At 41.3% G+C, this 57,671-nt stretch carries 50 protein-coding genes, 3 pseudogenes and 1 riboswitch (1 of these 54 cut by a window edge); of the genes and pseudogenes, 42 read left to right on the top strand and 11 right to left on the bottom strand.

The window, feature by feature from the left end:
- The 3 genes in view from CJ483_RS02510 to CJ483_RS02500 are tightly spaced (each overlapping or abutting the next) and all read right to left on the bottom strand, a layout consistent with a single transcriptional unit that may run on beyond the window.
- Positions 1-2,567: the 5' portion of a YfhO family protein gene (locus tag CJ483_RS02510; protein WP_120031616.1), read on the bottom strand. Its footprint begins 43 nt before the window's first position; 2,567 of the gene's 2,610 nt are visible here — the first part of the coding sequence; its start codon is at positions 2,565-2,567; its stop codon lies beyond the left edge, outside the window.
- Entirely contained in the window at positions 2,564-2,953 is a 390-nt protein-coding gene (locus CJ483_RS02505) for a GtrA family protein (RefSeq protein WP_120031614.1), read from the bottom strand. The genes CJ483_RS02510 and CJ483_RS02505 overlap by 4 nt, the downstream gene beginning before the upstream one ends.
- Positions 2,892-3,887: a glycosyltransferase family 2 protein gene (locus CJ483_RS02500; RefSeq protein WP_120031612.1), complete on the bottom strand. Its 996-nt coding sequence runs from the start codon at positions 3,885-3,887 to the stop codon at positions 2,892-2,894. Before CJ483_RS02500 ends, CJ483_RS02505 begins: the two co-directional genes overlap by 62 nt.
- 283 nt (positions 3,888-4,170) lie before the next feature.
- On the opposite strand from CJ483_RS02500, the gene CJ483_RS02495 reads away from it, so the two are divergent.
- The 15 genes from CJ483_RS02495 to CJ483_RS02425 all read left to right on the top strand — a co-directional run bounded on the left by CJ483_RS02495 (position 4,171) and on the right by CJ483_RS02425 (position 24,848).
- Positions 4,171-5,658 carry a glycoside hydrolase family 55 protein gene (locus tag CJ483_RS02495; RefSeq protein ID WP_259455542.1) on the top strand — a complete coding sequence of 496 codons (1,488 nt, stop codon included), beginning with the start codon at positions 4,171-4,173 and terminating at the stop codon, positions 5,656-5,658.
- A gap of 253 nt (positions 5,659-5,911) precedes the next feature.
- On the top strand, positions 5,912-6,349 hold the full coding sequence (locus CJ483_RS02490) for a YusW family protein (protein WP_120031610.1): 438 nt from the start codon (positions 5,912-5,914) through the stop codon (positions 6,347-6,349).
- A gap of 310 nt (positions 6,350-6,659) precedes the next feature.
- A complete protein-coding gene (locus tag CJ483_RS02485) occupies positions 6,660-7,820 on the top strand; it encodes a CapA family protein (RefSeq protein ID WP_120031608.1) in 1,161 nt (386 codons plus the stop codon).
- Between the two features lie 251 nt (positions 7,821-8,071).
- Positions 8,072-9,082 carry an NAD(P)H-dependent flavin oxidoreductase gene (locus CJ483_RS02480; protein WP_342753588.1) on the top strand — a complete coding sequence of 337 codons (1,011 nt, stop codon included), beginning with the start codon at positions 8,072-8,074 and terminating at the stop codon, positions 9,080-9,082.
- Positions 9,083-9,536: 454 nt separating this feature from the next.
- Positions 9,537-11,030, top strand: a complete 1,494-nt coding sequence (locus CJ483_RS02475; protein ID WP_120031606.1) for an MFS transporter — start codon at positions 9,537-9,539, stop codon at positions 11,028-11,030.
- 445 nt (positions 11,031-11,475) lie between these two features.
- A complete protein-coding gene (locus CJ483_RS02470; RefSeq protein WP_120031604.1) occupies positions 11,476-12,897 on the top strand; it encodes a polysaccharide deacetylase family protein in 1,422 nt (473 codons plus the stop codon).
- A gap of 273 nt (positions 12,898-13,170) precedes the next feature.
- The gene (gene eutB / locus CJ483_RS02465) at positions 13,171-14,175 is read left to right on the top strand and encodes a hydroxyectoine utilization dehydratase EutB (RefSeq protein ID WP_120031602.1); all 1,005 of its coding nucleotides are present in this window, start codon (positions 13,171-13,173) and stop codon (positions 14,173-14,175) included.
- 56 nt (positions 14,176-14,231) lie between these two features.
- A complete protein-coding gene (locus CJ483_RS02460) occupies positions 14,232-15,899 on the top strand; it encodes a PucR family transcriptional regulator (protein WP_120031600.1) in 1,668 nt (555 codons plus the stop codon).
- 167 nt (positions 15,900-16,066) lie between these two features.
- A complete protein-coding gene (locus tag CJ483_RS02455) occupies positions 16,067-17,266 on the top strand; it encodes a M24 family metallopeptidase (RefSeq protein ID WP_120031598.1) in 1,200 nt (399 codons plus the stop codon).
- 12 nt (positions 17,267-17,278) lie between these two features.
- The gene (locus CJ483_RS02450) at positions 17,279-18,286 is read left to right on the top strand and encodes a cyclodeaminase (RefSeq protein ID WP_120031596.1); all 1,008 of its coding nucleotides are present in this window, start codon (positions 17,279-17,281) and stop codon (positions 18,284-18,286) included.
- Positions 18,287-18,310: 24 nt separating this feature from the next.
- Positions 18,311-19,516: a M20 metallopeptidase family protein gene (locus CJ483_RS02445; protein WP_120031594.1), complete on the top strand. Its 1,206-nt coding sequence runs from the start codon at positions 18,311-18,313 to the stop codon at positions 19,514-19,516.
- A 66-nt stretch (positions 19,517-19,582) separates the two neighbouring features.
- Entirely contained in the window at positions 19,583-21,007 is a 1,425-nt protein-coding gene (locus CJ483_RS02440) for an aldehyde dehydrogenase family protein (RefSeq protein WP_120037759.1), read from the top strand.
- Positions 21,008-21,147: 140 nt separating this feature from the next.
- Positions 21,148-22,488 (top strand): aminotransferase family protein, encoded by a 1,341-nt coding sequence (locus CJ483_RS02435; protein WP_120031592.1) that lies wholly within the window; start codon positions 21,148-21,150, stop codon positions 22,486-22,488.
- Positions 22,489-22,770: 282 nt separating this feature from the next.
- Positions 22,771-24,366 carry an ATP-binding protein gene (locus tag CJ483_RS02430; protein ID WP_120031590.1) on the top strand — a complete coding sequence of 532 codons (1,596 nt, stop codon included), beginning with the start codon at positions 22,771-22,773 and terminating at the stop codon, positions 24,364-24,366.
- Positions 24,367-24,398: 32 nt separating this feature from the next.
- Entirely contained in the window at positions 24,399-24,848 is a 450-nt protein-coding gene (locus CJ483_RS02425) for a YaiI/YqxD family protein (protein WP_120031588.1), read from the top strand.
- A 424-nt stretch (positions 24,849-25,272) separates the two neighbouring features.
- On the opposite strand, the gene CJ483_RS02420 is transcribed toward CJ483_RS02425, so the two are convergent.
- The 3 genes and pseudogenes from CJ483_RS02420 to CJ483_RS02410 form a co-directional block, all read right to left on the bottom strand.
- Positions 25,273-25,656 carry a VOC family protein gene (locus tag CJ483_RS02420; RefSeq protein WP_120037757.1) on the bottom strand — a complete coding sequence of 128 codons (384 nt, stop codon included), beginning with the start codon at positions 25,654-25,656 and terminating at the stop codon, positions 25,273-25,275.
- A 27-nt stretch (positions 25,657-25,683) separates the two neighbouring features.
- Positions 25,684-25,865, bottom strand: a pseudogene (locus tag CJ483_RS24855) (flavodoxin family protein); the annotation flags it as partial.
- A gap of 255 nt (positions 25,866-26,120) precedes the next feature.
- Entirely contained in the window at positions 26,121-26,567 is a 447-nt protein-coding gene (locus tag CJ483_RS02410; protein ID WP_120031586.1) for a GNAT family N-acetyltransferase, read from the bottom strand.
- Between the two features lie 642 nt (positions 26,568-27,209).
- Here CJ483_RS02410 and CJ483_RS02400 point away from each other — a divergent pair.
- The 8 genes and pseudogenes from CJ483_RS02400 to CJ483_RS02365 all read left to right on the top strand — a co-directional run bounded on the left by CJ483_RS02400 (position 27,210) and on the right by CJ483_RS02365 (position 34,261).
- Positions 27,210-28,025, top strand: a complete 816-nt coding sequence (locus CJ483_RS02400) for an ABC transporter permease (protein WP_120037755.1) — start codon at positions 27,210-27,212, stop codon at positions 28,023-28,025.
- A 4-nt stretch (positions 28,026-28,029) separates the two neighbouring features.
- Positions 28,030-28,809: an ABC transporter ATP-binding protein gene (locus CJ483_RS02395; RefSeq protein ID WP_120031582.1), complete on the top strand. Its 780-nt coding sequence runs from the start codon at positions 28,030-28,032 to the stop codon at positions 28,807-28,809.
- A gap of 70 nt (positions 28,810-28,879) precedes the next feature.
- Entirely contained in the window at positions 28,880-29,917 is a 1,038-nt protein-coding gene (locus CJ483_RS02390; RefSeq protein WP_259455770.1) for an ABC transporter substrate-binding protein, read from the top strand.
- 161 nt (positions 29,918-30,078) lie between these two features.
- On the top strand, positions 30,079-31,644 hold the full coding sequence (locus CJ483_RS02385; protein ID WP_259455541.1) for a spore germination protein: 1,566 nt from the start codon (positions 30,079-30,081) through the stop codon (positions 31,642-31,644).
- A gap of 25 nt (positions 31,645-31,669) precedes the next feature.
- Positions 31,670-31,921, top strand: a complete 252-nt coding sequence (locus CJ483_RS02380) for a Ger(x)C family spore germination protein (protein WP_120031578.1) — start codon at positions 31,670-31,672, stop codon at positions 31,919-31,921.
- A complete protein-coding gene (locus tag CJ483_RS02375) occupies positions 31,864-32,880 on the top strand; it encodes a Ger(x)C family spore germination protein (RefSeq protein WP_120031576.1) in 1,017 nt (338 codons plus the stop codon). The genes CJ483_RS02380 and CJ483_RS02375 overlap by 58 nt, the downstream gene beginning before the upstream one ends.
- A complete protein-coding gene (locus CJ483_RS02370; protein ID WP_120031575.1) occupies positions 32,877-33,098 on the top strand; it encodes a hypothetical protein in 222 nt (73 codons plus the stop codon). Before CJ483_RS02375 ends, CJ483_RS02370 begins: the two co-directional genes overlap by 4 nt.
- Positions 33,099-33,143: 45 nt before the next feature.
- A pseudogene (locus tag CJ483_RS02365) lies at positions 33,144-34,261 on the top strand (GerAB/ArcD/ProY family transporter).
- Here CJ483_RS02365 and CJ483_RS02360 read toward each other — a convergent pair.
- Positions 34,262-35,673, bottom strand: a pseudogene (locus CJ483_RS02360) (FMN-binding glutamate synthase family protein).
- Between the two features lie 139 nt (positions 35,674-35,812).
- Positions 35,813-36,610 (bottom strand): SDR family NAD(P)-dependent oxidoreductase, encoded by a 798-nt coding sequence (locus CJ483_RS02355; RefSeq protein WP_120031573.1) that lies wholly within the window; start codon positions 36,608-36,610, stop codon positions 35,813-35,815.
- 413 nt (positions 36,611-37,023) lie between these two features.
- On the opposite strand from CJ483_RS02355, the gene CJ483_RS24215 reads away from it, so the two are divergent.
- Together CJ483_RS24215 and CJ483_RS02350 are read left to right on the top strand one after the other, a co-directional pair.
- Complete coding sequence (locus tag CJ483_RS24215; RefSeq protein WP_142927204.1) at positions 37,024-37,287, top strand: hypothetical protein; 264 nt, start codon at positions 37,024-37,026, stop codon at positions 37,285-37,287.
- Positions 37,218-38,420: a M28 family peptidase gene (locus tag CJ483_RS02350; RefSeq protein WP_120031571.1), complete on the top strand. Its 1,203-nt coding sequence runs from the start codon at positions 37,218-37,220 to the stop codon at positions 38,418-38,420. Before CJ483_RS24215 ends, CJ483_RS02350 begins: the two co-directional genes overlap by 70 nt.
- Positions 38,421-38,536: 116 nt before the next feature.
- Here the strand turns inward: CJ483_RS02350 and CJ483_RS02345 are convergent, their stop codons facing one another.
- A complete protein-coding gene (locus CJ483_RS02345) occupies positions 38,537-38,836 on the bottom strand; it encodes a spore coat protein (protein ID WP_120031569.1) in 300 nt (99 codons plus the stop codon).
- Complete coding sequence (locus tag CJ483_RS02340; RefSeq protein ID WP_120031567.1) at positions 38,833-39,039, bottom strand: hypothetical protein; 207 nt, start codon at positions 39,037-39,039, stop codon at positions 38,833-38,835. The genes CJ483_RS02345 and CJ483_RS02340 overlap by 4 nt, the downstream gene beginning before the upstream one ends.
- A 191-nt stretch (positions 39,040-39,230) precedes the next feature.
- Between CJ483_RS02340 and CJ483_RS02335 the strand changes: the two genes are divergently transcribed.
- The 9 genes from CJ483_RS02335 to CJ483_RS02290 all read left to right on the top strand — a co-directional run bounded on the left by CJ483_RS02335 (position 39,231) and on the right by CJ483_RS02290 (position 47,475).
- Complete coding sequence (locus CJ483_RS02335; RefSeq protein ID WP_120031565.1) at positions 39,231-39,446, top strand: spore coat protein; 216 nt, start codon at positions 39,231-39,233, stop codon at positions 39,444-39,446.
- Between the two features lie 10 nt (positions 39,447-39,456).
- A complete protein-coding gene (locus tag CJ483_RS02330; protein ID WP_120031563.1) occupies positions 39,457-39,819 on the top strand; it encodes a spore coat protein in 363 nt (120 codons plus the stop codon).
- A gap of 17 nt (positions 39,820-39,836) precedes the next feature.
- The gene (locus CJ483_RS02325) at positions 39,837-40,973 is read left to right on the top strand and encodes a zinc-dependent alcohol dehydrogenase (protein ID WP_120031561.1); all 1,137 of its coding nucleotides are present in this window, start codon (positions 39,837-39,839) and stop codon (positions 40,971-40,973) included.
- A gap of 154 nt (positions 40,974-41,127) precedes the next feature.
- On the top strand, positions 41,128-41,448 hold the full coding sequence (locus CJ483_RS02320) for a 2Fe-2S iron-sulfur cluster-binding protein (RefSeq protein WP_120031559.1): 321 nt from the start codon (positions 41,128-41,130) through the stop codon (positions 41,446-41,448).
- A 259-nt stretch (positions 41,449-41,707) separates the two neighbouring features.
- Entirely contained in the window at positions 41,708-42,052 is a 345-nt protein-coding gene (locus CJ483_RS02315) for a hypothetical protein (protein ID WP_182916939.1), read from the top strand.
- Between the two features lie 882 nt (positions 42,053-42,934).
- On the top strand, positions 42,935-43,942 hold the full coding sequence (locus CJ483_RS02305; RefSeq protein WP_120037749.1) for a zinc-binding dehydrogenase: 1,008 nt from the start codon (positions 42,935-42,937) through the stop codon (positions 43,940-43,942).
- 303 nt (positions 43,943-44,245) lie between these two features.
- Positions 44,246-45,511 carry a molybdopterin molybdotransferase MoeA gene (locus CJ483_RS02300; RefSeq protein WP_120031555.1) on the top strand — a complete coding sequence of 422 codons (1,266 nt, stop codon included), beginning with the start codon at positions 44,246-44,248 and terminating at the stop codon, positions 45,509-45,511.
- A complete protein-coding gene (mobB, locus tag CJ483_RS02295) occupies positions 45,496-46,023 on the top strand; it encodes a molybdopterin-guanine dinucleotide biosynthesis protein B (RefSeq protein ID WP_120031553.1) in 528 nt (175 codons plus the stop codon). The genes CJ483_RS02300 and mobB overlap by 16 nt, the downstream gene beginning before the upstream one ends.
- Positions 46,024-46,452: 429 nt before the next feature.
- Complete coding sequence (locus CJ483_RS02290; RefSeq protein ID WP_120031551.1) at positions 46,453-47,475, top strand: ThiF family adenylyltransferase; 1,023 nt, start codon at positions 46,453-46,455, stop codon at positions 47,473-47,475.
- A gap of 14 nt (positions 47,476-47,489) precedes the next feature.
- Here the strand turns inward: CJ483_RS02290 and moaC are convergent, their stop codons facing one another.
- Positions 47,490-47,984, bottom strand: a complete 495-nt coding sequence (gene moaC / locus CJ483_RS02285; protein WP_120031548.1) for a cyclic pyranopterin monophosphate synthase MoaC — start codon at positions 47,982-47,984, stop codon at positions 47,490-47,492.
- Between the two features lie 120 nt (positions 47,985-48,104).
- Between moaC and CJ483_RS02280 the strand changes: the two genes are divergently transcribed.
- From CJ483_RS02280 to CJ483_RS02245, 8 genes are all read left to right on the top strand, one after another.
- Positions 48,105-48,575: a molybdenum cofactor biosynthesis protein MoaE gene (locus CJ483_RS02280; protein WP_120031546.1), complete on the top strand. Its 471-nt coding sequence runs from the start codon at positions 48,105-48,107 to the stop codon at positions 48,573-48,575.
- Positions 48,568-48,798: a molybdopterin converting factor subunit 1 gene (gene moaD / locus CJ483_RS02275; RefSeq protein WP_120031544.1), complete on the top strand. Its 231-nt coding sequence runs from the start codon at positions 48,568-48,570 to the stop codon at positions 48,796-48,798. The genes CJ483_RS02280 and moaD overlap by 8 nt, the downstream gene beginning before the upstream one ends.
- Positions 48,799-48,802: 4 nt before the next feature.
- On the top strand, positions 48,803-49,411 hold the full coding sequence (locus CJ483_RS02270; RefSeq protein ID WP_120031542.1) for a molybdenum cofactor guanylyltransferase: 609 nt from the start codon (positions 48,803-48,805) through the stop codon (positions 49,409-49,411).
- Positions 49,412-49,469: 58 nt separating this feature from the next.
- Positions 49,470-50,480, top strand: a complete 1,011-nt coding sequence (gene moaA, locus CJ483_RS02265; protein ID WP_120031540.1) for a GTP 3',8-cyclase MoaA — start codon at positions 49,470-49,472, stop codon at positions 50,478-50,480.
- Positions 50,481-50,504: 24 nt separating this feature from the next.
- Complete coding sequence (locus CJ483_RS02260) at positions 50,505-51,026, top strand: MogA/MoaB family molybdenum cofactor biosynthesis protein (RefSeq protein ID WP_120031538.1); 522 nt, start codon at positions 50,505-50,507, stop codon at positions 51,024-51,026.
- 251 nt (positions 51,027-51,277) lie between these two features.
- Positions 51,278-51,361: riboswitch (cyclic di-GMP riboswitch) on the top strand.
- An 87-nt stretch (positions 51,362-51,448) separates the two neighbouring features.
- A complete protein-coding gene (locus CJ483_RS02255; protein WP_120031536.1) occupies positions 51,449-53,572 on the top strand; it encodes a sensor domain-containing protein in 2,124 nt (707 codons plus the stop codon).
- Positions 53,573-53,865: 293 nt separating this feature from the next.
- Complete coding sequence (locus CJ483_RS02250) at positions 53,866-55,236, top strand: sigma-54 interaction domain-containing protein (RefSeq protein ID WP_120031534.1); 1,371 nt, start codon at positions 53,866-53,868, stop codon at positions 55,234-55,236.
- 405 nt (positions 55,237-55,641) lie between these two features.
- Entirely contained in the window at positions 55,642-57,258 is a 1,617-nt protein-coding gene (locus tag CJ483_RS02245; RefSeq protein ID WP_120031532.1) for an amidohydrolase, read from the top strand.
- Positions 57,259-57,671 lie beyond the last annotated feature (413 nt).

Below are 57,671 nucleotides of genomic sequence, written 5' to 3'. Positions count from 1 at the left end.
ACAGCTCCGGCCACTCCAAAAATGAGCAAAGCAACAGATAAGGAAAAGAAAGGCGGCCGATAGATAAGCTGGATATGATTGTTCCCTTTTTCTAAAGGGAACCCGGTAAAGGCAAAGTTGGCTTTTTCTATTTCCTTTGGTTCATTATTTATTTTTAGCTTCCAGCCTTTTTCGTACGGAATCGGCAATACCATATACCGTTCACCAGTTTCGTTTTGATAGTCAATAGAGACTTTGTTTTTATCCCAGTTTATTTCAGGCTGCTTTATTTTTTTAGCTGCAGCTTGATGGAGCTCTTTATAATCCTCTTCAAACAACTTCAAGCTTTTCAGTTCGTAGGTGCCTTTAGGAAGGCGAAGAGCAATTTGTTTCTCCTTTGGAATACGAATGACGACGGTTTGGATGCCTGTTTTATAAATAGAGGCAGCCGGCTTCCTCGTCGTTCGATAATTATTAACTTTTAAGGCAAAGCCTTTGCCATGAACATTTCTTATATAAAACTCGACATAATAATCCTTCGTTTCCTTAGAAGACTTGTGCGGGGTAATCACAATGCCGCCATCGTTTTTGGTAACTTTTAATTTGTCGTTTTTGTATGTGGCATTTACTGCCTGAATATCCGCTTCTCCGATTGTATTTTTTTCTGGGGCCAGAAAATGGCTAGTACCGTTCTTTTTCTCCAAAACAACACCAGAAAGCATGGCGTGCTCCTTCTCCATTGGAGAGCGTTTTTTCAAATCCTCCTCATAAAATACCTGGCGGGCAGTCCTCACGAAAGGAAGAGTCAGCGTGTTTTTAAATACGGTATAGTGGGCTGATTCCGCAAAGGGGACAAAACCATACGGAGCATTGGCCGCCTGCTCTTTTTTTCTCATCCAGTATTTTGTTTGCAGCCAACTGTAAAGATTCGCCCGGTTGCCTAAAGTAGCATAGCGGCTTACACTCTCGCGTCCCATATCAATCTGCAAATCATGCCAGTAGAAGAAGAGAAGCTCTTCATTAAAGATGCTTGAATATAAGCTTGTTCCGTTGAAATTTTGAACAATGGGAGTATTGTTTCTAAGATCATTCATCCAATCAATTCTTGTCAGTGGGTCTTGTTCGGAACGCTGAACTTTATCAATCAGGCGTTGCTGTTCAGCCCCATTGTATTTAGGGTCCTGCAAAAAATCACGGGAGACCCGGTCAACAGCGAATTCATCCGACATGATCAATTGCTGATACGTATTGACGACCAAAAGGCCTGAAGCGACAACAGCAAGCTGCAGGACAACGAGGAAAACCGTCTTCTTTGTCCATACATAAAGAAAGAGCAGAAAGGCCACCAGGAAAAACAATTGCATAACGATGTCCATCTGCTGTTCAAATAAAGCAGTAAGAACCGGTCCGATGATATAGGCCATGGCCTGTCCTGCAGACAAATAAATGCCAAAGGAAATCGTTATGGATAAAAGCAGTTGGTGGATACGAATCTTATATAAGGATTGCAAGCCGGCGGCTACACAGCCACCTGCAGTAAAGGAAAGTAAATATTCCCAGCGATATTGTGGAGCCGAAAAGCCATTAAATGCACTTGCTGCTAATGGGCTAAAGTGAAGCACGACTAGTAAAAAGGTCAGCAAGGCGAAAAATCGATATGTACGAACCTTGTATAAAGAAGGAACAAACAGAAACAATAACAGGATCGCTGGCAAGATAATATATTTACTGGCATATAAAATGTTGTCTGTGATAAGAAAAGAAGGAATGTCTGCTTCATAAGCAGGCCGATAATTATTAAGAAATCCATAAACAGCCGGGATAAAAGAGATCGCACTTATACAAAAACTGACAAGGCCGGCCGTGAAAAAGAGAACAAGCTGTTTTCGTTTCGAGTATTCTTCCTGTGATAAAGGAACTATCCAGCGAAACAATATATAAATAAACAAAAAGATTAGGTGGATATAGGCAAAATAAAAATTATTGAAAAACATCAGTGACCAGGAAGCAATAAACCATCCGGGTTTTCCTTCACGGATAATTTTTTCTGTGCCTAACACGAGAAGAGGCAGCCAGAGCATGGCATCAGTAAAAAATTCCCAGTAAACAACATGGCGAAAATACATGACAGTCAAACCGTACACTGCCGCTCCGGTGAAAGCAGCAGACAGGCGGATGCCCATGTATTTAAATGTGAAGGCAGCCGCTGAGATAACGAGGGCAAGTCTTATTATGCTTACAATCAATACGGTATTTGCCCAGAATAATAAATCGGGCGGAGAAATCAGCCCTATGGTTTCTAATAAATAAACAATTGCTGCGGTGAGCAGAAAAATGATAGAAGTGGAAAAATAATAGGCGAGCTGACTGTAAAATCCGCCACCTAACCCAAATGCCCAGGAGTAGAAAAAGTTCCCGTGACTGTACTGATCATAAATAAATTTTTTGAAGGGGATCATTTGTGATAAACCGTCGTTCGGCCCAATCATAAATCGTCCATCCAACCAATCCTGAATAAAAAAGAAATGAGCAGCCGCTGATAAAAGCAGACTGCTAATAATAACAACGATGACACTTTTTTTTCTCATGCACTAACACTCTCTTTTTTCAAAATTTTGCTCGTAACGATAAAAGTAGCGGGCAAGGCAACGAATACAGCCAAGATGGGAGTGATCATGCTGTTGATCTGGAAGTATTCAATAAATACATACATAAAAAGAGAAGACACTGTAAAGTTAACAGCTTGTGAGAGCGGAAACTTTAAAAATTTCGCTAATGTGGGCTTCACCTTAAATGTAAAATAAGAATTTAAAAAGAAAGAAAGGACGAAGCTGACTAAAAAAGCCAGTACGTGGGATGGCATATACATCCAGCCAACAAGTACGTGAAGCATTAAATAGACAGCATAGTAATTAAAGGTATTGATTCCCCCGATTATGACGAATCTGATAAATTCTTGGCTTGTTTTTCTCATATTGCGCTCCGTTCATAAAATTTGTTTCCTGAATTAAATAAGGCGGCCGTTTTTTTGTCTCATAATAGATACGGCCGATATATTCACCAATCACACCGAGACTCACGAGTTGAATCCCTCCTAAAATGAGGACCGCTGTGATGATTGTAAAATACCCGGGTACGTCAATGCCATTATTTAAAATTTGAACAAATGTAATGGCGCTATAAATAAGTGCGAGACATAAAACAACAGCTCCCGAGTAGAAACATAACCTGAGTGGCCGGTTGTTAAATGAGATAAACCCATCGAGTCCATAGTTCAACAATTTGGAAAAGGACCATTTTGTTTCACCATTTTTTCTTAACACATTGTTATAATCAATGACTTTTTGATTCATGCCAATCCATGAGAAGAGTCCTTTGGAAAAACGTTGCCCTTCATTTAATGACAGAACAGCTTGGACAGCTTTTTCGCTCAGTAGTCTGAAATCGCCGACCCCGTCTTCTAATTGGACATCTACAATATGGTTGATGAGCTTGTAGTACGTAGAAGAAAAAAACTTTTTTAGAGCAGGCTCCCCATTGCGGTTTCGCCGTGCAATTACTTGATCAAATCCTTCTTCGTAACCTTTCAGCAATTTAGGAATTAAAAAGGGAGGGTGCTGCAAATCTGCATCCATAATGATGACAGCACGGCCGTTAGCATGCTGTAAACCAGCGAGCAGAGCGGCCTCTTTTCCGAAATTGCGGGAGAAAGAAATAAATTTAACTTTAGGTGTTTTTGCTGCAAGCTGTTTAATTTCTTTTAACGTGTTATCAGTGCTTGCATCGTTAATAAAACAAATTTCAAAATCATACGCTAACTTTGTAAATTCCTTTTTGATGCTTTCGTAAACTAATGAAATGTTATCTTCCTCATTATAAGCTGGTATGATGATTGAAATGGTATTCACACTTCTCCGCCTCTTCTCTTCATAAAATTAATTCTGTTGTGCAAAGGGTAGATTCTTTTTATGTATGCCCTAAATTGACAGAAAAATGAAAAGAAAATAATGATAAATCTGACATAATATCAGTCGATTTGTATAAATTCTGTCAAACGGACATATACCCTGTTTTCGCTTTTTTAATCCTTTTAAAGTCGAAGAGAATTGTTTTCGGCTTGATTTTATTCGAAAAACAAGGGTAAATTTTATAGCAATGATAAAAGATCTTCAAAAGGACAGGTGAAAGCAAATGTTCAATTTAACTAAAAATCATGATCCTTCCAAAAACGATAAGCTGATCTCTCAGTTTTTCCATAATAGCCCATCTATAAAACAGATTGTTCAAGAAACAAATAATTTATTCGCCCAATATAAAAAACGCTATCCATTTCCTTCGAATAAAGAGGCACCACGATCTTTCTCTATTAGCGGCTTATTTCAAAAGGCAACAGCTTTTTTTATTAATCTTCTTTTGCCGGCGGAGCGCGTTAAGCCGGTTGTTTCTTCAGAAACGTTAGTAGACGAAAGGGGCAATGTCTTTCCGGCTTGGAAAGATTTATTGGATAAAGAGTATACGATTTTGTCGAAACAAATGAACCGGGAGGTAAATGTGATAGACTATGGAGCTGTCGGAGATGGAGTAACGGATTGTACCGAAGCCTTTCGAAAAGCAATTGGAAAAGGAAAGGTAAAAGTATATATCCCGAAAGGAACCTTTCTCGTAAAAGAAATCCGACTTCCCTCTTTCACCCACCTTGTCGGGGAAGGGGAAGAGCAAACGATTTTAAGACTTCATGATCAGGCGCCGAAAAGCAGTTGGCTCGTTACAAATGCAGACCATAAAAAGGGAAACCACCATCTATGTGTGGAGAATATGACCCTGGACTGGAATGTAGAGCGTCTTGGAGATATTCCACGTACAAGCACAGGTGGCAATCGATCCAGTTGTCTCACTTATGCCCATGTGTCCTATGGTTGGGTAAAGAAAGTGAAAGCAATCAACCCCGGGCTACATTGCTTTGATATTTCATCTACAAAATATAGTTACTCTGGCGATGGCACAAGAGCACGGGGAGGTAGTAAGTACGTTTGGCTGGATGGCCTTCAGGGATATGGTTTCGGAGATGATGGCATCACAACCCACCATAGTGATTTCATTTTTATTTCTAATTCCCACATGTGTGATCCAAGCGGAAAAGGACACAAAGAAGGATTTTCTAATTCAAACGGCATTGAAGTAGATGACGGTTCAAGAAATATTTGGCTGCTCAACAATTCAACAGCTAGATGTTTCGGGGGAGTAGAAATAAAAGCCCATCATAACTCGTCTGCTGCTAACAACGTTCATATTGTAGGGCATCTTTCAGTAAACGACAACCGCTCCTTTAACTTCAGGCATATTGGCCATCATAGCGCGGCAGATCCGGAATCCCTTACCGCTTATAATATTTCCGCTGCCCGGCTTGTTTCTATTGCTCCTATAAGGACGGCGCTCTACCGAAATTCTACACCAAGAGCGTTGGTTGTTTCGGCTTATAAGAATGTAATGATTAATCATTTCGCTGTGATCGGAGACCCGAATTATGATTATAAAAAGCAGCCGGTTATTGCTATCCAATACCGGTCTCGAAATGTCCACCTCCATCATCTGCATATCAAAGACTTTAAAAAAGCATCTGTTGATATTAAAGTATTCGGCGGGGGCAAAGAGCGGATGATGTTCATATTAAACATGTGACAATCGATCAGTCAGCGAAAACCGGGATCCTAATTGGGGCTGGTGTCAAAAAAGCAACCGTTCAAAATGTGCGGGCAAAAAAGCAAGGAGGGATATGCGGTTGTCAAGCGGATACCTCGACAGCCGTGCTCAAAAATATTGTGGCCGAGGGATATGAGATGGCTTTTTCAGGGGATGAGTCAAAACACTAATGAATAGAAACGGAAGAATAAGGAGATAAGAAAAAGAATCAGCCTTGAAAGGAGTGAACAGCATGAAAGGGGTCATTTCAATCTTCTTATTGATCATAGCTCTTCCACTTGCCGCTTGTGCCAACAAAGATGAGGCCCAAAATCAACCCGATAAAGCGCCAGTAAAAGGAGAAGGGGCTAACGCCACTTACCCGTTTACCAGCTTTGATCTTGATGTGGACATGGACGGAGCGGACGATGCGATTGATGTCAGCTACGAGCAGGATAAAGAGGGAACAGAAGCATCTTATGTGAATAAAACGAACAATCAAAATTTAACCGGCGATCAAGCGATGAACGCATTGGATGAAATATTTTCCTCCTTTACTTTTAACGATACCACCCCTGATGATGAAGTATTGCGAAGTGTAGAAGAAGCATTCGATATTCCTAAAGATGCCAAATCTGTAGAAGTGGATATTGATTTCACAGGCGGTACAGAGAAGAAATATAGCCGGTAATTGCCACCAATCTGCTCCTTAAAGGGCAGATTGGTTTTATTGTTTGGCCAGGCAAGGGAGATCGGGTGTTGTTGTCCAGCAGGGCAAGGCCATAGAGCTTTGTCCTGACATTTTTGCTATGGGATTTTCTGTGTTTGGAGTGGATGGTAGGAATGTATGAGTTTGTGCATAGAAGGCGAATGAAAAAATAACTACATATAAAGATGAATGCCTGAAAAACCACTAAAATAGTGATAGTTATTTAACAAAAATTATAGTATATTCATAGGAGGTGGAAAAATAATCACATAAAGGGGCTATTAGCAAGAAAATGAATAATGAACTAAATAACCGGAGCAGGAGAAGACAGCGCAGACGGTTAAAGAAATCAGTCAAGTTGACTCTTTTTGTCCTGTGCCTGCTGATTATCAGTCTCTCTGTATATAACTTTAGCTTAAAGCCAGCCGAGACAGCCAGCGATCAAGCCGATCGAGGAAAAGCAAAGGCAAAGCAGCTAGATGATCAAAAAGATCAGCCGGTGCCCGTGAAAGAAACAGCCATCACGATTAGCGCAGCCGGGGATTTCACGCTCGGTACAGATGAAACATTTCAGCGTGCAGGCTCTTTTCCGGATGAAGCAGAGAAGAATGGCCTTTCTTACTTTGTAGCTGAATTAGACGATATTTTTAAAAATGACGACTTATCAACAGTAAATTTAGAGACGACCTTAACAAATGCTACTGAAAAAGCGGTGAAAAAGTTCCGTTTTAAAGGAGATCCGTCCTACGCACAGATTCTAGAACTTGGCGGAATTGAAGCCGTGAATTTGGCCAATAACCATATTCATGACTATTTGCAAAAGGGCTACGATGATACGATCGAAACGCTCAAGAAACAGAAAATAGGCTACTTCGGTTATGACAACAAGTATTTGACAGAGGTTAAAGGAATAAAAGTAGGCGCCCTCGGTTATGAGGGATGGAATGATACGCCTGAGCTTCGTGAGACAGTGGCAAAAGATATTAAAGAGCTGAAGAAAAAAGGGGCCGAGATTGTTCTTGTTCATTATCACTGGGGAATTGAAAGAAGTTACGTACCAGAAGAATCACAAAAAACACTGGCACGCTATACAGTAGACAGTGGGGCAGATTTGATCCTTGGCCACCATCCTCATGTGGTACAAGGGATAGAAGAATATAACGGAAAGTTTATTGTCTACAGCCTAGGCAACTTTATGTTTGGCGGCAATAGAAATCCAAGCGATAAAGATACCTATGTATTTCAGCAGACATTCCATTTGAAAAATGGAAAGCTGACAGATAAAAAAGAAATCCATGTGGTTCCATTTTCTATTTCTTCTGTTTCCTACCGAAATAACTATCAGCCTAAAAAGCTAGATGGTGCGGAAGCGGACAGAGTCAAGAAGAAAATTATCGATGTATCCGACCAAATTAACGGTACTGATTGGCTGCAATATGAAAAAGGTAATTGAATAAAAAGCATCTGATCCATTCGCTAAAAAGCTGTGCAAACAGGCTGCAAACTGTTTGTGCAGCTTTTTTATTTGGCCTGTTAAAGCTGAATGTTCTTTTTTCCAATGATTGATTGTAACAGAAGGCGGCGATTCCCACAGAAAGCATCTGCCTGCAGTGAAAATCAATACTTAAGCATAACAGAGCCTTTCGTTTACTAACGTTATTTGAAGTAAGCAGCGTCAGTGATCTGAAAAAAGGATTTGCTAGTATGCGCGCCGAAGTATGGAAGTATGGTAGAGAGGAAAGGAGGAGCAAGCATGTCAAAGAAAATAGTAGAGAAGTTGAATCAAAATCTGTCCTTGCCTGTCATTGTAGCCCCTATGTTTCTAGTATCCAGCCCCAAATGGTCATTGAGGGATGTAAATCAGGAGTAATTGGCTCATTTCCGCTGTTAAATGCGCGGACGGTAGAGACATTAAGGGAGTGGATGGAGACCATTACCACGGAATTATCAACGGCAAAACAACAAAAGACAGATCAAGCTATCGCCCCTTGGGCAGTGAATTTCATCGCTCACCGTTCAAACAAGCGATATAATGAGGACCTGGCGTTGATTGGAGAATATCAGCCCCCCATTGTAATTACCTCATTGGGAGATCCAAGTCCAGTCGTAGAGGTTGTTCATCAATATGGAGGGTTAGTTTTTGCAGATGTGATTACCGTTTCCCATGCCCAAAAAGCTGCTGGTAAAGGGGTGGACGGTCTTATTTTAGTATGTACAGGAGCCGGTGGCCACGCAGGGACTATTCATCCTTTTGCATTTATGGGAGCGGTCAAAGAATTTTGGGAAGGCCTGACCATTTTATCAGGTGCTATTTCGAACGGCGGAGATATTCTTGCAGCGCAAGCATTAGGAGCTGATCTTGCCTATATGGGAACGCGGTTTATTACAGCAGAAGAAAGCTTTGCCCAAAAAGAATACCGGGATATGGTCATTGATTCTACACTTGATGATCTCATTTATACAAATGCTTTCAGTGGAGTAAATGCCAACTATTTAAAGCCGAGCATTAGACAGGCAGGTCTTGACCCCGATCAATTGGAAAGTAAGAATAAAGCTGATTTTTCAAAAATGAACGGTGAGGCTCCTAAAGCCTGGAAAAACATTTGGTCAGCCGGTCAAGGAGTTAGCACGATTAATAAAGTCCAGACAATGCAGCAGATTGTAGAAGAGTTAAAAGCTTCCTACAAGGCAGCTCGAAAAAACCTTATGGAATAAAGGCCTTCATTTGACGAAAAAAAGGAAATAAAAATGAATGACTAATCATTCATTTTATATGAGAAAACGGCAGAAGGGAGACGGTGGCATATCTTCGAAAGATTTATAGATAAATAGATCGTGTTAGCTGCGAGCATGTACCAGGACGCTCTTTAGCCAGCAGACAAAGTCTAATATTGGACTTTGTCTGCTGGCTTTTTATTGTTAAGAAATATTCCTGTCTCGTTGTAGTTAGTAAAAGCAATCAATAGGCTATAGAAAGGACTTTCCTTTCTATAGATTAAACAATCAATCCAACATATATAGCAAAGTGTATGGTTTATTTATCGGAAAATTCATACAAATTGGCGGATGTGTTTTTGGAAAGCTTTATTTAAACTGAGTAATATAAATAAGCTGGTTAACAACAATTGAAAGCGTTATCAATCTCAATGCTTAATAAAGGAGGAGAATTATGTATCGTGGACCAAAAGATCCTGCAGGTAGGCCAACTATTGATTTAAGGAAAGAGGACATCAATGTTGTAGATACAAAAATTGCTAAACAATCAGTTGTCGCCACTTCACTTGGCAATGCAATGGAATGGTTTGATTTTGGGCTTTATTCTTATTTAGCTGTAACAATTGGTCAAGTCTTTTTCCCACAAATTGATCCATCCTTTCAATTGATTTATGCTTTTGCCACATTTGCTATCGCCTTTATTGCCCGACCCATTGGGGGGATGATCTTTGGAATTATGGGGGATCGGGTTGGACGAAAGAAGGTTTTGTCTCTCACCTTAATCTTGATGGCCGCATCCACGCTAAGTATTGGTTTGATTCCGAGCTATGCAACGATTGGAATAGCTGCGCCTATTTTGTTGCTTATAGCTAGATTAATTCAGGGGTTTTCTACTGGGGGAGAGTATGCCGGGGCAATGACATTTATTGCTGAATCAACACCAGATAAAAAACGTGGTTTTCTTGCAAGTGGGCTAGAAGTAGGAACCCTTGTTGGTTTTTCTGCTGGGGCAGGCTTGGTTACCTTTTTAACTTTTCTACTTGGTCCGGATAAAATGATTGAATGGGGCTGGCGCTTGCCGTTTTTAATTGCTGGTCCACTAGGAATTATTGGATTCTATTTTCGTTCTCATCTAGAGGAAACGCCAGCTTTTAAGGCGATGGCTGAAGCGGAAGTAGAGGAAAAACAACGAGCTTCGCTTAAGGAAATACTCATTAACCATTGGAAACCCCTTTTGGTTTGTATGGGCATCGTGCTCTTTTATAATACGATGGATTACATGGTACTTACTTATATGCCATCTTATTTATCTAGTGAGCTCGGTTACGGTGAAACGAAGGGATTGCTTTTAGTTCTTCTTATTATGATTTGCATCATCCCAATCATTTTGACAATGGGTTATCTGAGCGATCGTATAGGTCGTAATCGCATAGTAAAAGGGGCTCTATTAGGTGTTATTTTATTAAGTATTCCTGCATTTAAAATGATAAGTTCAGATAACGATATAACTGCTTTTCTGGGACTGCTTATTTTAGGAGCTTTACTTGCATCTTTTCAAGGAACATTGCCTGCAACCTTACCTTCATTATTTTTTACAAAGGTGAGATACGGGTCGCTTGCCATCACCTACAACATTTCAACCTCTTTGTTCGGAGGAACAACCCCCCTTGTTATCGCTTGGTTAGTAGGGATCACGGGAAATATTATGATTCCAGCTTATTATTTAATGATTGCTTGTACGATCGGCCTTGTTATATTTGCATGTTTCGTTAAAGAAACCGCTGGTAAATCATTGAGAGGATCATTACCAGCTGTCGAAGATCCAAGTGAAATTGATGAAATTTTAAAGAAGCCGAAGGAGGCCTTGTGGTGGAAAGAAGAATTGGATGCAGATATAGAACATAAGACACAGGCAATTAAGAGCCAAAAAACAAAATATATCAATTAAATAAACATATAAAAGATCGTATTGTACCTTAAGACCGTCTGATAGAGTGAGACGATAAAAAACACCTTTAAGTTGAAACGCAGGTAGGGAATGCCTGAAACTAACTAGAAGGTGTTTTTTCTATGGGAACAAGAGTGAGCGAGACGTCAGAGATCATTAGAATTTATCCTATATGGTGATATGGAAACTTGGCACAGAACATAGCGGCTGCGAAGAGTGCGTTAAAATGCTCTCTTTTCACTTTTTGACAAAATCTTCTTAATTCATAAACTACGAACAAATTATTACATTTATTTCAATGTTTCATTGACCTTTAGCAAAAAATAGCATAAAATACGAGACATTGACATTGGTTATTTTGCTAAATAATAGAAAAGCCGAGTGAAATTAATACGGTGTAGATAGATTCATATTATCTAGCCATCATTAAGGGGATTTAGAAACAATGAAAAGATTACGCTGGCCTGCTTGGGTCGTTCTTGCCTTGCTCTTTCTTTTTGTCCTAGTAGGATTTAACCGCATATTGGAAACTGTTACATACGCACAAAATGAGAAAGTGGAAACAAAAAAACTAAGCAATTATCCGGGATTGCATTTGGAAACACGAACAAGTGAAACAAAGAATTATACATTGGCGATCAGCTTGCCTGTTTCTGATGATGAGCAGCTCAATCACGCTATTCAGCAGTGGATCGACGAGCAAAAAACTCAATTTCTTGATGGAGTAAAGGCTCATAAAAAACTATTCGGAAAGCAAAAGCGTGCTAATTTAACCATTAAAGTAGATACGACTAAAGTGAACGATCATATATATAGCCTCGTTTTTTCTTCTTACCAGTATATCGATGGGGCAAACAAAAAAGAGGCAATAAAAACATTCACAGTAGATATTACCCATAAAAAGATTTTAACCGTTACAGATGTTTTAAAGGATGGAAAAGAAAATTTAGATGAAATCCGTTCGTTAGTCACCAAACGGTTAAATAGTCAGGAAGACATTGCCTACTATGTGATGGATGATTTGCTGGCTGAGGCTTTGAAAAACCCTAATCAGTGGGAATGGTCAGTAAACAAAAAGGCGTTTACTTTGTACTTTGATAAATATGAAGTGGCAGCCGGTGCAGCTGGTTCCTTAAAAGCTGTCATTCCAATTGAAAAAGTTAAGCCGTTTTTAAAGGAAGGTATTACCAAAGAACTGAATATATCGGATCAGCTACAAGAAAAGCCTGCTGGGCATAATGTGAAAACAGTGAAATTGGACCCGAATGGGAAATATGTAGCCCTTACATTTGACGACGGGCCCAATTCAACCTCGACACCGCAAGTATTAAAGGCATTAAAAGCTCATCATGCGGTTGCCACTTTCTTTATGCTTGGCAGTCAGGCAGAGTATTACCCAGCCATAGCAAAGCAAGTGCTGGAGGCGGGGCATGAAATAGGAAGCCACACAGAGAATCACCGAGATCTCTCCACTTTAAAGGATGCACAAATCCAGCAGGAGTTAGGAGAGGCGAGCCACAAGATTGAAGCAGCAGTCGGCCAAAAACCGACACTGCTGCGTCCGCCATACGGAGCTTACAATGATAAAGTAATGTATGCAGCGAAAAAAAACCGTACACCCATTATCTTATGGTCTGTTGATTCACTCGACTGGAAAAGCCGTAATGCTAAGGCGGTAAACGACGTTGTCCTGCGGAACGTTAAACCGGGAGCCATCGTGTTAATGCATGATATTCATCTTTCGACAGCAGAAGCGCTCCCTTCATTATTAACTGCGCTTGAACAGCAAGGCTATCAATTTGTGACAGTCTCCCAATTACTGTCGTTGAATGATCATTCGGATATGGGACCTTATTTTAAAAAATAAATTGATTATTTACTAGCTAGAACCTTAAACAAACACCATCTGGGTATTCAGATGGTGTTTGTTTGTTAAACTTTGTCATTAATAACGAGCTTTTGATTCACTTTACTTTCACCATAGAATTTGAACTTATTGAGCTTATATGTTTCTATTAGTGTAAGAATTGATCGAAAATTGACTTTTTTTATTCGTTAAATTTTGGAGAAATCTAGTTTAAAATGAGAAAGGTGCAAGCTTGCCTGCTCGTAACACAAAATAAGTAAATGGGGTGGAATAATGGATCGTATTCAAGAAAAAATAGACCATTCTTACGTACAACACATTTGGAAGGCAAAGCAAAACATTAAGCAGCTTGTTTCTCCGACTCCCTTCCTTCCGTCCGCCGTTTTATCCGAGAGATTGCATTCAGATGTTTATTTGAAACTAGAAAATTATCAAGAAATCGGGGCATTCAAAGTGCGAGGGGCAGCAAATAAAATCATCGGCTTATCAACCGATGAAAAACAAAGAGGTGTAGCTGCATTCTCGACTGGCAACCATGGTCTTGCCGTTGCTTTCATCGCTAGGAAGCTTGGAATAAAGGCCGTTGTCTGTATTTCCCATCGTGTTCCAAAGGTCAAAGTCGAGGCCATTCGACGTGCCGGCGCTCAAATTGAACTTATCGGAGAAAGCCAGGATGAGGCAGAAAAATACTGTTACAGTTTGCAGGAGAAACATGGAATGACTGTTATTAAGCCATTTGATGACTTGGATGTGATCGCTGGACAGGGGACCATTGGCATTGAAATTATGGAAGCGCTTCCGGAATTAGACACCATTATTATTCCGCTTTCGGGAGGAGGCCTGCTTGCAGGTGTAGCCTTAGCGTTAAAGTCTATTAACCCTTCTGTTCAAGTGATTGGTGTTTCTATGGAAAGATCACCCGTTATGTACGAGAGCATTCAGGCTGGCAGGCCAGTGGTGCTCAAAGAACAGCCTACACTAGCCGACAGCTTGCTTGGAGGCATAGGAGTAAACAACGAATATACATTTGATATTGCAAGAAGGTATGCGGATGATCTTCTGCTCGTGTCGGAGGAAGAGATTGCTGATGCGATGGTTTTTATGATGGACCATCACAGAATGATTGTTGAAGGGGCAGCTGCTGTTGGTGTAGCCGCTCTATTGCAAGGCAAAGTAAAATGCAGCGGCAAAAAGGTGGGCACGATTATAACGGGAAACAATGTCGATTTGCCGGTTGTTCTAGAAGTCATTCAAAAACACCAGCAGCAAAGAAGATAATCTTTTCAACCAGTCTAATAAAACCTCCAAAACAACGAAGATGGGAGAGATAAGTAATGCTTTTGACCGTTAAAGAAATTACACAACTCCAATTATTAAAAACAGCAAGAGTAAAAACGGGAAAAGAAACATTGACTAATAAAACGGTTGAATGGGTATCTGTTATTGAAAGTCCAGTCGAAAACTTTGTAAGAAAAAATGAATTTGTCCTAAGCACCGGAATTGGATGTCATGAAAATGTGGATTTATTACTGGAATTTGTAAAAGACGTGTATGACTCGGGAGCCTCTGCATTAGCCATCGCAACGGGAAGGTATGTGTTTGATATCCCGGAGGAAGTGGTCCAGTTTGCTGAGCAGAGACAATTCATCCTGATCGATATCCCCTGGGAAATCCGCTTTGCTGATATTGTTCACGAAGTGATGAGCAAGTTGAATCAGTTAAAGCAGACTGAATTGAATCATTCAAAAGATATTCATCATCATCTCATTCAAATGATATTAGAAGAAAAACCATTGGATCATTTAGCGACTTACATTGAAGAACAATTGAATTACCCCATTTTAATTTGCAACCGTAAAGGCGAGGCGATTAGTGGCAGAGCTACTCCTGCCCGTGTATTTTCTTTGTGGAACCAATTAAACCGAACAGAAAGCCAGTATGACCTTCATCATCCGTTGCACGCAAAAATGAGAAAGCTGGTAAGTGGCAATGAACAACTGTTTCATTTAGTGATACAAACGAATGGGAACCATGAAGGGGATTTATTTGTTTTATCGACAGCTGACTCTTACTTCAGCCAAATGGCTATGCATATCATTGAACATGCTACTGTAGCACTGGCTCTGTGGTTTTCTCGTAATAGCGCTGTAATAGAATCAGAAACGGACGCTCAATATGAATTTATTCTCAGCTTGGCAAGAGGAGAGAAAATGACCGAAGAATATTTGCTGAGTCGAACAGAGCGGTTCTCTTTTAACCTCGATCTCCCATACGAGTGCATCGTTGGATTGCCAGAAAACCTAAACGAATTATTTACCCCAGATACAAACCGCAATTGGTTTGAGAAGATGAAAATCCATATTAAAGAAGAGATGATTTATGCGGCTGAAGCAGTCCAAAGAAACATTATGTTTGCAAGTGAAGGGCAAGAGTTTATTATTTTTCTTGAAACAGCTAATGGAACATCGTCTGATACGGTGAATCAATTTCTTGATTTAGTGGAAAGAAGATTGAGCCACATGTTGCCGGGAATTATTTTCTCTTGGGGAATGGGCAAGCAACGGGACGGCGTGAACTGCTTTCATAACAGCTTTCAAAAAGCGAAGGCCGCTCTAGATATGGGAAGAAGTCAAAGAGGCATTGGAAAACGGGTGCACTTTGAAGAAACGAGAATCAACCGTTTGCTGCTCAACTTAGCTTTAGACGAGGATGTGCAGGAGATTACGGTTTCCACTGTTTCCCCGCTCGTTGACTATGATGAAAAACGGGAAATGGATCTGATTAATACTTTTATCGCCTACAACAATAACAGTGGCAATGTTAGTCAGACGGCGAGAGATTTAAATCTTCATCGCCAGTCGCTATTGTATAGATTAAGGAAGATCGAATCGTTAACTGGTTTATCTCTAGTGAACCCTGATGATCTCTTTTTACTTGATTTTAGCGTGAAGGTATGGTCGACGGGAGTGATCGACCGACAAAATGTGAAAGCTGCCTTATAAGAGGGCAGCTTTTTTGTAAGGCAAATTGTCTGAATTAAAAAACTGAAAATTCATACATGTTGGCGGATGTTTTTCTACACCTTGATTTTTATAATTAACACTATCAAACGAATTTATTTTCAAGGATGAAAGCGTTGTTAATAAGGAGAAGTAAAAGGAGGATCAACATGCTGCCATTTAGTTTAAACGAATTTAAATCCCGATTGGAACAAACGAAGAAAAGCATGCTAGAAAAAGGCATCGAGGTATTGTTAATAACAAACCCGGCCAATATGAATTACTTATCAGGTTATAACGGGTGGTCCTTCTATGTTGATCAAATGCTGGTTGTTATCATTGACGAGGATCAGCCGATTTGGATCGGGAGAAAGCAGGATGCCAATGGAGCGAAAGCCACAACCTGGCTGTATGATGAAAACATTATTCCTTATCCAGAAGATCATATTCACTCAACCGTCAAACATCCAATGGACTTTGTTGCCCAGATTTTGACGCAAATCGGCCAGTCTAATCGCCGAATTGGATTAGAAATGGAGTCTTATTATTTCTCAGCTCTTTCCTACGAGCGATTGAAGAGAAACCTTCCTAATGCTCAATTTATCGATGCTAGCCTACTAGTTAACTATGTGCGCCTCGTTAAATCTGAAAGAGAAATAGAATACATGAAAAGAGCGGCTAAAATTGTTGAAATCGGCATGAGCACAGCCGTTTCCTCCATTCAAGAAGGGGTGAGGGAGTGCGATGTGGCTGCCAATATTTATAAAGACTTAATAAGCGGAACAGAAGAATACGGCGGTGATTATCCAGCTATCGTACCGCTATTGCCGGCTGGGGAGAACACTTCTACACCGCATATTACCTGGTCGGATAAGAAATATAAAAATAACGAAATGGTCATTATTGAACTGGCAGGCTGTCATCAGCGCTATCACTCACCGCTCGCTCGCACTGTTTCAATTGGCCAACCTACCAAGCGAGCACAAGATATATCAAAGATTGTGGTAGAAGGATTAAATGCTGCTTTGGATAAAGTGAAACCAGGAGCTACATGTGATGATTTAGAAAGAGCTTGGAATCAGGTCATTACAAAGCATGGCATCATTAAGGAATCAAGGCTCGGCTACTCCATGGGATTAAATTATCCTCCTGACTGGGGGGAGCATACAGCAAGCATTCGCAAAGGAGATATGACGGTATTAAAGCCGAATATGACTTTCCACTTGATTCCAGGTCTTTGGTTTGATGATTACGGCATTGAAATTAGTGAATCATTTAGAGTAACAGAAAATGGCTGTGAAGTATTAGCTAATTTTCCGCGTGAGTTAATTATAAAAGAAGAAACGAATATTTCCGTATCAAGCTCTTGAGGGGTGAAATCATTGATTATTTTTACAGAGAAAGAGATTCGGTCTCATGTGCAATTAAATAATGAAGCTATTCACGCAGTGGAAGAAGCGTTTACTGAGCTGGCGATGAACAAAGTGACAATGCCGCCTATCATGCGGGTGGACATTAAAGAGAACAACGGTGAAGTAGATGTGAAAACGGCTTATGTGGCACAAAAAGATTTATTTGCGTTAAAAGTGTCGTCAGGATTTTTCAATAATGATCAATTGGGCCTGCCCAGTGCCAATGGATTTATGGTGCTAATCAGTACAAAAACAGGCGAACCGAAAGCGCTACTGCTTGATAATGGCTACTTAACTGAGGTACGTACAGCAGCAGCAGGAGCAGTTGCCGCTAAGTATCTGGCGAAAAAAACAATCCATACAGCGGGGGTTATTGGAACAGGTGCTCAAGCAAAATACCAAATGAAAGCGCTTAAAATGGTGCGGGATTATAAAAAATTGCTTGTATATGGCCGTTCAGAACTAAATATGAAAAAGTTCAAAGAAGAAATGGAAGCCATATTGGATGTAAAAGTGATCGAATGTTCTTCACCTGAAGAAGTGGTAAAAGGCAGCGAAGCAGTCGTAACGACAACGCCCGCAAAAGAACCAATTGTACAAGCGGAATGGTTAAACAGAGGTTTGCATATTACAGCAATGGGTTCAGATGCAGAAGATAAACAAGAGCTGGAGGCAGACGTTTTACAACGGGCGGATCGAATAGTTTGTGATGCGAAATCGCAATGCCTCCGCTTAGGGGAGCTTCATCATGCTGTTAGCAGAGGAATGAGTGACGTGGAAAACTGTGTAATTGAACTAGGAACGATCACTTCAACACACACACATGGCAGACAAAATAATCGAGAAATTACCGTTTGTGATTTAACTGGCACGGGTGTTCAAGATACTGCGATTGCTCTGTATGCTTACGAACGATTAATGGCTTCAGGAAAGCTGGGATTAAAGATAGAAAATAAAAAAGAGATCAGCTTTATATAAAAAGAAGTGATTGGAAGGGATCCTATGAAGAGGCAAATGAAGAGTCTTGCCGAGGAAGCGGAAGAAATGGGTCAGCAGCTAGTTGAATGGCGCAGGCACATTCATCAATATCCAGAACTCAGCTTCAATGAATATAAAACAGCTCAGTTTGTCGCTGAAACGTTAAACAGCTTTAAGGGGATACAAGTTCAGACAAATGTGGCCAACACAGGGGTAGTAGCTACTCTTACAAAGGGCACTGGCAAAACAGTCGCCATTCGTGCGGACATGGATGCATTGCCCATTGAGGAAAAGACCGCACATGCTTTCCGGTCCCGCCACCAAGGGGTGATGCATGCTTGCGGACACGATGCTCACACGGCCATCCTGCTTGGTGCTGCCAGGCTTTTATCCCAAAAAGCAGAACAAGATTCTTTTCACGGAACGGTCAAATTTATTTTTCAGCCAGCAGAGGAAAAAACGGACGAAGAAGGCCTTTCTGGAGCTCCCCGAATGATGGAGGAGGGTGTGTTAGAAGGAGTGGACGCTGTTTTAGCCCTTCATATGTGTCCGTGGCACTCCGTAGGAACCATTCAAGTGAACGATGGATACAGCATGGCTAATGTGGATGTTTTTCACGGGACGATAAAAGGCACCGGCGGCCACGGAGGCTATCCACACCTGGGGACAGATCCTGTTTGGATGCTTGGCTCTGTTCTGCAAAACTTCTATAGTATCAGTGCGAGACGCATTTCTGCTTTGGATACCGCGGTGGCCAGCATTGGTGAAATCCATACGGGAGCAGCCAGCAATATTATCCCACAGGAAGTGGCTATTACCGGAACGCTGCGATCCTACTCTCCTGAAGTAAGAGATCAGCTTGCTGAAGAGATAGAAACAGCTTTTAAAGTCGTGGAGTCACTGGGAGGAAGTTATACATTTGCTGTTGAACGGGGAGAGCCGGCGTTGAATAACCATTCAAAAATTAACGAGGTCATTAAGGTAACAGCAAAGGAACTATACCCGTCTATAAGAATGGAACAAAAGCCGTTCGGTCTCGGAGGAGAAGACTTTGGCTATATGACGAGAGAAGTGCCGGGAGCCATGTTCTTTTTAGGGTGTGCACTGTCTGACGGAGTGAACAGGGATCTGCATACGAATATCTTTGATATTGATGAGCGCTGTCTGCCGGTGGGGGCAGCTATACTTTCTGAAGCAGCGCTGAAGTTATTAAAGCTGCCGCAGGAGTAAAGAGCGGTTCGTTATTTTATTAGGAAGGCGGGATAAAGGGTGAAGACACAAACGCTCAGTCAAAAAATGTTTATTGCCGGTAAATGGATTGGAAAAGAGAAGACCATTGACGTGTTAAATCCTCAAGATCATTCAGTAATCAGCAGTGTTCCGGCTGCCACAGCAGAAGATATGTTATTTGCGATAGAAGAGGCAAAAAACGGGGCGAAAGTGGCTGCTGCTATGCCTGTTCATGTAAGAATGGCTGTTTTGAATCGAGCGGCTCAGTATATTGAGGACCATAAAGAAAAATATGCAAGGACGATTGCCTCAGAAGGAAGCAAAACGATTAGAGAGGCGCGCTCTGAAGTAAAGCGATGCATTCAAACGTTGAAAATATGTGCAGAAGAAGCACGAAGAATTAACGGCGAGACCATTCCTTTTGACCAGTCGGAGGGAAGTGAAGATCGGGTCGGGTATTACTACCGGTTTCCAATTGGCATTGTAGCGGCCATCACTCCTTTTAATGATCCCTTAAACTTGGTCGCACATAAAGTCGGACCGGCGATTGCGTCTGGAAATGCCATCATCGTAAAACCAGCCACAGCTACACCTCTTAGTGCCCTGTTGCTCGCTGAAGCTTTTGAAGCAGCTGGCCTGCCTGGTGAAATTCTTTCTGTTGTTACTGGCAGCGGCCATGAGCTTGGCGATCCGTTAGTTACGCATCCAGCTGTCCGAATGGTTTCCTTTACTGGAGGATTGGAGACAGGAGAAGCGATTGCTCATAAAGCCGGATTAAAAAAGCTTAGTATGGAACTTGGCTCGAACTCACCTGTCATTGTTCTCAAAGATGCGGATATCAATCAGGCTGTAGAATCTACGGTTTCCGGTGCGTTCTGTGCAGCAGGACAAAACTGTATTGGCGTTCAGCGAATTTATATTGAAAAGGAGAAGTTTGAAGAATTTCAGTCATTGTTTGTTGAGCGTACAAAACGCTATCGAATAGGGGATAAACTGAAAGAATCAACAGATATGGGCCCCATGATTAATGAGAGAGAAGCTGTAAGAGTTGAAAGCTGGGTAGACGAGGCGCTTTCTAAAGGAGCAAGGCTATTGGTTGGCGGAGAGCGTAAAGGGGCTTTTTATTCGCCGACGGTTTTAACCGATGTGCCAGCCGGCTGTACTATTGCTCAGCAGGAAATTTTCGGTCCAGTTGTTTTGCTTTATCCAGTTGCAGATATTCATTCAGCAATTGAACAGTCCAATCATGTGAACTATGGACTTCAAGCAGGAATCTTTACGAAAAATATTGATAAAGCCTTTGAAGCAATTGAGAAGATGAACGTAGGCGGATTAATGATTAACGACAGCAGTGATTATCGTATTGATGGCATGCCGTTTGGAGGAGTCAAAGGATCGGGTCTCGGACGGGAAGGAGTAAAGTTTGCCATCCAGGAAATGACAGAACCAAAGGTTGTCAGTTTTAAACTCGCACATAAACGAACGATTTAATATTCTCTATAGAAAATGATCAATAAAGATCGGAGAGCGAACATAGGGTCACAGAACAACCAGAAACAATTACTTTCAACAAATAAGAAAGCATCTAACAAACGCAAGTATCAGAAAAGAATTTATGAGGAGGAACAATAATGACTGTTCAAACAACTGAAAATGTACAACAAAAATATGAGGAGCTAGCAGCAATTGATAAGAAACATTTTTTGCATCCGACATCTTCCCTTAAGCAGCATCAGGAGGAGGGACCGGGATTTATTTTTACCGAAGGGAAAGGCATTTATTTAAAAGATGTTAGAGGAAGAAAAGTCATTGATAGCTTGTCTTCCTTATGGAATGTCAACATTGGGCACGGAAGAGAAGAGCTTGGACAGGCGGCGATGGAGCAGATGAAGAAGCTGGCATTCAGTTCTACATTCGCTACTAACAGTCATGAGCCAGTCATTCAACTGTCTGAAAAAATAGCTGAAATGGCACCGGGGGATTTAACGATGACATTCTTTACTTCAGGCGGGTCAGAAGCAAATGATACGGCTTTCAAAACAGCACGCTACTATTGGCAGTTAAAAGGACAGTCGAAAAAGAAAAAGATCATCTCTCGAAAAAAATCGTATCATGGTGTATCGGTAGGAGCAACGAGTGCGACTGGATTGCCAGCATTTAGAGAGTTTCCATCTTTAGCTCCAGATTTTTATTACGTGGATTCCTCCATTGATGAATTAAAAGAACTTATTGAGCGTGAAGGCGCCGAAACGATCGCTGCGTTTATTTCTGAACCTGTTCAGGGATCAGGTGGGGTGAATTTGCCTCCTGAAGGCTATTTTCAAGAAGTACGAAAGCTTTGTGATCAAAATGATATTCTTTTTATCGCAGATGAAGTCATTACCGGGTTTGGCCGTACAGGCAAAAACTTTGGCATTGAAAATTTCGGTGTTACCCCGGATATGATGTGTATAGCGAAAGGAATAACGAGCGGCTATGCCCCACTTGGAGGAATGATTATTTCAGAGAAGCTCAAAAAGGAGTTGATTGAATTATCAGACGGCGTGTATATGCATGGATACACTTACAGCGGACATCCAATGTGCTGTGCTGTTGCTTTGAAAAACTTGGAAATCATTGAACAGGAAAATTTAATCGGCAATGTCCGGGAGATGGGAGAAGAGTTGCAAAAAGGGCTTAAGTGGCTGGAACAACGCCATGATGTTCTCGGAGAAGCAAGAGGCATCGGACTGCTAGGCGCTATTGGAATTGTGGAAGATAAAGAAACGAACAAACGATTTAAAGAACCGGTCTCTCCTAAGGTAGTGGCGGAAGCATTAAAACGCAATTTATTAGGAAGAAGTATTATTTATGAAGGGCAGGACACGCTAGCCTTTGCCCCGCCATTCTGTATTACAAAAGAAGAAATTGAAACGATTATCTCTATTATTGATGAGTCATTGATAACTGTTATGAAAGAGCTGAAAGCATAAATATAAAAATCCCCTCACTTTTCCCAATGCGGACATCCTAAAAAGTCTGTATTGGGACTTTTCCATTTCTAGCCTTCTTATGATGGTATCGACTCAGCTGTTCATGGTTCTGTAAAGAGGGAGAATTGCAATGGCTGTCTAACACATAGAAAAGCTCAACGCACGCCGAGTTTTAAGCACTTTAGAAAAATCCATTATTCGGTTTTGAGTCATCTTCTGTTAAACTCAATTTATACTTAAAAGCGTATGAGAAATTATTACTCATTTAGGGGATAGAGAATAATGGAAAAAATGAACATCTGTTTTGATGCCCTAAAAACCCAATGTCAAAAGAGAGGGCTTGATCCTCTTATTACACCTGAGTTTAAAGAGGTCTTAAATGAAAAGGAATTACAACAAAAGCGCTTGCAGCATACAAAGTTTTTACAAGTAGTCGATCACTTTTTTGAAAAGTTTATCTCCTCTATGCAAGGTGTACCTATCTTAACAGCCACCGCTGATAAAGAAGGGTATGTGATTCAAATGCTTGGAGATCAAACGATCAAGGATACAGTCAATCAACTTGGAATTAGGGAAGGCGTGCAATTTACAGAGGAAATTTGCGGGATGAATTCTGTTATTCTCGCGCTAAAATATGATCAGCCAATTGAAATGATTGGAACCGATCATTATCATCATTGTTTGCATTCATGTGCGTGTTATGGCGTGGCCATAAAAGATCCGATTGAGGGAGGTATCTTGGGGGCGATCACATTTATGACAACAATCGATCAGGCCAGTCCTCTCTTGTTGACGCTGTTATTAACGATGAAAGATTCTATTGAAAGAGAACTTCAATTGTTAAAGCAAAATGAAAAACTGTATATTCTTAATAAGCTGATGATGGACACAACGAGAAATGGCATGATGATCTCAAATAAAGAGGGTAAACTAATCGGGTTTAATCTTTCAGCCGAGCAGATAACCGGCTTGAAAAGGGAAGAAGTATTTTTTCAGCCAATTAATAAACTAGGTAGCTTTGGCGCCTACTTAAACAAAGTGCTGGGGGAAAACAAGCAGTATACTGACTTGGAGATTTCCTTTGTGCAGAAGAGCGGGCAAGAGACGACGGTTTTATTCGATGCGTTACCTATTCGTGATGAACAGCAGAAGTTAACAGGAGCATTTGCCCAAATAAAAGATATTACAGGACGTAAGAAGACAGAAGAATTATTATTAAATACTGAAAAGCTCGCAGCTATCGGTCAAATGGCGGCCGGTGTGGCCCATGAAATTCGTAATCCACTTACAACGATTCGTGGATTCATCCAGCTCGTTAAGGAAGACTTTAAAGAAGAGTCACACTTCCAGCTTATTTTAGAAGAAATTGACCGAATAAATTTTATCGTTAGTGAACTCTTAATTCTTTCTAAACCGAATGTAGTTCATTTTCACAATAAGAACCTGAACAAAATACTTAAGGAAACCATTTCTTTATTTCAAACACAAGCAAGCATGAGCAACATCCAAATGGCAACTGAATTTGCCAATAGCGAATTAATGATTCACTGTAATAAAAATCAATTAAAGCAGGTGTTTATCAACCTGTTTAAGAACAGTGTGGAAGCGATGCCGTTTGGCGGGCAATTGACGATCCGTGTTGGAGAAACAAAAGATAGAGAGGCAAGAATCCAGATCATAGATGAAGGAGAAGGGATGAAGCCGGAACAAATTCAAAAGTTGGGCACACCTTTTTATACGACAAAAGAAACTGGCACAGGGCTTGGCTATATGATTATTAAACGTATTATTGAGCAGCATAAAGGACGCTTGAACGTTAGCAGTAAAGTAAATAAAGGAACGGTCGTGGAAATTACGTTGCCGCTTATTGGTCCTTAACTAAAAGATGATAAGTAAAGGAGCACTTGGTTATGCCTACGATTCTGATTGATGCAGATGGCTGCCCGGTGGTTGACCGGGCGTTAAAAGTAGCAAAAAAGTTTGGATTAAGAGTGGTATTAATTTGTGATACGGCCCACGTTATGCAGCGGGATGGAGCAGAGACAGTCACAGTCTCGAAGGGAGCGGATGCGGTGGACTTTGTCTTGGTCAACCGCGTGAAAAAAGGGGATATTGTTATTACACAAGATTATGGATTAGCCGCCATGGTCCTAGCTAAAAATGGGTATGCCATTGACCAGAATGGCCGTTTGTATACACCTGATAATATCGATCAGCTTCTTGGCTTTCGTCATGTCGCTAAAAAGGCAAGACAGGCCGGTGAAAGAATGAAAGGCCCTAGAAAACGGCGGAAAGAAGATGATCAGCAGTTTGAAGAACGCTTCATCAGAGTAGTAGAACAGATTATAGCTGCTGAGTGATAAAGATTCTTTAAACCCCATAAAGTGGTGTGATTTATAGACAATCCTCTTCTCACAAATGGCTGTTAGAAGGGGACATAGCGTTATTTCATCTATCAAATTCCTCTTTATTTAGTTCTTCACTCATTTAAAATAATTAAGCATGTAACATGTTGATCTATAATAAAGATTGATTAAAAATCATTGTAAGCTTTTGATTTCAATGCATATAAAAAGCCAACGTTTTGAATAAGGATTATTCAAAACGTTGGCTTTTCTTTACTTTCAAGGACTGTTTTTTATAAAAGATTGATTACTTTGAGCCTTCTTGTTTCACTATGCGGAGCCCTCCGTTAGTTCCATAAAGGAAAAACCATTCTAATGGCAGCCTCATATTTTTCAACTAGTATACCTCTAGTTCGATAAGGATTCATTCAGCCCCGTTTTATTCTATAGAAGTGCAGATCTCAATATAATGTCCATCTGGGTCGGCTGCATAAGCAACTATTTGTCCCCACGGCTTCGTAATGGGTTCTTTTATGATTGGTACACCTTGTCTTCGAAGCTTGTCGATTGTAGCTGGGACATTTTCAACAGCAAATCCAATTTCAAAAGTTTGAGTTGAAACAGAGGCTTCAGGTACATTTAATCCGATTTCTTCTTTTACAGATTGGCGCGTATTAATCGAAAGCGTTGTTGCGCCGGTGTTAAATTCAACATATGCATCTTGTTGCATTTTGACAGGCAAGTCCAAAATGTCTTTGTAAAAATGCATGGTCTTTTCAAAATTGTTTACGTAAAGAATGATATATTTCATAGCCAATTTTATTTGCTTCACCCTTATCATTAAGGATTAGAAACCTTCAAAAGTTGTTCCTACAAAATCAAAGATATGTTGAAACTGCTGAATCATTGGTAAACCTTTAATGTATGGATTATCTCCACTCACTGCAATAACATAGGCTTTTTTTTGAGACATTTGTTTTTAAAATCGGGATATTGTGTGTCTCTCAAAGTCTGAGACCAACGATCAATAAAATATTCCTGTCACGAGAATAAAAACATATTTATTAACTAAACGGATGCTTTTGTCCAATAGACTGAAACAACTTTATTGTTTTTTGGCGTAAATGTGAAATTGTATAGTGCAATATGTTATAAAACGACTTTTAACAGCCTTCCTACATATGAAATGTAATAAGGCTGTTATTATAATTAAATAACTTTATTATCTCTGTGCAAATCAATAGTAGAAACATTTAATTTAGCTGTCCAATCCTCAAATTACTCCCTCTAGTGAACCATTACTTTCATTAAGGGTAACTTTCGATTTTGAAAGACTGTAGAAGAAATCTCTCCTATTCTTTTGGCTCCCATTTTCTTATAGAACCCTTCTGCATTCGGTTCGCTGTCCAGTGTAAATTCCTCTATGTTTAATTTTTTCGCTCGATCCATTACATCTCTCCACAATAACTTTCCTATGCCTTTTCCAATATAGTCTGGTTTTATAAAGAAAGCATCTAGCCTATTGGGATTCAATTCTAAACTATAAAAGGCCAGAAGTTTATCATTGTCCTCCAAAACATAGACGTGTTTTTCTTCAATATCACACGGAGTCACAGTCAAATCATCTTTACATTTTTCCATGAAGTCATCCGTATATCCCCAGTAAGCCTTTGATTGGAACGCTAATTCACTAAGCTGTAAAATTTCGTGAATTTTAGCCTTTCGTATAATCATCCGTCATCCTCCATAGGTATAAAATTTCTTGGCTTTGTGACGATGCCTCTGATTGTAATCTATCGGTTAAGCAAATAGCGCATAGTGACATGTCTATAATTGATTGTTTTATTCACACTAACAGCTCTCGTTGCAGCCATGCTAATGGCTAGTTTCATTTCTCCGATTCACGGTTGGAATTTAACTCCTTGCCTTTGAAACGATTTGCGATGGAGCAGCAGAGATTTCGGAACGAAGTCTGATTAAAATATGCTGTTTAATCCTTATGTACGGACAAAAGCACCCCCTTCATTTTGAAAAAATGATTGACTAAATCTCCTAATAGTAAAAGAGAAAGGTTAAAACAAGGTTTCCGATCCAACTTTATTCTAATTGATCAGCTTTTATTTTGAAAAGTGATAGAGAGGGAGAATGAATGGTCGCATATGTATATCAACATAGACAGATAAAGAGGAGCGGGTATCGGAGCCTGGAAGAAACCAATCCACAAAGAGTATTGTTTATTCCAGGCTCCTTTTTGGTTGGTCAAATGATAGAGTTTTTATTTAAAGAAAGAGTGCAGGTAAATTTGTTTCCTAAGGCCTTTCACACTTTTTGGGCTCTTTACATATTTTATACTTGTAGAGGTGGTGAGGTGTGAAAATGAAAAAAACAGCCATTCAGTTTGACCCATTCAAAGTGGAACAACAAGAATGGAAAAGACAGCAACGAAAGGAAAGGTACAAAAAAGCGCTGACGATCTGTTCTCCAATATTTGTTCTTTTATTATGGGAGTTTTTATCGCGAGCCGCTTGGATTGATCCCCGCTTTTTCCCGCCGCCAGTTGAGATTATTAAGACGTTGATTACTATGAGTGTGAGTGGAGAATTATTTCATCATATCTGGATTTCTCTCTATCGCATTTTTGCTGGATTTCTTTTAGGGGTTATTCCAGGTGTGGTTATTGGATTACTAATGGGGCTTTACTCGCCGATCCGTCATTTTGTTTCGCCGCTCGTAATGGCGTTAATGCCGATTCCCACACTTGCCTTGCTTCCGCTTATCATTATTTTGTTTGGCATTGGCGATCTTTCGAAAATTGTAACGATTGCGGGAAGCGTATTTTTCCCTGTTGTGATCAACACAGCCGCGGGTGTCATGAATATTGATGCGATTCATTTAGACGTAGCAAAAAATTACGGTGCCAGTTCAAAAGAGTATTTTTTCAAGATAGCCTTGCCGGGTGCTCTTCCTGTGATGCTTGAGGGTGTGCAAATGGGGCAGGCCATTGCCCTTCTAACGATTGTCGCGGCGGAAATGATGGGAGCTACTTCCGGGATTGGTTATTTAATTTGGACGTCTTATAAAGCATTTCTGTTAAAGGAAATGTTTGTAGGGTTGATACTTATCTCGTTTTTTGGTTATCTCTTTTCAGTAGCATTAAGGATATTGCAAAAAAAGCTCATTCCTTGGAGGTGACAAGATGAACGGGCAGCCTAAGATTGTGATCAAACATTTAACGAAAGTTTTTTTTAAGAAAGAGAGCCGTGTCAAGGCTTTGGATCGCATTTCTACTACTATTCAAGAAGGAGAGTTTGTTTGTCTCGTTGGACCAAGCGGCTGCGGCAAGACGACACTTCTTCGCATTTTGGCAGACTTAGAAACAGCGAGCACGGGTTCCTATGAAATTATACCGAGCCAGGAAAATCGTCCGCTTCAATCAATGGTCTTTCAAGAGCGGGGAGTGATCCCTTGGATGACAGTGGAGGAAAATGTGGCGTTCGGCTTGAAGATGAGGAAATTGCCAAAAAGTGTAGTAAAAGAAAGAACAGCTTACTACTTAAGGAAAACAGGGCTGAACATGTATGCCTCTTTGTACCCGAAAGAACTCTCAGGAGGAATGAAGCAACGCGTCAGCATTGCCCGTGCTTTTGCAAATGATCCTGAGATTTTACTGATGGATGAACCATTTGCTGCACTTGATGAGCAAAATAAATTTATTTTGCAAGAGGAGCTGCTGGCAATCTGGATGGAGACTAAGAAAACGGTGTTATTTATTACTCATAGCATTGATGAGGCGCTGTTGCTCGCAGATCGCATTTTACTGATGAGTGCACAGCCAGGAAAAATCGTTCGAGACATTCATATAGATCTGCCGCGGCCGCGTACGATGGAACAGGTACGGGCAGATCCGGGGGCCGCTGCATACTTCATGGACATTCGCAAGCATTTGCAAGATGAGGTGCAGGCGTCTAGAAATTAAGGGGGGGAAAACAATGGGAGAACGATGGTTTCGCATCTGTTTTATAATGTTGTTTGCTTTTCTACTTGTTATGAGCGGCTGTTCGCAATCAGGAACAGAAGGAAATTCAAATACAGAAACGAACAAAAAGAACCCTTCCGGTGATTTAGCGCCTCTTCAAAAGAAAACAACGGTCGTTATTGCAGAAGACGGGGCTGCTTCAGGAGCGGGGTTTTATATAGCTAAAGAGAAAGGATATTTCGCTGACTATAATATTGAAGTAAAGTTTGCTCAATTTGCTAATAGTGATGATATGTTGCCAGCTCTTGCTGCCGGTGAAGTAGATATTGCTGGTGGTGTATCGACTGCTTCTTTTTTCAATGCGATTGCTCAAGGGATTGATGTGAAAATTATTGCCGATAAAGGCCACAACGTAAAAGGAAAATCCTATTTTTCCTTTGTCATCGGCAAAGATAAACAAAAGGAAATAAAGGAATATGCTGATTTTAAAGGCAAACGCATTGCGGTTTCTACCAAAAATGGCGTAGATGATTATATATTCGAGCAAATGCTTGCACATGGAGGATTGACGAGGAAAGACGTCGAGTTTGTATTGATGCCAGATTTCGGAAGCATGCTAGCCGCTATTGACAACGGGTCCATTGATGCTGCTCTTCAAATAGAACCGTTCATCACACAGGGAGAGGAAAAAGGGATGCACGTGCGCTTTGGCGATGCAACAGATTATGCGCCAGAAGCCCAAATTGCCATGGTTCTCGCTTCTCCTAAATTTATCAATGAGGAGGAAGAGGTTTCTTTGCGATTTATGGCTGCCTATTTAAAAGGAGTCCGGGACTATAATGATGCTTTTATGAAAGGGAAACATAAAGAAGAGATCATTCAAATTATGACAAAACATACTGCTCTTAAAGATGCCAATGTGTGGGAAAATGTTTTCGTTACAGGTCTCAATCCGAACGGTGAAATGTACATGGAAGACATTAAAAAGCAATACCAGATGTATAAAGCAAATGGAGCGATTCAAGGAGAAGTAGATTTGAACAAAGCCATTGATTCCTCATTAACAGAAGAAACAATTAAAGTTATCGGAGAATATAAACAGGAATAAGCAGGTAGAGCACAGACAATTAGTCTGTGCTCTTTTTATGGTGTGCAGACGAAAAAATGTATGTAAGCCAATTTAAAGATTTCTGCATAAAATAACCCAAATGAAGAATCATAGAGAAAAGAATGAGTGTGAGCTTTAAAAATAGGGGGGAGGGATGCAAGGTGATCCGCAACGTAAATAAGCTGCTAAGGAGAAAGAAAGAGCAGCGGCGTCCATCTCATCAGGAAGCGAAACCCCAAGATAAGCTATATGATAGTTTTGAACAAAACGTTGAAATGTTTCGTTCCATTTATCAAAATTGTTCCGACGTCCTTTTTCGATCCTTTTTCCTTTTTGGAAAAACCAAAGCCGTAGTGATCTCTATTGAAGGGCTCACCAATATGGAAAGCCTTAAAGAGCATGTTCTTTCTCCTCTTATGAAGAAAACAGATGATGATCCAAAATCGCTTAATGAATTTATAGAAAGAAAACTGGCTGTTTTGAAAGTCCAGAAAGTAAGCTTGGTTGCAGACTGTATTGAGTCCATCTCAAACGGAAATCCTATTTTGCTATGTGAAGGAGAAACTGCGGCCTTATCCTTAGGGCTGGCTAAGTGGGAAAAGAGAAGCATCGAAGAGCCTCAGGCTGAGTCATCCATTAGAGGCCCGCGGGAAGGATTTGTTGAATCGATTGGAGTGAACACAGCTCTATTGCGACGCATTATCAAAAGTCCCGCATTAAAAATACAATCAATGATGATTGGCGAATATACAAAAACCAATGTTGCGATTGCTTATATGGAGGGCCTTGCCGATCCAACGCTTATTAAGGAAGTGAAAAACCGGCTGCAAAAAATTAAAATAGATGGAGTCTTGGAAAGTGACTATATCGAAGAGTTGATTGAGGATAACCCTTTTTCTCCCTTTCCGCAGATTTTGTCGTCTGAACGGCCGGATGTTGCTTGTGCTAATTTACTTGAAGGGCGCATCGTCATTTTAGTAGATGGAACTCCATTTATATTAATTGCTCCTATCTCTTTCTTCTCCTTATTGCAAGTTCAAGAAGATTACTATCAGCGCTTTGTCATTAGTACATTCATCCGATGGCTCCGGTACACTTTTCTTGGAGTCGCCCTGCTGCTTCCTTCCGTGTATGTCGCTGTGGCTACTTTTCATCAGGAAATGCTGCCGACTACGTTACTTCTCAGCATTGCTGCTGCGCGGGAAACCGTGCCTTTCCCCGCTTTAGTAGAAGTGTTGATAATGGAAATTGCATTTGAGGCGTTACGGGAAGCAGGCGTAAGGTTACCGAGGCAAATTGGATCTGCTATCAGTATTGTTGGAGCGCTCGTTATCGGTCAAGCGGCTGTTCAGGCAGGACTTGTTTCTGCCCCTATGGTTATTGTTGTTGCGATTACAGGGATTGCCTCTTTTATGCTCCCCCGTTACATTACGGGCATGTCTATCCGAGTGCTTCGCTTCCCGCTTGTTTTTCTTGCCGGTACATTAGGGTTACTTGGCGTGGTTATTGGCCTGATTGCTATCATCATTCATTTATGTACATTACGGTCGTTTGGTGAGCCTTATTTAGCGCCGCTAGCTCCGCTGAAGAGGCGAGAGCTAAAGGATACGCTATGGCGGGCTCCTTGGTGGATGATGGATACGCGCCCGCATTTTACGGGAGAATCTAACGTATATCGTCAGTCTCCCAATCAGGCGCCTAATCCAAAAGGAGGAGATCATGGATAACGTTCCTAAAAGAAGGTGAATCATCATGTCAGCATTAAAAAGCAAAAGCCTCTTAGTGAAACGTATATTACTGTTTCTATCTTTTAGCGGTTCGCTCCTCTTATTAGGTGGCTGTTGGGATAGAGTGGAAATCAATGATTTGGCTATTGTGACAGCAGCTGCTATTGACGAAAAGGGTGTCAATCGAGTCGAACTCTCCCTTCAGATATTTGTTCCTAAATCAATGGGGGACAAGGCCAAGGACAAGGAGGGGGAGGAGGAGGAGAAAAAACCGTAGTCATTTCTGAGTCAGGGACCAATCTTGCCGATGCATTGTCAAAGCTGCAAATGGACTTTCCTCGTCAAATTTTTTGGGGACAGTGCAAGGTGTTTATATTCGGAGAGAAGTTAGCACGCGCAGGCATATATGAGCATTTAGATTTCTTGCTTCGCCATCCGCAGCCAAGGGAAAGAGGGTATATGTTTGTTAGTAAGGGGAAAGCAAAAAATGTTTTGGAATTACAAACTACTTTGGAGCCTTATTCGGGAGAAGCTGTTCGGGAAATGACGAACATAGGAACTGTTTTGAAAGTGACTATGCAAGATTTGGATGAAATGCTAACCGGGTTCTCTCAAGCTGCTGCTCTCCCATATATAAGGGTAACTACAGAGAAAATGGAGATAAAGAAACCTTACAAATACACGAAATTTATTGGAGCGGCCGTATTTAGAAAAGATCGAATGGTTGGTGATCTTCCTCAAAAAGAAACGAGGGGACTACTCTGGTTAAAAAATGCAGTAAAAGAATATACCGTTACGGCAAGGCCTAGGGGAGAAAAGAGAGAGGTATCCTTCACTCCCCGGTCAGTCCATGTGAGTCTTGATCCGCAAATCCGCAACAAGCAATGGGAAATGATAGTGAAAATTAAAACGGATGGAATGCTCATACAAAATCAAACAAAGTTAGACCTTTATAACCCGAAGGATTTAAAGCTTGTTGAACAGGCTTATGAGGCGGATATTAAACAACGGGTGGAGGCGGCTACGAGGAAAATACAGCACGATCTAAAAGCAGACATCAATAATTTTGCAGAAGAGTTTCATCGGAAATACCCGAGACAGTGGAAGCAAGTGGAGAATCGCTGGGAAGAAGTCTTTCCGACTGTAAAGGTACATGTTCAGGTGGACGCCAACATTCGCAGGCAAGGAAATATTAATGAGCCAGAAAAAACAAGAGAAGGGGTGAGGAATGAGTGAGATGGGGGTCTTTTCTTGCTGTCATCTTAGTTAGCGTGGTCATCCTCTTATTTCAATGGCCAAAGATCAAAAAGGCCCCTAAAAAAGACAAGTGGGCATTCAGCATAATATTGATCATTGGCTGGACGTTGTCAATGTTTGACCTTCCGCACATCAATGGACCGGTGACGTGGAAAGAAATGATTTTTAAACCACTTGGACAGTTTCTGCAAAAATAGGCGGTTAGAATTTATTTTGACTTACTCAAGAAAAGAGGAACATGGATGAAGGAAGGTAAAATTTCAACCCTGCAAATGTCTATGATGATGTACCCAACCATTCTTGCTACCGCTATTCTTTCAGTTCCCAGTGTGACGGCGGGGTATGCTAAACAAGATCTATGGCTGTCGCCCATTATCGCCTCGTTTATCGGATTTGTCACCGTGTATATAGCTGTTCAATTACATAAACTGTATCCAGGCCAAACTATCGTTCAATCCACTGAACAAATCATTGGCCGCTTCATGGGAAAAGTAGTCGTTTTTTTATTTTATTGTTTTATATCGAAATAACAGGACAAATTGTTCGTTCCTATAGTGAATTCATTGCCAGCTCCTTTTTGTTTAAAACTCCGATCAGTGTTGTGATTGCCTCGATGCTTCTTCTTTGTGCCTTTGCTGTGCAGGGAGGATTGGAAACTATAGGAAGAATAACCCAGCTGTTTTTCCCAGTTTTTTTTGTTCCGCTTATCATTCTGATTTTTTTGCTGAGCCCTAATTTTGAAATTAAAAATATATTACCAGTGCTGGAAGAGGGGGTGATTCCTCCGATAAAAGGGGCTGTTATACTAAGTGGGTGGTTTGCTGAATTTTTTTTGATTGCCTTCTTTCTGCCTTCTTTGTCAGATGGGAAAAAAGCGCTTAAACAAGGATTGATCATTGTATTGGCTGTCATGGTTACACTCATTGCTGTCAGCTTAACTACTCTTTTTGTTCTGGGGGTAACCACTTCATCTAAAATCTATCCTTTAATGAATGCTAGCCGCTATATTAGCTGGGCCGATTTTTTTGAAAACCTTGATGCGATCGTCATGGCTATTTGGATTATGGGAGCGTTTGTAAAGCTTTCAGTTTTTTATTATGTTATTGTCTTAGGAACGGCCCAGTGGTTGAATCTTTCTAGTTACCGTTTCATTATCTGGCCGATTGGTATTTTAATTGCTGAATTTAGTTTTTGGTCGATCCCGGACACAATGGCATTCGCCCGAGATGAAAATCAGTCCTTCCCTTTTTATTCGCTGCTGATCCAGACACTTCTTCCGCTATGTTTATTGGTCATCGCTCTCATACGAAAGAGGGGCAGGAAGGAGCAATCCAGACAGATGAAACGAGCGGAACAGTGACTATTCCTTTTTATGAATGTCTGCCCATGGTTCAAATGAAAAGGGAATACCGGCCATTTGAGCGGTAGACTGATCATATGAAACTAAATCTCTTTTTGATAACTCTTTCAGCGAGCGCTTGCCCATTGCTCGTAAGGCAGTTTTCATTTCTTCAGTGCTTGCTATCAAGAACTTTTCTGCCGCTTTTGCTCCTTCTTCAACGTCAAACTGGTTTTTAAGCTTGCCGTTATACCAGACCACCTGTGTAGGGGGCTCAAACGGAAGAGGGGTGATTGATTGACCATGTGACATGGCAAATAGTATCGGAGAACCTAAATAGACCGCATCGGCTCCAAGAGCAAGCGCCTTCAAAAAGTGCCCAGGGGTAAGCATCCCGCCAGAAACAATTAAACTCATTTGTTTTTTCATATTTCTCTGTTCTAAATGATTGACAGCCCGGACGATCGCATGCAAAGTTGGAATGCCGAAATCATCAGATAAAATAGGAGGAGAACCGTATGTAGCAGCTTGTCCGCCGTCGATAGCAATGTAATCGATATCCATAGCAAGTAGGTGATCAATATCTTCTTCAATTTTGCCACCTGCCCCTATTTTTACACCGATCGGCACACCTCCTGACAGCTTCCGAAGTTGTTGCACAAGTTCTTTTACATCATTCAATGTTTGATTCTCAAAAAATGTTCGTGAATAATGGCCATTTCCCCTTTTTCCAGTCCCATAACTTTACGAGCATCGCCTGTTAAGTCATCGGGCGGAATATGGGTGCCCATTCCAAACAAGGCTCCTTGCCCCAATTTAATTTCAATCATATCCGCGTGTTTGATCAGCTTTTCTTCTTTTCCCCATTCCGTTTTGGAGAATTGTAGAATATACTTTCCAGCAGCGCTTAGCTCTTCAGGCAATACTCCGCCTTCACCAGAGTTAAGAGCTGTTCCTGTGCTTTTGGCTGCTCTAGCTAAAGAAAGCCGTGCCTGTTCACTAAGAGAAACGCCATATCCCATTCCGCTGATCATTAATGGAATGGGAATTCTCAATGGTTTTTTTGCTTTTGGCCCAATGGTTACTTCGATATCTATCTCTTCTTCGCTGCTGACTGGAAAAGGAGACGTCTGTGCAGGGATAAAAGTAATGGACTCTAAATGAGGCCACTTTTTTGAAGAGCCGAGCGGCCGGTGAAGAACCTTGCCTGTTTCCGCACGAAGGCTATTTTCGAGTGTGTTTTGAATGCCCATATGTCGAAATCCAGGAATGAGCTCCATAATGTTCTCCTGATAGGTGTCCGTTAAAATGATTTTGCCGGCCTGCTGTACCACTCGTTTGACAATCAGACGCCAGCCAGCGAGTAAACAAAGCATAAGAACAAATAATAATATAGTCATTCCGAATATGAAATAGGTTAAAATGTTTGGCATGTTCTCTCCTTGAATGTATGGCAAATTCAGTAGCTGCCCGCATTATCTCCTATTTGTTCTTTATTTATTCATAAAGCAGAAAATGATTGGCTGATCAGATAAAAAACGTCTCTTTCTAGAATCGAAAGGGAACCAGCACTTAATAATAATGTTCACGAGGGCCTTTATAATCCTGAATGGTGTTGCCACCATCGACAACGAAAAGCTGTCCCGTAATATAAGAAGCCTGTTCCGACGCCAGAAACGTAATTAAATGCCCAACTTCATCGGGATGTCCATTTCTGCCCATCGGTGTATTTTCTCCTGCAATTCTTTCGTGATCTGTCTGTGAACCGGTTGCAATCCACCCCGGGGCTACATTATTGACCGTAATATTATGCTTGGCAACTTCAATAGAAATACCTCTGCTCATGCCAACCATGGCTGCCTTAGCTGCACTGTATCCGGTTTCTCCGGGATTGCTAACAAGTGGACCTGTAACGGAGGAGACGTTGACGATTCTTCCATATTCATGTTCAATCATTTGTGGTAGGACAGCGCGGGTGACATGAAAACAGGTAGATAAATTACGCGAAATGGAAACATTCCATTCTTCCGTGTCTAATTCTACGAAAGGAATGAACTTTTCAGGTGAGCCGACTTGTCCCATTCCTGCATTGTTAATAAGGATATCAATTTTTCCAAAATCTTTTACAATGTGTTTGATCAGCTGTTGTGCCTGTTCAAAATCCATTAAATCAGCTGTATAGCCTTTTGCTTCAATTCCTTTTGCTCTTAATTCCTTTTCACGTTCATAAATTCTCTCAGTCGTTGAGGTAATGGCAAGTTTGCCGCCGAGCCCCCCGATAATTTTAGCTGCGGCAAAACCAATGCCCTCATCACTGCCTGCCCCTGTGATAAGGCAGACCTTCCCGTTAAATTGCGTATGTACGTTCATTCCTTCTTGCTCCTTTTCCGAAAAGTATTCTGAACTATTTAAATAGTATAGCAGATTGGTTGCCAGATGTACCAATACATGTAAATAAATTCATTTTGTTGAGACAGCATTGTCGGATTATTGCTCATGGATAGAGTAAAGAGGGATAGATACCTGGACCTTCTAGATAACGATTGTAATAGTTAAATAGCTAACAACCGGAAGAGAAGGTATCTTAGGAAAAAGGTATCTTTGGGCTGCTTGCTATATAGGTGTATATGCCTATTTATTGTCTGAAAATTTTGTTTATTATCGATGAATATACGGATAATAGCCTATTTGGAAAACGCTTACTTTGTTATATGATTATCAAGAACTTACATATTTACTAAACATTAAAAAAGTTAATAGAAATGGAGAAAGAGGGGGATGGAATGAATCAATGGAAAAAGGCAGTATTATCAGGGACTATTGCAGCAGGTATGATGGTGATGCCACTCTCAGTATACAACACACCGGCTGCTGTAGAGGCATCAACGCAGGCATTTGACAACAAAATCATCAAAAAATTGATGCTGAAAAAATTTATAAGCATGTATCAGAATTATCGGTCGGAATTGGTGAGCGTGTGGCAGGCACGGAAGCAGAGAAAAGAGCAGTTGACTATATTGTATCCCAGTATCGTTCCTATGGATTAGATGTAAACATCCAGCCGTTTGACTTTCAAACTTACCAAGAAGCGCAAGAAGTTTCTTTAAAAATTGAAGGGCAAGCTGAACAAAACTTTAAACCAACTGCTTTCAAGTATTCTCCTAATACGCCGAGTGCAGGAATAACAGGGGAAATAGCCTATGCAGGCCTTGGAGAAGCGTCTGATTTTGCCGGGAAGGATTTAAAAGGAAAAATTGCGCTCGTTGAACGAGGAACGATCGCTTTTGCTGACAAAGTCGCTAATGCAACAGCAGCGGGGGCGAAAGCAGTCCTTATTTACAATAATGTAGCTGGTGCCTTAAAAAGTAACCTTCCTTCCACTGGTGAGTTTGTGCCCACACTCGGCTTAACAAAGGCAGAGGGAGATAAATTGAAAGCTTCGATTGAGAAAGAGCAGACAGTGACAGCAACTGTAAAAGTTCTTGGAGCTGCCATGGTCACCAAAACATCCTATAACGTTATTGCTACGAAAAAGGCTCATAAAAATCATGACACTGGACAGATTCTCTATGTTGGATCTCACCATGATTCCGTGCCTGGCTCACCAGGTGCAAGCGATAATGCTTCCGGTGTAGCCGTGAATCTGGAGATTGCCCGTGTCCTGAGTAACCAGCAAACAGACACGGAAATACGGTTCCTTACATTTGGAGCTGAGGAGCTTGGCTTGCTTGGATCTTATCATTATGTTTCCACTTTAACGAGCGAAGAAAAAGACCGTTCTGTTGGCATGTTTAATTTTGACATGGTCGGCAGTAAAAATGCAGGAGACATGATCATGTTTACAGTAGATGGCGAGAGAAACATTGTTACGAATACTGGCGCTTCTGCAAGCACGCGTGTGTTCAGTCCGCTTACTTATGGAAAAGTGGGCCGGAGTGATCATCAGCCATTCCACGACGGCGGTATTCCGGCAGCTGTTTTCACCTATGCACCGTTAGAGCCGGAATACCATCAGCCAACGGATACAATTGATAAAATCAGCAAAGAAAAAATGGAGAACATGGCAAAAGTAGTAAGTGCCGGCATTTATCAAATTGCCCGCAAAGATACACCGGCTCTAGAGCGCTCCAAAGTAGCGCCAAAACCAGTAGAGCCGCCATTTGAAAATCGTCCGCTATAACAGTCTGTTCTTGCTTGGCAGATTGTGAAGAAAAAACAAGAGGGTGCCTGGAAGCTTGCTTCTAGGTACCCTTTTTACGATTTACATACTTTCATCATTTTATATAGGTGAAAGAGTTAATCTTTAACCATATTGATCGCAGCCTGGGCCGCTTGGAAGTCCACCTGCAACTGTTCGTTTAACTTGCCTGGATGGTAATACCCCTTATTTATCATATAGTTGCTGATATTCTTATGTGTCTCAATCGCTGTTCTCAGCTGTTCTCTTAATGTGGACCGTAACTCAGGTGTAGCTGTTTCTGTAAGGGTTACCGCAAGGTTTCTAACTCCTTCTTTTGCTGAAATTAGAAAATCTGTGGCGATGACTTGATCTGTCATTCCGCCCATTCCTACAAGGCTCTTTACAATTTGATTCATGAATAACTTCCTCCTTTCTTGAGAAAGGCTTGTAGCTGCTGTATGTGTCCTTGCCCGATAGTGGCATCATTTTCAAGTAATGTTTTTAATTCCTCATCCTTTACTAGCCCGCTCATTAGTGCTGACTTTGTCACACAAAGATTTTTAAATGTAAGTAATTCATGTGCATCCACTGTCTCATGAAGTCCTAAAGAATGTTTCACCTTTTTCCCTCCCTACTTATTGTGTACCTGTTTAGGTTATGTAATCGTGTAACGATTATCCCTGTGTCTCGGAACAACCAATGAGCTGTACTAACGCTTTCAACAGTTTTGTTGCCCACATTCATAGCCTTTGTATAGATAGTTGCTGCTGGAGGGAAAATAACGCTGTTAAGACGGCGGAGGTGAACAAAATGACGCAAGAAGCAATGGGTTATCATGAAACGATGGAGGCTCATGAAATTTTTAATATGAAAACTGTTGGTTTGCTCAAATCTAAAACGATGCAGGGGCTTTGTCTTGATAATGATTTAAAAAAATTAATGGAAAAAGATGTCCAACAGTCCATTCAAGCTATTCGGGAATTACAGGAACTATACAATAAAGCTCGAACCGACTATACGCAATGAGGTGAAAAAGATGAAAATGGATTTTTTAGATCCTGCAAATGCTGAAGGAATGCTTGAGAAAACAGATGCCGCTATCGCTTTGGATTTTTTGTTAGCTATTAAAAATAGCATTCGCAATTATGCATTTGCTGTGACAGAAACGGCGAGCCCAGAAGTAAGAGATACTCTATATCGGCAGCTGGAACAAGCGTTGGATTTACACGAGGAGGCTTCCGAGCTGATGATGAATAAAGGGTGGCTCTATCCGTATGATGTCGGAAAGCAAGTGGAATTAGATTTGAAGTCAGCAGCAATGGCGCTTGATATTGCTGAGATGACTCTTTTTCCTGTTGACACAGACCGACAGGGTATGATGGCAACGCCTGACCAGTAAAAGGAGGAGAAACATTTATGAAGGCCGTGACGTATCAAGGTTTAAAAGATGTCCGTGTGAAGGATGTAACAGATCCGACAATTGAGAAAGCGGATGACATTCTTGTCAAAGTAACCGCTTCAGCTATATGCGGCTCAGATCTTCATTTAATCCACGGACTCATTCCCAATATGCCAACGGATTACATTATCGGTCACGAGCCAGTGGGCATCGTTGAGGAAGTAGGCCCTGAAGTAACGAAAGTAAAAAAAGGAGATCGTGTTATCATCCCTTTTAACGTTAGCTGTGGTGAATGCTGGTATTGTAAAAATGATGTAACGAGCCAGTGTGACAACTCAAACCCGCACGGAGACATGGGTGGATTTTTGGGCTATTCTGAAACTACGGGTGGGTACGCTGGCGGTCAGGCTGAATATTTGCGTGTCCCTTACGGAAATTTCACTCCTTTCAAAATTCCAGAGAACTGTGAAATAGAGGATGAAAAACTAGTTTTACTGGCGGATGCTGCATCAACAGCTTATTGGAGCGTTGATCATGCAGGAGTAAAGAACGGCGATACGGTTATCATTTTAGGTTGCGGGCCGGTCGGATTGCTTGCCCAAAAATTTGCCTGGTTAAAAGGAGCAGAAAGAGTGATTGCTGTTGATCATCTTCAATACCGCTTGAACCATGCTCAAAAGACGAATAAAGTAGAAACGGTTAATCTTGAACAACATGAGAACACAGGAAACTACCTAAAGGAAATTACTCATGGCGGAGCTGATGTCGTGATTGATTGTTCGGGGATGAGCGGGAAGATGACTCCGATGGAATTTCTTGCGTCAGGCTTAAAGCTTCACGGCGGGGCTATGAGTGGGATAACCATCGCTTCCCAAGCTGTGAGGAAGGCAGGAACTATTCAGGTAACGGGCGCCTATGGCGGTCGGTACAACGGTTTTCCGCTTGGTGACATTTTTCAGCGAAATGTAGATATTAAAACTGGCCAGGCGCCAGTCATTCCGGTGATGCCGCGTTTATACGAAATGATGACTGAAGGGAAAGTGGATTTAGGTGACGTAATCACACACGTGTTGCCGCTCGATCAAGCAAAGCACGGATATGAAATATTCGATACAAGAACAGACGGTTGTATTAAAGTTATTTTAAAGCCCTGAGATACTTTTTCAGCAAAAAGCCAGCATATTTGCCGGCTTTTTTATCTTTATCTTTCTTGAGCCCCCGTATACAAATCAGCCTTTTAACCGACACTTGATGTAATTGTATGAAAAGAAAGAGCAACCAAAATGTTTTCTGAGAGGTGGCTACGTAATGCCGATTATCACTGTGATAGGTCATGGAGAGTTTGAGGTGGAGAAAGGCAGGAAGCTAGTCTTAGCATTGGAGGATAACGGCGTAGACATCCTTCACCAATGCGGCGGAAAAGCAAGATGTACGACTTGTCGAGTAGAGGTGCTGGCGGGTGAATATTATGAAGTAACTAACGCTGAAAAACAGGCCTTCTCCGAAAAAGGAATTGAAGATCTTCTGCGACTGTCCTGTCAAGTTTATGTAAATGGGGATGTGACGGTGCGACCTATATTGACTATGAAAAATTCCGGCTTGAAGGCAGGTCCAAGACCCGCTGAATAAGTATAATGAAAGACATAAGAAGAGGGATGACATCTGTCCAAATAGCCGCTCGTTCAAAGGATATCTGCACAAGCTCATTGTAAAATAAACTAAATATTAAACGCTGTTTCAGTATAATATGAACAGAAGAAGATCGAATGCTTTTGCCGTTAAGCCGTCTTTTGTGAATAATTACAAATTAAAAAAGCGCCCAAGAAAATAAATCATTAAGGCATATGATTTATTGACATCCACTTTTAAAGAGACGGAGGCGCTTTTTATGAACATAGAGACTCAATACTTGCCAGAAGAGCCTTTTTATGACGAAAATACAGCGGAAGAGCAGGCCATTGATGACGATATGAGGATCGGAAGGATCGGCCGCCCATCTGGCTTTGGCAGACCGTTTGGCTTTGGCAGACCGTTTGGCTTCGGCAGACCGCTTGGCTTTGGCCGTCCATTCGGCTTTGGTTTTGGCTACCCTTATTACGGCTTTGGTTATCCGTTCCTCGGAGGTTTTACTGCAGGGTTATTAGGAGGCGCCTTGCTTGCTCCTTATGCTTATGGCTACCCTTATGCCTATGGTTATCCATATGGATACGGTTATCCGGGCTACTACTGGTAAGCAATCGAGGTGGCAGCAGAACGACATGCAGCTGTTCGTTGTGAAAAAGGAACTAAAAACCATTAGCAATGATTAGCAAAGTTTTACTGCTGGTCAAGTCTATTGTTTAAGCAGATAAACAACATAGGGTTATTTTAGGCAGATGAAAGCTGACAGATAGGCAGGCTTAGACTGCCTAATTTTTGACTGTCCATCTCTTTCGAAACAGAGTACTGATCGGACAAGCAATTGATTTCTATAAAACAGCTAGTTCCTACCTAACTTATTTATAGATATAAACTAAAGGAGAGGTCTCATAATGGAAGAGAAAGCTATAATTATTAAATGAGAAATGTCTTGTTTTGCTGTGTTTGAAAAAAGGACGGTTCGTTTCCAAGCCAGAGAAGATAGATTAGTAGCTTGGAAATCTAGAAACAGCCTCACTGACATGAATGTTAAAATGTATAGAGACAATACCAAGGGTTACCGTCTGAAATTTATCCTAATCAATAATGAAGTAAGGATCATCCTTATCACATCAATCGTAAGATTCAAGGAGAAGTTTTCCACTGATCCTCTTTTTCGAATCCCCCCCGATAAAAGGCTGTTTAATGTCCCATTAAAGCCGCTCATCGTTAAAAAATGCTATCAACGAATCATTTCTTCTATCAATAGAGATAGGGCTTTAACAGTCACGAAATGACGCTGTAAAAAGGATATAATCGATTTTCTCTCGCTCTTTACATGCCTAATAGAAAAGCATTTGCTCTTAAGCCATTCACAAGAAATTTAGTAACTGGCTGGAAACAGATAGTATCGAAAAGGAGAGCAGAAAAGTTGTTATTTACTGATTATTCAGTTATTTTTGGGGTAGAGAAGAATTTTGAAAAGGGGGAAGATGGGATGAAAGCTATCGTTTTAAAAGAAATAGGAGGACCTGATCAACTAGTGTATGAAGAGGTGGACACTCCTGTGCCGCAGCCAAATGAGATACTAGTGCGACTAAAATATGCTTCACTTAATCGAAGGGACGTATGGATTACTTATGGACAATACCCGGGAATGAAGCTGCCATCAATTCTCGGGGCGGATGGAGCCGGAGAAATAGCTGGTTTAGGGGAAAATGTAAAAGGGAGAGAACTAGGAAGCGAAGTTATTATTAATCCTTCCTTGAACTGGGGAGATAGTGATCATTTCAATGGGCCGGATTATTCTATATTAGGAATGCCGACAGATGGCACCTATGCTCAGTATGTAGCTGTCCCTGCTGAAAATGTGTACAATAAGCCAGAATATTTATCCATGGAAGAAGCGGCATCCATCCCATTATCGGCGTTAACTGCTTACCGGGCAGTTGTGGTTAGAGGGAAAGTGAAACAAGGCGAAACGGTGTTGATTCCGGGAATTGGCAGTGGAGTAGCACTTTTTGCTTTGCAAATTGCTGTGGCTGCAGGGGCAAATGTGTTTGTAACCTCAAGCAGTAAGGAAAAAATAGAGAAAGCGAGAGATTTAGGAGCAAAGGGTGGAGTAAATTACCGCAAGGATACATATGTGAAAGATTTAAAAGCACAGATGGGGGGCGCAGACCTTGCAATTGACGGCGTAGGAGGACAAACGTTTAATGATTTAATTCAATTAGCTAAGCCAGGCGGGAGGATTGTAAGTTTTGGAGCTACAACCGGCCCTGTTCCTGACCTTGTTCTTCCTCGTTTATTTTTTAAGCATTTGAATGTCATGGGATCAACCATGGGGAGTTCGCGTGACTTTGAAGATATGATCCAGTTCTTTGAAGAGCATCAGATAAGGCCAGCAATTGACCAAGTCTTTTCGCTGGAGGAAGCAGCTAAAGCTCAATCGTATATGGAAAAAGGGCATCAATTCGGTAAAATTATATTGGAAATACCGGAGTAAGAATGATAAAACCACTAAAGATAACGTACAAATGTTGCACCCAATGCGGCAGGACGTTCACAAGTCTTTGCCCTCTTTAGTTTCTCGTGAGAGTTTACAGTAAAAAAACAAATGTTTTTAATTGATCCAAGAGGGAAAGTAAGCTTTGTCTGTACTTAGGCTATGCCGGTGTTTTGAACCTATACGTGTTTTACGATACACTAAATAAAATAAACTGTGACACTGCAGCTATCTTGTTTTATAAAATACTCAAGGGATATTCAGAGAGTGATCAAATTTAACCAAAAGAGGAGACAGGAGAAGTTGGAAAAAAGAACACCTATTCCCGTTGCCGAAGCTGTAAGAAAGGTAATGGATCTGGCTGGCAACGGGACAAAAGAAACCATACATATTGATCAAGCTTATGGGCGGAGGCTTGCAGAAGATGTCATTGCGAAACATCCTGTGCCACCTTTTGACCGTTCTCCGTATGACGGCTTTGCCATTAGAGCGCAGGATTCCAAAACAGCTACAAGAGACAATCCTCTCACCTTTCGCATAGTTGGAGAGATTGGAGCAGGAGATCTATTCAATGGAGAAGTGAAAGAGCGGGAAGCAGTCAGAATTATGACAGGGGCGCAAATTCCTGATTCGTGTGATGCCGTTGTTATGTTTGAATTGACAGCTGAACATTCCGATGGGGCAGACAAGTATATGACGATTAAACGGCCGTTTTCATCCGGTGACAATGTTTCTTTTGCCGGTGAAGATACACAGGAAGGCAAAGTGCTTGTTCAAAAAGGAGAATACATAAATCCCGGTGTAATGGCTCTCTTAGCGACATTTGGCTATAGCACGGTAGAAGTAGCCAAACAACCAGTTATCGGTGTGTTTGCAACGGGGTCGGAGCTGTTGGATGTAGAGGAGAAACTAGAGCCAGGGAAAATCCGCAACAGCAATGCTCATATGATTCTTGCTCAGATTAAAAGAGCAGGAGCAGAGCCGCTTTATTTCGGAAAGCTGCCTGATCAATTTGATCTTTGTCTTACTGCTATCCAAGAAGCTCTGCAGACAGTAGATATACTTATCACTACTGGAGGGGTATCGGTTGGAGATTTTGATCTGTTGCCGGATATTTATGCAAAGATTGGTGCTGAAGTGCTCTTTAATAAAGTAGCGATGCGGCCGGGAAGTGTAACGACGGTTGCCAAGACGGAAGGTAAGATTTTATTTGGTCTGTCAGGGAATCCTTCCGCCTGTTATGTTGGATTTGAATTATTTGTTCGACCGATTGTTGTTCACCGCTCATTTTCTGAGAAGCCGCATTTAAAAAAGGTGAAAGCGGAGCTGGCGGCCGACTTTTTAAAGCCTAATCCATTCACTCGCTTCGTCAGGAGTTCCATTGATATGGAGACTGGTTTTCTGCGTGTAGATCCAAGCGGTTTCAATAAATCCAACGCAGTAGCTGTACTTGCCTATACAGACGTGTTGATGGTATTGCCCGGTGGTACAAGGGGCTTCCAGCAAGGCGACCTGGTTGATGTACTGCTGCTTGATTCTCATGAGGGCAGCGAATGGCCTTGGGGGTGAACAAGCCTATTCTTCAAGTGACCGGCTATCAGAACAGCGGAAAAACAACATTAATGGCCAAATTGATTGCAGAGGCAGGACGGCAGGGATGGACGGTAGCTTCTTTAAAGCATCACGGCCACGGGGGAACACCAGATAGACCTAAAGATTACAAGGACAGCGAAAGGCATCGGCAGGCGGGAGCGCTTGCCGCAGGGGTAGAAGGCGGCGGTGTTTTGCAAATAACAGCTGCGAAAACAAACTGGCGGCTTGAAGAGATTCTACCGCTGTATAACAGCTTTCCTGTCGATTTGCTATTAATTGAGGGATACAAACGAGCCGGGTATCCAAAAGTTGTTTTAATTAAAGAGCCGCACGAACTGGAATTACTTGAACAACTGGTAAACGTTCAAGCGGTGATTAGCTGGAAGCCCATTGCGCTGCAGCAGCCGACCTGTCCCGTATTTCTGCTTTCAGAAGAAGAGAGGTATATAAATTGGTTTGTGAGCTACATGCGCAACAGTCTAGTTTGATAATCAGAGGCCCTTTCGCTTATCTGGAGCATACTGCCCTCATTGGATAGTATGCCTTTTCGTAAAAAAGAAGAAAATCTAACTCATTAGAGGGGGCTGTCTTCAGCAAGGAATCCTATTTTACCGCACGGCCGGTTTGATTTTTCAGTTGCAAAATTTACACAGGATGGCAGAGGCAAGGAAGAAGACCATGTTGAGTAAGAAAACGATCGGTCGTGTTGTATTTCTTAATTGATCTGTGAGTGAAAGTCCGCCTTGGACAGATGAATACATTCAATTTATGGTAAAATAATAAAGATTGAGAGAACTAAATGAGCCGCTATAGCTAGGTATATTAGACTTTTACAAAACATAAAATAAAAGATTTTCAAGCAGGAAATTTGCTTGCGTAATAGATAGTCAGTCTTGCCCCTAGAAAGGAAGATCAAGATGCAGGGACGTTATTCAAGACAAGAGCTGTTTTCTCCTGTCGGCAAAGAAGGACAGAAAAAGTTGCAGGAGAAGCATGTGCTTCTTATTGGCGCAGGGGCCCTCGGGACAGGAAATGCAGAAGCGTTAGTGCGTGCGGGAATCGGCCGTTTGACGATCGTTGACCGTGATTATGTGGAAGAAAGTAACTTGCAGCGCCAGCAGCTGTACAGTGAAGAGGATGCAAGACTGGCTCTTCCCAAAGCAATCGCTGCAAAACGTAGGCTTACTGCTATTAACTCGGCGGTCAGGATCCAAGCAGAAGTAATGGATGCTTCTTATGCTGAGTTGCTAAAATGGGCTGAAGAGGCAGATTTGATTATTGATGCAACCGATAATTATGAAACAAGGCTCATGATTAACGATGCCGCCCATCAGCTGGGAGTTCCGTGGATATATGGCGCCTGTACAGGCAGCCATGGTATGGTGTTTGCTATATTGCCTGGAGAAACACCGTGTCTCCGCTGTTTATGGGAAAAAGGAGCAGTCGGCACTGGACATACGTGTGACACGGCAGGTATTATTGGCCCGGCAGCCACTCACGTTATTTCCTATCAGGTAACAGAAGCATTGAAGATATTAGTGGAAGATTGGGAGGCGCTAAACGGCAAGCTTATTATGTTTGATCTTTGGAAAAATATGCATCAGGAGATCAAGGTGAGCAAAGTAAAGCGAAAAACGTGCCCTACATGCGGCGAATCGCCAGTTTATCCGCATCTTTCCCATGAAAATCTAGCAAAAGTATCAGTGTTATGCGGGAGAAATACCGTGCAGATTCGCCCGGTGCATGCAAGAAAAGTAAATCTTCTGGAATTAGAGCGTTCGTTTATCCGACAAGGTTATGCCGTCAAGCGCAATCCATATATGGTGACCGTTCATTTCTCTCCTCACCGACTAGCTGTGTTTTATGACGGCCGGGTCCTGGTCCATGGAACGAACGACCAAACAGAGGCAAAAAAGTATTATGCTAAATTATTTGGGTAACGAACGGCCTGTCTCTAACGGACAGGCTCGCTGCGGTGAAAATCGCCGTTTTTTCCGCCGGATTTCTCTACTAAATAAGTAGGGCCGATCACCATACCTTTGTCGACTGCTTTGCACATGTCATAAACGGTCAAGGCACAAGCGGACGCAGCTGTAAGAGCCTCCATTTCTACACCTGTGCTGCCTTTGGTTTTCACAGAAGCAGCAATAACCAGCCTGTAGTTGGCATCTTCGCTTACCCAATCAAAGGAGATATTTACACCGCTGATAGGAATGGGATGGCACATGGGGATGAGAGAGGACGTCTGTTTGGCAGCCATAATGCCAGCTACCTGGGCAACAGCAAGCACATCCCCTTTTTTTATCGACTGATCGTTGATTTGCTGATAAATTTGTTCATTGACGAGCACGCTTGTTTGGGCAACCGCCGAGCGATGAGACGCCTGTTTTTCAGTAATATCCACCATTTTCGCTCGGCCTTGGTTGTTAAAATGAGTAAATTCAGACATACAATCCCTCTTTTCAGTATGATTTTCCTTAAATATGGCTATTTGATTGTAACATGGAAGGAGAATGAACCGAAATAAGAGAAGTTTATTAACATAGATTTTTAGAAGGGGGAACGGAAGGTGGAACGGTTATTTGTTGTGACAGATCGCCCGATTTCTATTGAAGAGGTAACGAAGAAAGTAGTCCGACCGGAAGCGGGGGCCATCTCTAATTTTATTGGAACTGTTCGGGAGTATACACATGGTCGCCGGACTTTATCCTTAACATACGAAGCTTACCAATCGATGGCTGAAAAACAGTTAGAGAAGATTGGAGAAGAAATTAGCCAGAAATGGCCAGAGGCAAAAACGGCTATTACACATCGGACAGGGCATTTAAAGATTTCTGATATTGCCGTGGTGATTGCCGTGTCTACTCCACATCGCAAGGATGCGTTCAGGGCGAGTGAATATGCCATTGAACGAATTAAACAAATTGTGCCTATCTGGAAAAAAGAACATTGGGAAGACGGAGAAAAATGGATCGGCAATCAATTGGAGACAGAAGCCTATCCAGAAGGAAGACCGAAAGGAGAAAATATGTATGATTAACATTCTTTGTTTTGCTCATTTGAAAGAGCAGATTGGCAAAGAGCAGTTGGAAGTAGCGAGCAACGAATTGACCGTAGAAGAGTTGTTAAGCGAACTGCGTGAAAAGTACTCTATTGAGACAGACACGCTCATTGTAGCTGTCAATGAGGAATATGCCGATTCAGATGATGTGGTCCGTTCCGGCGATACAGTGGCGCTTATTCCGCCTGTAAGCGGAGGGTAAAGCATTGACCACGGAAAAAGAGAAGCTGTGGGCCGGTGTCATACTTGCTGGTGGGGAATCAAGCAGGTTTGGTGAGCCTAAAGCCTTCGTCCGATACAATGGAAAATACTTTTATGAGTATTCTTTGCAAGCTCTTGTTCCTTTTACCAATCAAGTGGTGATCATCAGTCATCCATCACTTACCAGTCGATTTAGTCAAGATCCCGCTGTCAAGGTAACAGAAGACATCCCCCCTTTTTGCGGGAAAGGGCCGATGGCTGGCTTATATAGCGCAATGAAGCAGGTTACCGCCGAATGGTATGTGGTTCTTCCATGTGATATGCCATTAATAAACGAAAAAGTGATGAATGCACTCATTGCTGAAGCAGATCGGTCATTTGATGCTGTGATTCCCAGCATAGCCGGCCGTCAACAGCCGCTTGCAGCCGTTTATCATCGCCGAGTGTTGCCTGTTATTACAGCCCAGCTTACAAAGGGAAACTATCGGATGATCGATTTACTTAGTGAAGTAAACGTTAAGAAAATAACGGAAGCTGATCTCCAATCAACTGAAAGGTTATTTCAAAACATCAATACGAAGGATGCCTATCGCCAATTATTTGTAGATGAGTAAGGCACTCTGCCTCCATGCAAACATCTGCACAGCCGTGGCATCCAGAAAGGAGAAATGAATGGGACAAGTAAAAGACCAGTTTAACAGACCGCTAAGAGACATTCGGATTTCCTTGACGGATCAGTGTAACTTTCGCTGTTCTTATTGTATGCCGGCTGAAATCTTTGGCGCAGACTATCCGTTTTTACCGAAAGAGGAATATTTGACGTTTGAGGAAATTATCCGTGTCGTTCAAGCAGCAACAGAGCTTGGCGTAGAGAAAGTCAGGTTGACGGGAGGAGAGCCCCTGCTTAGAAAAGACCTCCCCGAGTTAATTCATGGCTTATATGCCAAGACAAATATTAAGGATATTGCTTTAACAACGAATGGTGTCTTGTTGCCCAAGTATGCTACAGCATTGAAATCGTCTGGCTTGCAACGGGTGAATATTAGTATGGATGCGATTGATGATACCATTTTTAAACAAATGAACGGCCGATCTGTCAGCGTGAAAACCGTGCTGAGAGGAATTGAATCAGCGCAGAAGGCCGGCCTTGGCATTAAAATAAATATGGTTGTGAAAAAAGGTGTAAATGAGCAACAAATTTTGCCAATGGCGACTTATTTTAAAAAAGAAGGTATTCCCCTTCGTTTTATTGAATTTATGGATGTAGGAAGCACGAATGGCTGGCAGCTTTCTTCGGTCGTATCCAAGCAAGAAATCGTCAAGTTCATCAGCAGCAAATTTCCTGTAGAACCAGCAGATGAAGCGTATTACGGCGAAGTAGCGAGCCGTTTTCGTTATAAGGATGGAAGCGGAGAGTTTGGTGTGATTTCTTCAGTGACAGAATCATTCTGTTCGACATGTACCCGGGCAAGAATATCTGCAGATGGAAAATTGTACACTTGTCTATTTGCTACAAAAGGCAGCGATTTAAAGGCTGTGCTCCGATCGACGAGTTCAATAGAAAAAGTAAGAGATCATATGTCAGCTCTTTGGCTTGCGCGAACGGACCGCTATTCCGATGAGCGAACGGAAGAAACAGCAAAGAACCGGCCAAAAATTGAGATGTCTTATATTGGCGGTTAAAGAAGAGAGGTGCACCCATTTCACATGAATGAAAGACGAGTACATGCTCATAAAGGGCAAGCGGCAAAGCATGTTGTCTGTCAGGTGATTACTGTCAGCGATACACGAACAGAAGAAACGGATAAAAGCGGAAAAAAAATTAAAGAGTTTTTAATCAACAGTCACCATTCCATTGCACGCTACCAGATCGTTCCTGACGAAAAGGAACAGATTACAGGAGCTGTTCGGCAAGGGATTGAAGACCCCAAAATCAATGCGGTGATCATTAATGGAGGCACCGGTGTGGCTAAGCGGGATGTGACGATTGAAGCAGTGGCACCGTTGTTTGAGAAAGAGCTAACCGGATTTGGTGAGTTGTTTCGTTATCTTAGTTATACAGAAGATATCGGTTCTGCGGCTATCTTATCCCGAGCTGTTGCAGGTGTAGCTGGAGAAACGATCATTTTTGCGCTGCCGGGTTCTACTGGCGCAGTAACATTAGCGATGGAAAAACTGGTTTTGCGTGAAGTTGGCCATATTGTGGCAGAATTAAATAAAGATAGATAAGTGAATAAGGATAAAAAACGAGTAAGACGAGGTGTATTTATCCTTTTCTCTTGTCAGAGGAAAAAGCAAGGTTTTTGATCTAGGCCTCATAAATATTGTTAGGTTTCTTTGTGAAATAGGCCTCATTAAGAGACGAATAATGCTAGAAATAAATAACGGTAGACATTGACTTGTCGGGTATATCGAACTATGATAATTGTATAAAAAACGTTAGTCTAATAAGACATTTGTGGAATTTTTTTATATAACAATCTTATGGTGGAAGCGATGAACAGTCATTTGTATGTGGGCACTTGAATGGCTTGGAGCGAGTAGTGCAACCGACTCTTTTTTGAGTCGGTTTTTTTGTTTGGATATACCCAGATATGTATAGTAAATATTGTACAGCAAAAGAAAAAACAAAGAGAAGAGAGAGATTTATCATGCCTGTACCTTCTAAGAATGTAGAAGACAATCAATTGGAGAATATTTTAAAAGAGTTGACAGATGTCAAATATGCAATTGATCAGTCTTCTATTGTCGCTATTACCGATCATCGAGGAAAGATACTTTACGTGAATGAAAAATTTTGCAAAATTTCTAAATACAATGAGGAGGAACTCCTTGGTGAAGATCACTGTATATTGAATTCGGGTTATCATTCACGGGAGTTTTTTAAACAAATGTGGGCAACGATTGGTTCCGGTCAAATCTGGAAGGGAGAGATAAGAAACAAGGCGAAAGATGGGTCGTTTTATTGGGTAGACACAACGATTGTTCCTTTTTTGAATGATCGCGGGAAACCTTATCAATATGCATCGATAAGAAACGATATTAGTCTTCGAAAGAAGATGGAAGAGGAATTGAGAGAGAGCGAGGGGAAATATCGACTAATTGCAGAGAATTCATCTGACTTGGTATCAGTGATTGATCAGTCAGGAAGCTTCCTCTACATGTCTCCATCTCATGCTTTGTTGTTGGGCGATGAGCTTGCGAAATTAGAGTCAGGAAGGATCTTTCAATGGGTGCATGAAGAAGATCAACTGACTCTTTCTGAAGAGTTAAAGCTTCTGGCTGCTAAAAAGAAAGTATCCTCGCTGCTCGAATTCCGTATAAAGACGAACCGGGGAGCGTATAAGGACACGGAAACGAAGATTAATCCCGTCATTGATAAAGATGGGGAGATCAAAAGCTTCGTGCTGGCGATGCGAGATATAACCGAACGGAAAAAATCAGAGAGAATGATTTATCATTTAGCTTATCATGATACATTGACGGACTTGCCTAACCGCCGATTATTCATGAACCGATTGAGAAAAGAAGTGGATCATGCTAAGAGTTATTCTTCTCAGCTTGCTGTTATGTTTATCGACTTGGATCGCTTTAAGTTTGTGAATGATTCTTGGGGACATGAGAATGGAGACTTTATCCTAACTGAGGCTGCTCGCCGTATTAAAAACTCGCTGCGACCAAGTGATTTAGTCGCGCGGCTGGGTGGAGATGAATTTACTGTGTTGCTAAACAATGTATCAGGCATGGAAGAGCTGGATCAGATTGCCAAAAGGATTCATTCTAACTTTCAAGAACCATTGAAAGTTGCAGGCGAGCACTATACGCTTTCCTGCAGTATTGGCATTGCACTTTTTCCGGTGAACGGTGAAGATGCAGATGAACTATTAAATAAAGCGGATACCGCTCTTTATTCCGTTAAGAAACGGGGCAGAAACGGCTATGCATTATTTAAACCAGAGATGGAAGAGAAATCCTTGGAGCGCATCCTGCTGGAGAATGAATTAAGAAAAGCGATTGAGCTTGAGCAATTTCATATTGATTATCAGCCCAAAATGGATATTTCTAAAAATCAACTCATTGGAATGGAGGCGCTTGTCCGCTGGGACCATCCGGAGCTGGGGAGGATCTCTCCCAATAAATTTATTCCGGTTGCCGAGGAAACGGGCCTTATTCTTCCTCTTGGAGAGTGGGTTCTCCGGCGTGGATGTAGGCAAAATAAAGAATGGCAAAACAAAGGGTACCCGCCATTAAAAATCTCGGTTAATATGTCTGTTCGCCAATTAGCGCATCCCAATATTATAGAGAGAATTGAAGAAATTTTAACAGAGACCGGATTGGAGGCACAATGGCTGGAGCTTGAAGTAACGGAAAGTGTATTTGCAGATATCGATCACGCGGCCGATACTTTGCAAAGGCTGCGGGACATCGGTATTCATATTTCTATTGATGACTTTGGTACTGGATACAGTTCATTTAGCTACATTAAATATTTACCTGTGGATACGTTGAAAATCGATGCCTCTTTCATTCGGGATATTCATCAAAATGAAGAAAGTCAGGCAATTGTACAAGCTGTTTTAACTCTTGCACGGACGCTTGGGATCAATGTTATTGCTGAAGGGGTGGAGAGCCAGGAGCAATTAGATGTGCTGAATGAGGATGGCTGCAGCCAAGGACAAGGGTTTTTATTTAGCAAACCGTTGTCAGGAGAAGACTTTGAAACCTATTTAATGGAAGCGGCCGAAAGAGGGCAAAGCGAAAAAGCAGATGGCTAGCACGAATGAAAATAATACCAACGTTGAAAAAATTTAGATTATGAATAATAATTTATTTAACCCTGGGGGTCGCTTTTGCATAGGCTCACCATCAGGGTTTTTATGCTTATGCCGGCTAATCATTCAAGCAATCTGTCATACATCTGCACGGCAATAAATTTTGCAGCCTTTAATTTTCAAAAAAGGACATGGTACAATTGGAATACACTAATTTTCTAAGCGGACACTTTAACTGACGAGCGGTCTGCTGCATAGATGACGAACTTTCACACCGGATAGGAGGAGAAAAGGTGATGATTGATGTAGAAAGTTTTAAAAACTTATCCGATTTCGACAATGTATTAGTCGTCGATGCGAACGGAAATGTTATTTTTTATGATATGGCTGACTTAAATATATTGAAAGAGCTTCATCTCAGACCCGAAAACTTTCTAGGGAAACATGTCACCTCTTTTTATAAAGATTTAACCAACGAAAATAGCACGTTAATGAATGTATTAAGAAGTGGCCGTTCCCTTTGTAACATTAGACAGGAAATTACAACAACAAAAGGAAATATAGTGGTATCGGTTAATTCGACTTACCCAATCAAAGAAGGAGATAGAATTATTGGAGCGGTTGAGTTTTCTAAACACTTTTTTCCGAAAGAAAATATTCAGCATATGGATAAGTATGCTCGCCATAAAGTGTACCGTAAAAATGATACCATTTATACAATTGATGATATTATCACCGTCAATCCAACTATGATAGCTATTAAAAATAAAATCGAAAAAATTTCAAAAACGGATTCAACTGTACTTATTTACGGAAGGACAGGAACAGGAAAAGAAGTTATTGCCCAAGCTATACATAATTTAAGTGACAGATACAGCCAGCCTTTCGTTTCTTTAAATTGTGGAGCCGTTCCCGCTAACTTGCTCGAAAGCACGTTATTTGGAACAACGAAAGGGAGTTTTACCGGGGCAGAAGATAAACAAGGCCTATTTGAACAAGCGGAGGGCGGAACGCTGTTCTTGGATGAAATTAATTCTTTAGAGATTGGCCTTCAGGTAAAACTTCTAAAAGCAATTGAAGAAAAGTCCGTTAGGCGCATAGGGGGCAAAAAAAATATTAAGGTGGATTTAAGAGTGATCTCAGCGACAAATGAGGATCCTGATCTACTAATTGCCGAGAAGAGAATGAGAGAAGATCTTTATTATCGGCTAGGAGTCGTCCAAATTGATCTACCCAACTTAAAGGAACGACAGGAAGATATTGAAGTACTATTGGAGCATTATGTCAACTTCTATAATAATAATATGAATATTTTTATCGATGAGATTGATCAGGAAGTGATGGATTGCTTTAAAGCCTATGACTGGCCGGGGAATATTAGGGAATTAAAAAACGCAGTAGAGACTGCCTTTAATCAGGCAAATGACCATCGGATTACACTAGAAGATATCCCGAAGAGGATTCGGGAATATAAACGGCCTGTTCCTGAAGCTAATAGAATAAGTGCTACCATTCATTCTCTTCGTGAAGCAGTAGAGGATTATGAGAAAAAAATTATTATGGGTGAGTTGGAACAGGCCAATGGGGTCATAGCTCAGACAGCAAGAAGACTCGGGCTTTCTAAACAATCATTAAAATACAAAATGGATAAATACAGATTGCGGTAAAATTTTTTACGAGGGAGGGAGAATTTTCTCCCTCTTTTTTGTGTGGAGAAAGAAAATTCTTTCGCCAATCGCTTCGACAAACTTTAAATAAGTCAGCCGTTTTCCAGTCATAAAGCAATGAGGAAGAGTGGAAGGATATATTCCTGATAAAATTGGCACATTAATTGCATTTGAATATAACGTCAGCAAAATCATTAATTAACATGCGCAAGCATACACGGTGCAACCGCTTTTATTTTGGATGACTTAAGCAACAACACACCAATAAAAACAAGAAAATGAAAGCGGATCATTCAATCTTTAGTAGGGATTGAGTAGGTGAGCGTTGAGGATCTGCCAAGAAATAAGTGGGCAAATCGAAAAGTAATCATCTAATAATTTAATTTGGGAAGGAAAACGGTAGAAATGAACAACCAAGGCATAACAACTTTTATAAACGGCAAAATCTTCACATCTAATCCCGACCAACCATATGCAACTGCTATGAAGGTGCAAGATGGCAAAATTATATGGGTTGGCAAACAGGAGGAGGTTGCCTTAACAGCAGGTGATGTCATCGATCTTCAAGGTCAACGGGTACTTCCGGGACTCATTGATGCTCATCTTCACCCATGGCATTTAGCTATGTATTCAAAGCAAATTGCTGCTCTTCCTCCGAATGTCTACTCTATCGCTGAGTTGATTGAAAAGATTCAGGAAGCGAGAAAGAATTTGAAGGAGGAATCCTGGATTCAATGCTGGGGATATGATGAGGGGAAATTAGCGGAAGGTCGGATGCCGACACGTTGGGATCTCGATAAAGCTGCTCCAGATGTGCCTGTGATTGCCAGTCGCTCATGTGTTCATATTGCTACGGTGAATAGCAAAGTATTAGAGATGGCCGGCATCACAAAAGATACGCCAAATCCTCCGGGTGGACAAATTGATAAGGATGAAAATGGCGAACCGACAGGCGTTTTGCGTGAAAGTGCAAGGGAATTAGTATTTAAAATCATGCCTGTTCAGACAATTGAAGAGGACGCTTTAGCATTAGCCGAGCTAAGTCCTAAATTACTTGCTCATGGCATTACAGCGGTGACCGATTTAATGGCTAGAGTAGAACCGGTTGATTACTTGGAGATGTACAATCAAGGCCGTGAAAAAGGGTTGAAGCAACGCACGGTGCTTTACTACCTATGGGAAGATTTACAAAAACGGCCGATTCAAGATAAGGAGCGAACAAATCGAGAGAATCCTATTCATATTGGCGGAATCAAACTGTTTTCAGATGGAAGCATTTCTGGACAGACAGCATGGGTGAATCCGCCATTTTTGGGTGAAGGAGAAAATTGCGGAATTGCTACTACGTCAAAAGCTGAATTATTGGCTGCGGGTGAAGCGGCTAAACAATACGGCATTCAGTTAGTGATTCATGCGATGGGGGAGCAAGCGATCGACTTAATTGTTGATACGTTCTATGATAAAGAAGGCTGGCTGGAGGACGCTCCATCCATCAGAATTGAGCATGTTACTTTGCCTACTGAACAAGCGATGAAACGCATGGCTAAAGCCAGAATTGGCATTGTTACACAACCGGTTTTCCTATATGCCGAAATAGAGAGCTATCTGAAAAACTTAGGAGCGGAACGGACAAAAAGTACTTATCCTATAAAATCGATGCTAAAAGAGGGCATAGAAGTCGCCTTTTCATCTGATGCCCCAGGAACAGCATGGGCTGACCCGGTAAATCCATTCCTTGGAATTAAATCAGCTATTACACGCAAGGCATATGATGGAACGGACACTGGACAAGATGAGAGGGTAGATGTGGCTACAGCGATTGAGCTTTATACAAGAGCGGCTCAGCAGTTGACACGTATTCCGAATGTCGGCCAGTTAAAACCGGGTTATTACGCAGACTTCATTATACTTGATCAAGATATTTTAGAGATCGATCCACAAAAAATTGATGAACTTCAAGTCATGGAAACCTATATGGGCGGAAAGTGTGTGTATCAAAGAGAAGCCGCAGTAAAAAGTTAAACGAGATATGAACTTTGTAGGATGAGAGGAGAAATAGATCTGTCATTCCATAAAGAATATAGTGAATATTTCACATATTCGATAGGTTAACACTTTCTATTTTGGGAGAGACAAACATCCCGGTTTATTTATGTTAGGCTTCAGAACAGCGAAGCTTAATTTTTTAACGCTTCCTGATCAAGGGAGGGAACTTTATCGTTTATTGCAACAATTATTCGAACGGCGTTAGGGTCTTATATGCGGCCGCAGACCTTTGACTCGACACTAAAGAAAGGCAGCCTTCATGTAGGCATAAAGCTAGCAGCAATTTAATAGTAGCCGCCTTTTTTCAATAAATAAATATTTTTAATTATTTTATTAGTAAGATCTTTATTTTTTGATAAAATAATTGTAATTATGCATGATTATGCAGT

This window comes from Bacillus sp. PK3_68, from assembly GCF_003600835.1.
In the GTDB taxonomy this organism is placed as follows: Bacteria; Bacillota; Bacilli; order Bacillales; family Domibacillaceae; genus Pseudobacillus.
The sequence above is the reverse complement of the archived record's forward strand: the minus strand, read 5'-3'. Positions and strand labels throughout refer to the sequence as shown.

Bases quoted from the DNA above. Each gene is read 5' to 3' on its own strand.
- CJ483_RS02320 (WP_120031559.1), top strand. From the start codon at position 41,128: ATGCCGATTATCACTGTGATAGGTCATGGAGAGTTTGAGGTGGAGAAA.
- CJ483_RS02455 (WP_120031598.1), top strand. From the start codon at position 16,067: ATGCTGCCATTTAGTTTAAACGAATTTAAATCCCGATTGGAACAAACG.
- mobB (WP_120031553.1), top strand. From the start codon at position 45,496: ATGGCCTTGGGGGTGAACAAGCCTATTCTTCAAGTGACCGGCTATCAG.
- CJ483_RS02400 (WP_120037755.1), top strand. From the start codon at position 27,210: ATGAAAAAAACAGCCATTCAGTTTGACCCATTCAAAGTGGAACAACAA.
- CJ483_RS02335 (WP_120031565.1), top strand. From the start codon at position 39,231: ATGACGCAAGAAGCAATGGGTTATCATGAAACGATGGAGGCTCATGAA.
- CJ483_RS02475 (WP_120031606.1), top strand. From the start codon at position 9,537: ATGTATCGTGGACCAAAAGATCCTGCAGGTAGGCCAACTATTGATTTA.
- moaA (WP_120031540.1), top strand. From the start codon at position 49,470: ATGGGACAAGTAAAAGACCAGTTTAACAGACCGCTAAGAGACATTCGG.
- CJ483_RS02260 (WP_120031538.1), top strand. From the start codon at position 50,505: ATGAATGAAAGACGAGTACATGCTCATAAAGGGCAAGCGGCAAAGCAT.
- moaC (WP_120031548.1), bottom strand. From the start codon at position 47,984: ATGTCTGAATTTACTCATTTTAACAACCAAGGCCGAGCGAAAATGGTG.
- CJ483_RS02410 (WP_120031586.1), bottom strand. From the start codon at position 26,567: ATGATTATACGAAAGGCTAAAATTCACGAAATTTTACAGCTTAGTGAA.
- CJ483_RS02495 (WP_259455542.1), top strand. From the start codon at position 4,171: ATGTTCAATTTAACTAAAAATCATGATCCTTCCAAAAACGATAAGCTG.
- CJ483_RS02440 (WP_120037759.1), top strand. From the start codon at position 19,583: ATGTTTATTGCCGGTAAATGGATTGGAAAAGAGAAGACCATTGACGTG.
- CJ483_RS02245 (WP_120031532.1), top strand. From the start codon at position 55,642: ATGAACAACCAAGGCATAACAACTTTTATAAACGGCAAAATCTTCACA.
- CJ483_RS02460 (WP_120031600.1), top strand. From the start codon at position 14,232: ATGCTTTTGACCGTTAAAGAAATTACACAACTCCAATTATTAAAAACA.
- CJ483_RS02325 (WP_120031561.1), top strand. From the start codon at position 39,837: ATGAAGGCCGTGACGTATCAAGGTTTAAAAGATGTCCGTGTGAAGGAT.
- CJ483_RS02315 (WP_182916939.1), top strand. From the start codon at position 41,708: ATGAACATAGAGACTCAATACTTGCCAGAAGAGCCTTTTTATGACGAA.
- CJ483_RS02380 (WP_120031578.1), top strand. From the start codon at position 31,670: ATGTCAGCATTAAAAAGCAAAAGCCTCTTAGTGAAACGTATATTACTG.
- CJ483_RS02395 (WP_120031582.1), top strand. From the start codon at position 28,030: ATGAACGGGCAGCCTAAGATTGTGATCAAACATTTAACGAAAGTTTTT.
- CJ483_RS02435 (WP_120031592.1), top strand. From the start codon at position 21,148: ATGACTGTTCAAACAACTGAAAATGTACAACAAAAATATGAGGAGCTA.
- CJ483_RS02480 (WP_342753588.1), top strand. From the start codon at position 8,072: ATGCGCGCCGAAGTATGGAAGTATGGTAGAGAGGAAAGGAGGAGCAAG.
- CJ483_RS02255 (WP_120031536.1), top strand. From the start codon at position 51,449: ATGCCTGTACCTTCTAAGAATGTAGAAGACAATCAATTGGAGAATATT.
- CJ483_RS02305 (WP_120037749.1), top strand. From the start codon at position 42,935: ATGAAAGCTATCGTTTTAAAAGAAATAGGAGGACCTGATCAACTAGTG.
- CJ483_RS02490 (WP_120031610.1), top strand. From the start codon at position 5,912: ATGAAAGGGGTCATTTCAATCTTCTTATTGATCATAGCTCTTCCACTT.
- CJ483_RS02290 (WP_120031551.1), top strand. From the start codon at position 46,453: ATGCAGGGACGTTATTCAAGACAAGAGCTGTTTTCTCCTGTCGGCAAA.
- moaD (WP_120031544.1), top strand. From the start codon at position 48,568: ATGATTAACATTCTTTGTTTTGCTCATTTGAAAGAGCAGATTGGCAAA.
- CJ483_RS02505 (WP_120031614.1), bottom strand. From the start codon at position 2,953: ATGAGAAAAACAAGCCAAGAATTTATCAGATTCGTCATAATCGGGGGA.
- CJ483_RS02250 (WP_120031534.1), top strand. From the start codon at position 53,866: ATGATTGATGTAGAAAGTTTTAAAAACTTATCCGATTTCGACAATGTA.
- CJ483_RS02430 (WP_120031590.1), top strand. From the start codon at position 22,771: ATGGAAAAAATGAACATCTGTTTTGATGCCCTAAAAACCCAATGTCAA.
- CJ483_RS02485 (WP_120031608.1), top strand. From the start codon at position 6,660: ATGAATAATGAACTAAATAACCGGAGCAGGAGAAGACAGCGCAGACGG.
- CJ483_RS02330 (WP_120031563.1), top strand. From the start codon at position 39,457: ATGAAAATGGATTTTTTAGATCCTGCAAATGCTGAAGGAATGCTTGAG.
- CJ483_RS02470 (WP_120031604.1), top strand. From the start codon at position 11,476: ATGAAAAGATTACGCTGGCCTGCTTGGGTCGTTCTTGCCTTGCTCTTT.
- CJ483_RS02355 (WP_120031573.1), bottom strand. From the start codon at position 36,610: ATGAACGTACATACGCAATTTAACGGGAAGGTCTGCCTTATCACAGGG.
- CJ483_RS02390 (WP_259455770.1), top strand. From the start codon at position 28,880: ATGAGCGGCTGTTCGCAATCAGGAACAGAAGGAAATTCAAATACAGAA.
- CJ483_RS02425 (WP_120031588.1), top strand. From the start codon at position 24,399: ATGCCTACGATTCTGATTGATGCAGATGGCTGCCCGGTGGTTGACCGG.
- CJ483_RS02445 (WP_120031594.1), top strand. From the start codon at position 18,311: ATGAAGAGGCAAATGAAGAGTCTTGCCGAGGAAGCGGAAGAAATGGGT.
- CJ483_RS24215 (WP_142927204.1), top strand. From the start codon at position 37,024: ATGAATCAATGGAAAAAGGCAGTATTATCAGGGACTATTGCAGCAGGT.
- eutB (WP_120031602.1), top strand. From the start codon at position 13,171: ATGGATCGTATTCAAGAAAAAATAGACCATTCTTACGTACAACACATT.
- CJ483_RS02345 (WP_120031569.1), bottom strand. From the start codon at position 38,836: ATGAATCAAATTGTAAAGAGCCTTGTAGGAATGGGCGGAATGACAGAT.